Origin of the sequence: Delftia sp. DLF01 (genome assembly GCF_014852125.1) — a bacterium.
In the GTDB taxonomy this organism is placed as follows: Bacteria; Pseudomonadota; Gammaproteobacteria; order Burkholderiales; family Burkholderiaceae_C; genus Comamonas; species Comamonas acidovorans.
In genome coordinates, this window is sequence record NZ_JACVAZ010000002.1 from 1,302,269 (window position 1) to 1,359,939 (window position 57,671).

Here is a 57,671-nt window from a genome sequence, read left to right on the forward strand (position 1 = left end):
CATGAAGAAGCCGATCGTCGGCTTCATCGCTGGTGTCACTGCCCCTCCCGGCAAGCGCATGGGCCACGCCGGCGCGCTGATCTCCGGCGGTGCCGACACGGCCGACGCCAAGCTGGCCATCATGGAAGAGTGCGGTTTCGTCATCACCCGCAATCCTTCCGAAATGGGCCGCCTGCTCAAGGGCCTGATCTAAGCGGCACCGGTTCTGCGCGACATCCTGGGGTTCGCCCCAGGAGAAAATTACGCAGAATTACGAATCGGTAAGGCGGCAAGTCCGCCCTACACTGACGACTCCAAAAAAGAAAAAGCGCCAGAGGCCACCGCCCTGGCGCTTTTCAACTCATAACAGTGGAGAAACCATGGAATACCTGCAAAGCGCCGATTTCTGGATCGGCCTGTTGAAGATCGTCTGGATCAACATCATTCTGTCTGGCGACAACGCAGTCGTCATCGCCCTCGCAGCACGCTCGCTGCCCCCCGCACAGCAAAAGAAAGCCGTCATGTTCGGCTCCGGCGCCGCCGTGGTGCTGCGGATCATCCTGACCGTGGTCGCGGCCAAGCTGCTGGAGCTGTCGTTCCTGCAGATCGTGGGCGGCTGCCTGCTGCTGTGGATCGGCTTGCAACTGCTGACCGGCGAAGAAGAGGATGAAGGCGAATCCAAGGGTCACGGCAGCATGATGGTCGCCATCCGCACCATCCTGATCGCCGATCTGGTGATGAGCCTGGACAACGTGATCGCCGTGGCCGCCACGGCGCAGGGCAACATGGTCCTGCTGATCCTGGGCCTGGCCATCAGCATCCCGCTGGTGGTCTTCGGCTCCACGCTGATGATCAAGCTCATGGAGCGCTTCCCCGTCATCATCACGCTGGGCGCTGCCCTGATCGGCTGGGTCGGCGGAGAAACCATCGTCAACGACCGCCTGCTGCACGACTACGCCATCAGCCATCCCTGGCTGCACTACGTGGCGGCTGCCGCCGGTGCCGTGCTGGTCGTCGGCATTGGCAAGCTCCTGCAGTCGCGCTCCGGCGCCAAGCACGCGGCACAGGCCTGATACCGCCGCAGGTGGCCCCTCGCCACCTCCACAACGCACTGCCTCGGCAGTGCGTTTTTGCTTTGTGAGGGTCCGTCCTTGATGTGGCGTCAAGCTGACGAGCCGCTGCGCCGGCCCATTCTTGGCACTTGGGGGCACTGTTTTCAATTACGCTGTGCACCGGCTTCACCATTGCATCTGCACACAGGGACTGATGGCAACACCGCCGCGCCCGCCCTTCGCCACCATGCCCAGCGCACCCAAGACCCCGGACCAGCCCTGCCGACAGGCAGTCCCTGCGCAACACTGCGCCATGGTTGCACGCACCGATGTGGGCCGGCGCCGTGACAACAACGAGGATGCGGTCACCATCCACCCCAACGCCCAGCCCTGGCCCATTGCGGTGCTGGCCGATGGCATGGGCGGCTACAACGCCGGCGAAGTCGCCAGCGCCATGGCCATCAGCCTGGTATCCGTGGCACTGCAAAGCGTAACCACCGAGGCGCCGGCAGCCAACACTCCGCAAGCCCGCCAGGAATTGCAGCAGTCACTGGCCAATGCCTTGAACCTGGCCAACGCCGCCATTCTTACGGCTGCCCGGGAAACACCGGGCTGCCGCGGCATGGGCACCACCATCATTGCCGCAGCCCTGCTGCCAGGCCTGCTGATGCTCGCCCACCTTGGCGACTCGCGGGCCTACGGCTGGCGCGAGGGTCAACTGCTGCGCCTGACCCGGGACCACACCTGGCTCCAGGAAGAAATCGACGCAGGCCGCATCCAGGACCACGAAGCCCGGCAATCCGGCCTGGGCCACCTGCTCACTCAGGCCCTGGGCGTCACGCCGGACGTCACGCCCGATTTCAATGAGTGGCCGCTGCAACCCGGCGACCGCATCCTGCTGTGCTCCGACGGCCTCACCGACATGCTCGATGACCAAGCCATCGCCGCCCTGTTCACCCAATCCAGCCCGCTGCCCGTCTTGCTGACCTCGCTGCTCGCCGCCGCCAATGAAGCCGGCGGAAACGACAACATCAGCGCGGCGCTGATCGAGATACAGGCGAGCCCGCCCCCTGCAGCCAGCACTTCCCTCGATTGAGCCCACACAGCGATCGACGGCAGATCCCAACCGATGGACGCGCTTGCCTGCACCGCCCTCGCAGGTTCCAATTGTTAAAAATGATTGCAAATCCAACAATCAGGAAAAGACAATCCATAGTCTGTATCAAATACCATGGCAGACCTCGGCGCGCGCAGGCCGCAGACATAATATTTAGATACACCCCAGCTCCGGATCGCCCAGTGGATGGTGCAAGCCGGGCATAACAAAGGAACTTTGAGCATGCCGACCCTGGTCATCTCCATCGACGGCGCCGTCATCAAGGAAGTGCAGCTGGCCAAGGAGCGCACCACGCTGGGACGCCGCCCCTACAACGACATCGTGATCGACAACCTCGCCGTCAGCGGCGAGCACGCCGTTCTCAGCATCGTCGACGGCACCGTCATCATCGAAGACCTGCGCAGCACCAACGGCACCTATGTCAACGGCCAGCCCATACTGCGCCAGACCCTGAACCACGGCGACCTGCTGGACATCGGCAAGTACAAGATCCGCTTCGTGCAGCAGCAGGTCAGCGCCTCCTCGCGCTCGGCACTGGCGGCCATTGCCGCAGCAGTGGAGGCAACCCGCCCAGCCCCCTTGGCGGAAGACCTGCCATCGCAGTTCAGCACCCAGACCCCCTCAGGCTTCGACCACACCCTGCCGCCTTCGATGGCCGGTCTGGCCACACGCCAGGCTGCCATCCGCATGCTCAACGGCAACGCCGCCGGCCGCGAAGTACCACTGGTCAAAGTCGTCACCACGCTGGGCAAGCCCGGTGTAGCCGTCGCCTCCATCACCCAGAAGCACCACGGCTTCGTGCTGGCCCAGCTGGAAGGCGACTCCCCCAGCCTCAAGCTCAACGGCCAGGAAATCGGCCGCCGTGCCATGCCGCTGCAGCACGGCGACACGGTGGAGCTGGCAGGTACGCAGATGCAGTTCCTGGTGGCGTGAGGGACCAGCTCGATCCCGTCGACAAGCTGTGCATGACGTCTGTAGCAAGCGCCACGATCTCTGACAAAAACGTCACAACAAGTGGATCAATTTGTCAGAGAATGGCATCCAACCGTGTCAGTTGCAACCAAACCATACATAAACTTGGACCTTGGCCCTCTGGATCGACTGGCACGGCTCTTGCTCAATAGAGCATGCAATCAACCCCTATGAGGAGAAGTTCATGAAGCGTTCCATCCAGCAAGGTTTTACCTTGATCGAATTGATGATCGTTGTGGCGATCATCGGCATTTTGGCAGCCGTGGCGCTGCCGGCTTATCAGGATTACACGAAGCGTGCCCGCGTTTCGGAAGCCCTGTCGCTGATGAGCGGCGCCAAGGCCTCGGTGACCGAGTACTACTCTACAAACAACACATGGCCTAGCAACAATGCGTCTGCAGGTTTGGCCCCGATGCGCTCCATCTCTGGGGGCAGCGTGCTCAGCGTCGAGGTTACAGGCAGCAAGATCACTGCCGTGGTTCGGACCAATATTGAATCGGGCAGCAAGAAGGTGGTCCTCAAGGGTACGGCAACGACTGGCGGAGTGACTTGGAGCTGCAAGAACGCCGTTTCCGGCACCGATGTGAACGCCAAATTCCTGCCAAGCGAATGCCGCTAATCTAAAAAATATAAATAGCCACCAGTATAGGTGGCTTGGTTACAAGCCTAGCGCATCGCCCAAAGTGGAGATGCGCTTTTTTTTGAGGCGCAGATGGCTAAAGGCTTCACATTGATAGAGCTGATGATTGTTGTGGCAATCATTGGCGTACTGGCAGCCATTGCGCTACCAAATTACCAGGACTATGCCTCTCGCGCCAGGGTGACAGAGGCGCTCAACCTGATGGCCGGCGCAAAAATCTCGGTAACAGAATACCGACTCATCCGAAATTCATGGCCCTCCAATAATACAGACGTGGGTTTGGCCCAACCCACCTCCATAAAAGGCTCCAGCGTCCAGTCAGTACAGGTCAATGGCAGCGTGATCACGGCGACCATGCGCAGCCTTGCGATTCCTGGCGGAGGAGTGGTTGTTTTGAAGGGAAACAACACGGGAGACTCAATGACCTGGCAATGCAACCCCTCTGCTGGAACGACCGTTCAGACAAGATTTCTTCCATCAGAGTGCCGTCAATAGAAATAAATCTAAAATACCCATACGTGTAGAGCTATTGACTAATAATGGAAATCAACAAATTCTTGCTGAATCACAAGAGAAATCCAGAAGATATAAATGGGCGCTTGCTGGCAGCATGGATGGCAATATTATTTGCCATATTTTTCGCTTATAGCCAAGGGCTTGATGGGTCATTCATATTTGATGACTTTCCAAACATAGTAGACAGTGACCAGCTGGTGCTGAAGAATCTTTCACCAGCAGAATTATGGCGCGCAGCATTTTCAGGAGATGCGGGCCCACTACGACGACCTGTGCCCGTTCTCAGCTTTGCCTTGAATATCTACTTCAGCGGGCTTGATCCATGGTATTTCAAGTTGACCAATATATTTGTGCATCTTTCCTGCACGATTGCCATCGGAATCTTGGTCTCCCGGTTTCTACGAGCCTGGAATTTACAGCAAACCGCCGGATCAGCTTCTGAACCTGGCCATAGGGCATGGGCTTGGGGTGGCTGGCTGGCTGCGTCCATCTGGGGTCTGCATCCACTCAATTTGACCAGCGTGCTCTATGTGGTGCAACGTATGACGAGTCTCGCAGCACTTTTTGGCCTGCTGGCAGTTGCAGGGTACATCGAGGCGCGTTCTCGCAGCGCTTTCACTCCCAACGTTTCAAATACATCGAGATCAGGAATTCATCACTATGCGAGTGCCGTGGTTTTGCTTGTCCTGTCATGCCTGAGCAAGGAAAGTGGGCTTCTTTTTATTCCGTTGATCATTCTATGTGAATTTTTCCTTTTTAAATTCAAAAATCGTGGCTCAAGCATCACAGTGTTCGGCCAATCTCTGCAGCACTGGGCCATTTATGCAGTTATCTTGGTTGCCGTTTGCATTATTATCTGGATCGCTCCAAGAATACTGGATACAACGCGCATTCCATATCGAGATTTTTCTACTCCCGATCGTCTCTTGACGCAGAGCAGAGTACTTGTTTTTTATCTCAGTGAATTTTTCATCCCCCAAATTTCAAAAATGTCTCTGTATCATGATGATATAGAGATATCCCGCTCATTCTGGCAACCGCTGACGACAGCATTGGCGATAAGCTTTGTATCGATCGTAAGTTTGAGTCTATTTAAGTTACGAAAAAATTACCCCATCCTTCTATTCTCTTGGCTCTGGTTTTTGATCAGCCATAGCCTGGAATCCAGCATTTTTCCGCTGGAACTTGTGCATGAGCACAGAAACTATTTCGCGACCGCAGGATTCTGCATCGCCTTCGCATATTTCTCGATTCCATTTTTTGTCAAGGCGGGTAATAAAATATGGATCATCGCACCTACCCTCATTATCCTTCTAGGATCGTCAACTGCAATTCGCGCACTGGAATGGTCATCGCCTCTGGTGTTGGCCACCATGGAAGCATCAAGGCATCCATTATCCATGCGAGCCAACTACCAATTAGGCAGTGAATTAATATTCGCCGCCGACCAAGCAACAGACAAGCGGTCTTTGCTGGCACAAGCCAAATCCGCTTTTGAAGCGGCTGCTGCCTCTCGCAGCGACTCTGTGTCTTCGTATTTCGGTCTGCTTGCGGCGAAATTTGCCTTGGCTAAAGAAGAAGATGCACACGCCGATGTACAGGACATCGTAGACTCACTGATTTTTCGGCTGAAAAACAATCCCGCAGAAGCTGCTATTCCGGCACATATTGCAGCGCTCTCCCACTGCCAGCTGAGCGGTCCGTGCAGCCTCCAGGACATGGATGCCCTCGCACTGATCACGGCCCCTATTGAGAACCCATCCATGTCCCCCTCCGCCAAGGGTGAAGTCCTCAAGATGGCGGCAGAGTATGCCATTGCCCGCGCCAATGACTGGACATTGGCTCAAACCATGGTCGAAGAAGCCCTGAACCACTCAGATGTGCCCAGCACACGTATTGTTTATGCCCAGGTGCTACGCAATAGAGGAGATTTTCAGGGGTCCAGACTACAACTCGAAGTCGCCAAGAGAATGGATGGTTTCGGGCGATACACTTCCGCAATCGAACGGGAAAATCTACTGTTGAAACAATCCACCTCCGAAGAGAAAGCACAATGACAAACCCTGTATCTAAGACTTATCTGGCTCAGGTCAGCATTGTTCTTCCTGCCAAGAATGAAGTGGATGCAGTCGGTCAGACTGTGACCAAGATAAGGCAGCAGTTTCCAGAAATCCAGATTCTGGTCGTGGACGATGGCTCTTCGGATGGAACGGCACAAACAGCCATATCTGCAGGGGCGCAGGTAGTCCGGCATCCATACAGCAAGGGTAACGGCGCTGCAATCAAAACTGGAGCTCGTGCGGCAGCAGGAGAAATCATTGTATTCATGGACGCCGATGGACAGCACGATCCAGCGGATATTCCGCGTTTGCTTGAAAAAATACACCAAGGCCATGACATGGTGGTTGGCGCTCGTCAAAAAGGCTCTCAGGCAAGCGTTGGGCGAGGACTTGCAAATGGTTTTTACAACCGTCTTGCAAGCTGGATGACGGGGCATCCAATCGCCGACCTGACATCCGGATTTCGTGCAGTAAGGACCGCCAAGTTCCGCGAATTCCTGTATCTCCTACCCAACGGCTTCTCATATCCCACAACATCCACAATGGCATTCTTCCGGGCAGGCTATTCTGTAGCCTATTTGCCGATACATGCATCACAGCGTATAGGTAAAAGTCATATTCACTTACTGAAGGATGGAACCAGATTTCTCTTGATTATTTTCAAGATAGGAACGTTATTTTCACCTCTTAAAATATTTGCCCCAATCGCGTCAATCATGTTTATTTTGGCATCTGGCTGGTATCTATACACTTACTTGAGTGGCAATCGATTCACCAATATGAGTGCACTGCTCTATTCTGGAAGTGTACTGATATTTCTGCTCGGCCTCATCTCGGAGCAAATCACCGCTCTCATGTACAAAGACGGCAAGTGACCACAATACCGCATGACTGTCAGAGTCCAGGAGCCTACGTGGAAAACAAGCCCTCAATTCCGCAAATAACCACGGTCATACCCACCTATAAAAGACCAAGTAAGCTCAAACGCGCCATCGTCAGTGCGGCCCAGCAACTGGGCATCTCTACCAAGGTAGCTGTCTTCGACAATCACTCCTTGGATGAAACAGAGGATGTAGTGAATGAACTTCAAAAGACATATTCTCAAATAATTTATCATTGCCACCCCGAGAATATAGGAGCCCTGGGAAATTTCATCCATGGAGTCGGCACAGTCGATACTCCATTCTTCTCCATTCTTTCTGATGACGACTATCTTCTACCGGACTTCTACCGGCGAGCCATAGATGACTTGAACGATCATCCAGAGGCGATGTTTTGGGTGGGTTTGGGATTGCACTTTGATGAATCGAAAAACATCATTGATGCCAGGGTTCAACGCTGGCCCAAAGAAGGCATTTATACACCCCCAGAGGCTGCCTATTGCATTGCTGGCGGATTACTTCCTGTATGGACAAGCATTGTTTTTCGCCGAGAAATCCTGGATGACACAGGATTCATAGATACGAGCATGCTGGGCGTAATGGACTATGAGTTTTTATTAAGGATTTCCCTTCGATACCCACTGATCCTAAGGAAGCATCCTAGCGCCGCTTTCTTCATATCTCAAGATACATATAGTGGCTCTCAGCCACTTTCCTCATTTTGGCCTGGGTGGAAAAAAATGTTCAAAAAACTGGAATGTTATTCCGAAACATCTAAAATACACCACGATAACCTATCAAGAATGCTCAGGCATAGCGGTGAAAGAATGCTTTTCCGCCGAGGAGTCAATGCAATTGTACATAGACGGTATGATTTTGCGAAAGATGCATCCACGGCACTCAAGGAGGATTGTGGAAAGCTCCTTACCTCGTCCATGCTCAGTGCAGCGACAATCATCTGCGAGCATTCCAATTTTGCACACAAAATATTTTCGTTCATCTACCGAAATCTCGAAAAACGACTGATCAATTCAAGGCGTCATCTGCAGGATGATTTTGGCCATCTCCTGGATAAATTATGAGTCAACTATTTGTCGACCACTTAAGCCATAAAAAATAGAGACCTCCTACAGAGAGCAGGCTGACAAAAATAATTGCCGGCAATGCAACCGGATCGCCCACTAATTGCGCAAGTAATGGAAATATCATCCCAATGGAGCATACAACTACCACTGAAAATATACTTGGCAAAATGATATCCGCAACATACCATTTCATCATCTCTCCTTTCAGTATTTTCCTATGCATCAGAAAAATACCCAGGCTGACATAGGTCAAGTTCAGCAGAGGCCACGCACATGCCGCACCCAGCGCGCCATATCTATCCGCCAAGTACCAGATCATTGGTACCAGCCAAATAATCGAAAACACATTGAGCAATAGCGATAGTCTGGTGCATCCATAAGCCAGCTGTATAGCATATGGGAGATTCATGATCCCATTCAAGGCGGAGCCGATCACTAAAAGTACAAAGACTTGTGCATTGCTTGCTGCAAAAAATCCGTCCCCCGTCCAAAGCTTCAATATGCCTTCCGCGTAGAGAACCATGATGGCAGCCAAAGCGGAAACACTCACCGCCAGAACTCTATTGCTTCTATGGTATAGGCCTATTAAATCCTCAATATTTCCTTGTGCCACAAGGCGGCTGTAGCGAGGATAAAGTGCGGAGAAGAAGGGCGTGAACACACGCGACAATGCTCCAGCAGCCGTTGCTACCAGAAAGTAGTGCCCAAATGCATCCAATGGTAGAATACGCGCCAGTACAATGCGATCAGTCTGGGCCAAAACAAACGACACGCATGCAATTCCGAGTATACCCAGTGCAAAGTGCCTTATACTGAAAGCAATGTCACGTTGAAATCGCGCATGCCGAACAGGGATCGGCAGTTTATAAAAAAATATGGCTCGCGCGGCTAACGTTTGAAGAGCGGCAATGAGTACTTGCCACCATGCAAAAGTTTCTATGCTTGAATCCGTGAATATCAACAAAGGTATCACGACTATCCAACGCAGCGAACTAAAGACTATCTGTATAATATTCTGTGATATTTGGCGTTCAAGCCCCGCTAAGCCTCCTGCATAAAATGAAGAAGGCCATTGCAGAGCAATGGCCAATGCCAATATCGAAATAGCATAAGATACTTCGCTTTGGCTCATATTTACAGGCTTGAGCCAATATGTGGAAATCAGATGACCGATGAGTGGCGCCGCCATCAAGGTCAGCACGCACAACGGAAGAAACAGGCACTCCAATGTGCGAACCGTATCGCGTGCAGATTGTGCGGACATTTCAACTGGATCATGCCGCGCCAACTCACGATTCAAGGTGGTGGCCATACCTGCATCCAAGGTATACCAAAGCGCCTGAAGACTGATGTATACACCCACAAGGCCATATGCTTCTCCACCCATCACTCTCAAATAGACTGGCATGAAAAGGACACCAAGAAGCGCTGTCCAGACCTGCCCGACCAGATTTGCAATGATATTGTGATGAAGTTTCGTCACCGGATTCGATTTGAATATTATTTCGTTCTGCGCAAATATCCATCCGGAGCAACCGTGATCCGAATCTTGGACTCGATATCACGGTCAATCTCGAAATTATCATTTTCCTTCAGAAATTCTTGAACAGCAGTCTTGGGATTGTCTCCTACGTCCCAGGGTCTATCCGGAAAGGAACCGGGTTGCAAATCTTCCACAACGGTGTCAAAAACGACGCAATACCCCCCCACACTGACTAGTAGCGCATATGCACGTAACTCAGCCAACACATGAGCGTGAGTATGATTGGAGTCTAACACTACGATAACGCGCTTATCCTTAGCCAGCTCGCGCACTTGATCGACGATATGCTGGTCAATGCTGGACCCCTCTATCATCCGAATACGCTTGAACATACTGTGATTTTCTATCTCAACCCTGTTGTGAGGACGTATATCTATATCTATCCCCAGAACCTCGCCATGCCCTACCAGTTCACACAGCGAAGCATAGTATATCAGTGACCCTCCATGCGCTATTCCCGTTTCTATAATCAAATCAGGTTTCACGCTCCAAATTATTTCTTGCATGGCAAGCATATCCTGGGGGTATTGAATAATTGGTCGTCCCATCCAGGAAAAATTGTAGGAGTATCTATCTTCAATGCTTTTATGCATCCATTCTCTAGAGAGATCCTGCATATCTTTCTCATTCGAATTCATCATCACTCGCCTCTAAAGTAAAAATTTTCCAGAAATACAGATTTTACAAGAACACCAGTTTGGTATCTATACACTCATCTGTCAGAATTCTCTTATTCTCATCCATATAGTTTGGATTCATCACCACGGCATAAGCAACATGGCGGTCCTTGAGCCTTTTAGGACCTACAACGGGATGCCCTGTCCCTGAAATAAAAAAACCCTGTTTAGCAGGATTCAAATCAACGATACAGTCAATCAGTTTCTTTTGAGGGTCAATTAAATTAGCCAACGTAACGCCCTTGGCACCCGCTCCCCATAGCGCTATGGGTCCAGAGCTTTTCATTCGCGTTATTTTCTCCTGGAAATCCAGAATCGAATTCTTCTCCTGAAGTGAAAATTTCCTTGCAAGGTCCACTATCCTCTCAGAGGAATATACCATCGGCATCGATGCTCCTGTGACAGCACCTTCAATCCAAAGATATTGCCCACCGAACACCTTACCAACGCTTTCGACATGAAATCCCACACGTTGGAAAGCCGTCATCAGTGACTTTGCGGTGAACAAGGAACAATGTTCATAAAAAAAGTCCCAAAGCACTCCATTTTCAAGAATCCACTCGACGCATGGCGTTTCGAAGAAGATTTTTGCTCTCGGTGAGCCTGCAAGAGCCTTCCCCACAGATTGCAGCAATTCGACCGGATTTCGCACATGTTCAATCACGTGTCTGCATATGATGACGTCGGCAGCCACGTCCGTGCAATTTTCGTCATAGAAGCATTTGCGGAACCGTATTCGGCCATCTAAGTCAGTATCAGGACCCACATAACTTGGGTCAAATCCATAGCCTTTGTTATTGGCACCAGGATAGTCGATCAGCTTTTTAAGAAATTGCCCTCGACCACAGCCCACTTCAACAATAACCGAATCTCTAACATCATTCTCGTTGACCAACTTTTCGACAATTTCATCCAAGTACGAATTAAAATGCTCGGAGCATGTTTGATTATTATCGTAGCTTGGCCCATAACTCAGCAATTTTTCATCAAAGCTTCGGTTGAAAACAAAGCCACAGGACGCGCAAACGCACATGTCTAAATCTCCTCGAGCACCCATGCGTGCGGATTCACTCGATGGAAAGATGATGTTTTGATGCACGGGAACGTCTGTTCTTTTCAGAAATTCGATCACCTCACTGCTTCCACACAACATGCATCCCTTATTCATTTTCGCCTTGCCTTTCTTTGCATATGTCTCTCAGGCCCTGCTGCAAATCAACCGCGGGATGCCAACCGGTCGCCAACAAACGCCTATTGCAGCCAATGAGCAAGTCAACCGTTGGCAGATCTTTTTCCTGCAAATCGAGCATGCAATCCGGATTCGCATTGAGTATTTTTGCCAACTCGACCACAACATCTTCCAGCGCCACAGGGCTTCCTGAACAAATATTGTATGCTCCTGAAAAATCCCGCCCAAGCAGCGTGACCATTGCACTAGCAACATCAGAGACATGGAGTAAATCCCTGTACGCTTTTGCTTTGATCTCAAAGGCCTCACGCCGCCCTTGGAACACATCAATCAACGAGGGAATAAGACGCTCTGGACTTTCGCCTATACCAAACGGATAAAATATGCGACCCCAGACACATGAAACCCCATATTCAAAGCATATCTTCTCGGCAATTCGCCTCGTGACATCTTTTGCCACTCCATAGGTGGTTGAAGGTTCAAGAGGTGTCGCAGCTTCCCTGCAATAACCAGAACTCCAGTCATACTCTGCACATGTGCCAGAAAAAATTATTTTTTTTCCCCCAGAAACACAAAATGCCTCTACCATCTTGGTAGTAGCATCAACCCATCTCCAGTTTTCTGGCGACGTCCAGAATTTCGAATGTTCGACATACCAAGCCAGATGAATGAAATGGGTTATCTCATTTTCCGAGAATATTTTCTTCCAGTCATTTTCTGCCAACAGATCTACATGATGGAAGCAATCAGCGCCGTCAGGACAGGTGCGCCCCACAGCAATCGTATCTATCCCACGATGCTGCAGCTCACGCAAAACATGCCGGCCAATAAATCCGCTGGCTCCAGTTATCAGAACTCTCATATCGGCATGTTTTCGAGGATTTTCAAAGCAGGCACAGCAACAGCAAAGCGACCACCCCATTCCCGTACATAGTCAAGCTGAGTCAATATTTCATCTTTCAAATTCCAAGGCAGAATGATCACTATATCTGGGCGATCCTCTCGCAATCGCGACTCATCCACAATAGGAATTCGACTGCCAGGCATATAGAAACCTTGCTTTGATGGATTCTTATCGACTACATAGGCCAACATATCTGCGCGCACACCTGCAAAATTCAGCAAGGTATTACCCTTTGCCGCAGCTCCATATGCAACCACCTTCTGACCATTGAATTTTGCTTGCAACAAGAATGTAAGCAATTCATCTTTTATACGAAGAGCTTGGGCCTGGAAATTTCTATAAAAATCCGAGCTACGTATACCTGCCAGATCTTCTCGTTCTTGCACAAAAGAGACTGCAGCTTCCGTTTTGAATGGAGTGGGAGAATCACTTCTCTGCGCGAAAATACGAAGACTGCCGCCATGGGTAAATAGCTCCTGCACGTCAAATATCTGCAGGCCATTTTCCACAAAAATGCGCTGCACTGCAGTGAGCGAAAGATAGGAAAAATGCTCGTGATACAGTGTATCGAACTGAGCTTGTTGGACGAGCTGCAGCACGTGTGGAAATTCAAAAGTTGCGACACCTGCCGGTTTGAGCAATATAGAGAAGCCGGCAACGAAATCATTAATGTCGGGCACATGCGCCAGTACATTGTTGGCGACCATAAGATCAGCTGCATGGCCTTGCCCATGCAACTCTAGAGCCAATTCACGGCCAAAAAAACTTTCCACGACCTGCAGGCCCTTGTCTCGGGCTGCGGCTGCCGTGCTCGCAGTGGGCTCTACCCCAAGACAGGGAATCCCTAGTTCTGCCACATACTGGAGCAGATAGCCGTCGTTGGATGCAATCTCCACCACGTGGCTGGTTTTTTCAAGGCCGAAACGATCGCGCATGGTATTCGCATACCGGCGCGCGTGGTCGAGCCAACTGCTGGAAAAAGAACTGAAGTAAGCATAGTTCGCATCAAACAGTTCATGGGCCTGCGCAAAATCTTCAGTCTGCACAAGCCAGCAGCGTTCGCACACGAGAACACGCAGCGGATACCACCGCTCAGGCTCATGCAAAGCCGCAGTGCTCAGGTAGGCATTGGAAGGAGGTGAGGTCCCCAGGTCAGCCAGAGGAAGGGAAACCAATGCGTCACAATGACGGCAGCGCATGCTCACAATGCAATTCCTTCAAAATCTGCGCCAAGAGGCGGGTGGCTGGCATCTCGGGCCGAACGCTCCCGTACGGGCAACGGCCAAGCAATCGACAGGCGCGGGTCCAGGGCATCGGCCCCAGCCTCGTGTTCAGGAGAATGTGGGACAGAGTGCAGATAGACCAGCTCACTGCCTTGCTCCAGCGCCTGAAAGCCATGTGCAAATCCGGGGGGGATTAACAAAGACACTTGATTAGCGGCGGAAAGACACTCTGCATGCCACTTCAGGAACGTGGGTGAACCGCAGCGCAAGTCCACCACCACATCCCACACAGCCCCGCGCAAGCAGTTCACCAGTTTGGCCTCCACCATGGGAGCGCACTGCCAGTGCATTCCGCGCAACGTTCCAACGTTCTCAGTTTGGGTATGAGTGATCTGAGCGATCGGCCAGGTCCAGCCTGCATGGGCGAGCTCCTGTCCGCAAAACATGCGCGTCAGAAATCCGCGTTCATCTCCACGACGCTCACGCTGGATGCGCATTACTCCCGAAAGAGGCGTAGCCGATACAACAAAGCGCGAGGCGGTCATGGGTAAGAAATGGCATCTGTGGCCATGAATGCTTCGAGATCTGCATCGCATAATGCGCGCGCACATGCTCCCGTACTCAACGCCTTGTACCAGCACATGGTACGCAGTATGGAAGCCTTCAGCTGCCACCGAGGCACAATACCGAGACACTCACGCGCAAGCGCCGTCTCCAATGCCAGAAGACCCGCTTCATGGGGCCCCGAGGTCTCGTCCCCATAAGAGACGGCAGCTGATGGATAGGTACTACGGGCAATCTCCACGACCGCCCGGACAGAGGCTGCATCCTGAGGTGAAGGGCCGAAATTGTAGGCTCCGGCGAGGGCGCCATCGCGCCATAGGACCTGGGCCAGGCAAAGATAGGCGGCCAAAGGCTCGAGTACATGCTGCCATGGTCGCGTGGCCCGGGGCCGTCGGATCATCAATGGCTGCCCCGCCTCCCAGGCACGTACAGCGTCGGGCAATAATCGGTCTGCTGCCCAATCCCCCCCACCAATCACGTTGCCCGCACGAGCGGTGGCAACGGCAATCCCCAGATCCGACAGAAAAGCCTGTCGATAACTGGCAACCACCAATTCTGCAGCCGCTTTGCTTGCACTGTACGGATCATGACCACCCAATGCGTCCTCTTCACGATAGGGATAGGCCCATTCCCGGTTACGGTATACCTTGTCCGTCGTCACCACTACAACAACGCGCACGCCGCCTGAGGTTCGCACGGCTTCAAGTAAATGAACGGAGCCCATGACATTGGTAGCGAATGTATCCACGGGTGCAACGTAACCAGGCCGAACCAAGGCCTGGGCGGCCAGATGGAGCACAATTTCAGGCCGGGCACCGCGTACGACATCGGCCAAGGCCTGGGCATCGCGGATGTCGCATAAATGGCTCTCTGCCATGCCTTGCTCCACCCCTGCCAGGTTGTAGAGCGCAGGGGTTGTTGCAGCAGGCAGCGATACGCCTGTGACATGGGCACCCAGACGCTGCAGCCACAATGCCAGCCACGCTCCTTTGAAGCCGGTATGACCCGTCAGCAGCACACGCTTGCCACGCCAGAAATCGACGCACGGGATCATCGCCAAGTTTTCCATGGGGGTGCTCCCGTTTCCCAAAGTTGCTCCAGCTTGATCTTGTCACGCAGCGTGTCCATCGGCTGCCAGAAACCGGCATGACGGTAAGCCGATAGCTGGCCTTCCTGGGCGAGGCGCTCCAGTGGCCCTCGTTCCCAGATGTCATCATCGCCGGCAATGTAGTCAAGTACCTGGGGCTCCAGTACAAAGAAGCCGCCATTGACCCATGTGCCATCGCCTTGCGGCTTCTCCGTGAAGCTGGTGATACGCTGCCCATCCAGATCCAGCGCTCCAAAGCGGCCGGGCGGCTGAACGGCACAGACCGTGGCCAACGTGCGGCTGCTGTCATGGAAGGTGATTTGCGCTCTGATGTCGACGTTGGCAACACCATCTCCATAAGTAAAGCAAAACCGCTCCCCCTGCAGATAAGACGCGACGCGCTTGAGGCGCCCACCAGTCTGGGTATGTTCTCCTGTATCCACCAACGTAACGCGCCACGGCTCGGCGTGTCGTGAATGCACTTCCATTCGGTTGTACTCCATGTCGAACGTCACATCCGACATGTGAAGAAAATAGTTGGCAAAATACTCCTTGATCAAGTATCCCTTATATCCACAACAAATCACGAAATCATTGATGCCATGTGAGGCATATATTTTCATGATGTGCCAAAGAACCGGCCGACCTCCAATCTCAATCATGGGTTTTGGACGAACACCTGTTTCTTCGCTTATGCGGGTACCCAGCCCTCCAGCCAAAATTACTGCCTTCATTTAACACCACCTTTTATTTCAAAACCTCTCTGTATAGAGCAATGTATTTATTAAGCATCTTCTGAACAGAAAATTTTTCAACCGCGACTTTTCTCGAGTTTACAGAGAATCTGGAATACATTTCTGATTGCGAGGCAATTTTACGGATACTATCAACAAATCCTTGGATATCGTCCATGGCAGCGAGCAGACCTGTTTCCTCATGTTTCACCAACTCTTTTAGCGATGAGCCACACGCCGCTACTACTGGCAATCCACAGGCCATAGCCTCCAATACAGACAAAGGCAGTCCCTCACTTCGGGAAGGAAACAGCAAGGCATCAGCCTGCTGCATAGCCAATACGACCTCCTTAGCATCGTGGAGACGACCTATATCGTGCATATTGGGACATAGTTGCCTCTTTTCGGACATCGAGGCAAGCCCGCCGGTAAATGCTAATTCATAATCTTCACCCAGAATTCTCATGATGGGTTCCAGCAAATCCACACCCTTGAGCAATTTCCAACTTCCAATGTACAGCAGCCTGAAGGGCCTGCATCCACTTCGCTGCACACCTGGAATGAACAGGGACGTGTCTACACCGTTGTGAATGACATGCATAGGAGACTTCAGCAACGTAGCAACTGCTGCATCCGCAGCAAATCTGCTGACAGCCACCACTTGATTTGCAGCACCCATGTTAGCGCTTTCAATCTTCTCAATCCAATGTCGATGATAAAAGGATCGCAGATTTCCTTTATAACGGACTGCATCAGGATGATGAATGGAATGATGCAATGTCGCAACCACCGGAAGATGCTTCGGAAGAAACCGAGGATGCAACCAAGTATTGACATGAGCAATATTCGCCCAGTCTGGCGGTCGAGGAATCTTTACAGACCAAGGGGCATATTCTGCTCGCAGTGGCAGCCAAGTAATCTCCGCGCGCAAACCATTTTCCCGCAGGCCTTTCGCAAGCACTTCAGTAAATACATCAGTACCCGTTCCTGCACGTACGGTAGGCAGCCAAACAGCGGGCTCTTTCTTCATGATTCTGAAATACGCTCCATGTCGTCAAAACCACACTCTAGGAGGTTATCGATATAAACAGAAAATGCAGTGAAATTTTCAAGCACTTTACATACCCTGAAGGTTACGTCACCCCATGAATCACATCCAGAAATTTCCAAAATGGATTAATAGCCACCATTATTCGCAACATGGCATCACATCTATGACATACTATTAGATGTTATCCATAGCTTTCTTATCTTTCAGACTTACTGATAAATCATCGACTCTCAATGCGGCATTCATTTTTACTCCAAACTCTGTCCACTCAAATTGGCGCGCAAAGCTTATACATCCCTCGCGCCAAGATTTATTTTCGGGGGATCGCCTCAATATATTCAATACTGTCCTTGCCATTCCTTCATAGTCATCAGGCGTCAAAAGTTCACCGGACCGACCTACAGCAACGGCATCTATCACACCTCCGTTGGCGAATGCGACTGTCGGAACCCCATGAGCTGCAGCCTCAATAGCCACCATACCAAAGCCCTCTGGATCATTTGGAATATTTCTTATCGGAAATATATGTAATGAAGCACACTCAAATGCGGTCGCTAACTCCGCCTCACTCACCGAACCTAATAATCGAATATTTTTTTCAACTTTTCCTGCTCGCGCAGTATCCATAATACTCTGCGGCGACTGCAAATCTGCGCCAAGTGCATTTGAAGGCGATTCACCAATAATCACCAAAACTGCATGAGGGTGGGCATACACAATGCCAGGCAAAGAATTTTGAACAAACTCTCTCAATCCTTTCCGGGACGTGAGCCTCCCAACAGAAATCAGCAAACTTTTCCCTTCTAGCCCATACTTCCCCAAGAAGTGCTGCTTTGCTTCCAGAGAAACAGGTTGCGCAGGTAAGCTAACTCCAGGGTATACGGTATGAATTCTATCCTCTGTGACATTTGCAGCAATTGCCAATCTTCGAGTAACAGAGCTATTGACTATAATCGTATCCATACGCCTAATGAATGGAAGCCAAGCGTATTGATAGATGGGATGCTTTACCGTAATATCTAGACCATGAACATAGGCTGTACAACGGGCTTTGGCCACTTTAGCCCCAAAATACGCTGCAGGTGCTGTGAGTCCACTTCCCGCCAAAACCAGGTCGGGCCGCCATTCTTTGGCTATTCGTACTGCATTCGTGGCAGATAAAAACAAAAACTTCCATAATGGATGCAATGCCACTTCTGTGAACGTAACCCCCTTAGGACCTTGAGCCGCAGAGCCTTCGGGCCCGATGATATGCACTTCGGCAAGACGCGAAAGTTCCTCCGCCATATGCCAATTTAACCGTTCCATCCCGCCTACCAGCGGGGGCAAATTGCGAGTAACGACCAGTACGCGTGGGCGACGATTGGAAGAAGACACTGATGACATCTATATTTACCCCTTGGCGACCCCCGCAGCAAGTCTTTTATGTTCAGATTGCTTTTACAAACCACCTAAAGTCTTCGCAACTTTATTTCTAAAATTTTTATTTATCTATTAGATAAGATAATTTTAAATCTGCGCCTTGATTTTATATAAATAATAAAATTCATCATAATCGATAGACCGCTCTACACTCTCGAAACTATCCACAGCTCCGAGCGCCAGCGGTACGCATTTAAAATAAATTGATGCACGTCTTGTCAACCGCGATCTTCATCTCGTGGGACCAGTCCAATGGCGGCACTGAGGTGAATGCTCTCCGGCAGCTTATTCATTTCAGCTGCCTTGGTGCTGCTGAGAGGCGCCATGATCATGCATTTTTCACTAGGCAAGAATAATATTTCTGCTGCTTTTTAAGCGGCCACGTGTATCCACAAATATCTTCGCATTCCTCTCCAGAAGAGAGTAGTCAAACCCATCATGATCTGTGGCCAGCAACACACAGTCATAGCTCGCCACGGATTCCTCATTCAAAGATATAGAACGCAAATCAAAATAGTAGTTACGCTTGATTGGAAACACCGGCACGTGCGGATCACTGTATTCAACATTCGCGCCCTTGGCCTGCAGCAAGTCCATGATCTCCACAGCGGGCGATTCCCTCGTATCGTCAATATTCTTCTTGTAGGCCAGCCCCAGCACCAATATACGGCTCCCTTTGACGGCCTTGCCTCGCTCATTAAGTGCATCGGCGACCTTGCCCACCACCCAGTGCGGCATATAGTGGTTGATTTCACCAGCCAGTTCGATGAAGCGCGTATTTACGCCATATTCACGCGCCTTCCATGTCAGGTAGAAGGGGTCGATGGGAATGCAGTGGCCGCCGAGGCCGGGACCGGGTCGATAGGGAACAAAGCCGAAGGGCTTGGTCGCCGCAGCGTCGATGACTTCATGGATGTTGATGCCCATCTTGTCGGCCACGATCTTCATCTCGTTCACCAAGCCGATGTTGACGCTGCGGTGGATGTTCTCCAGCAGCTTGGTCATTTCAGCCGCCTTGGTACTGCTGACGGGCACCATGGTCTGGATGGCATGTTGGTACAGCGCCATGCCCAGTTCCAGGCAGCTGGCAGTGCACCCTCCGATCACCTTGGGGATGTCCTTGGTGCCGTAATGCAGATTGCCAGGGTCTTCGCGCTCCGGGGAGAACACCAGAGCGCAATTGGAGCCAGGCTCCAGTCCACGGCTGCGCAGGCGCGGTGCCAGCACTTCGTCCGTCGTGCCGGGCCAGGTTGTGCTCTCCAGGCTCAGCAATTGACCTTCGCGCATGTGAGGCAGCGCCGCCTCCACCGTGTTGATGATGAAGCTCAGGTCGGGCTCGCGGTGAATATTCAGGGGCGTGGGTACGCAGATGATCAGGGCATCTATTGCTTCTGTCCGTGCAAAGTCAGTGGTGGCCTCGAATCCCTGTTCCAACGCACGTCTGATCTGCTCGGGAGTGATTCGCTCTATATAGCTGCCGCTTTCGCCCAGCGTACGGACCTTGGCCTCGTCAATATCAAAGCCCACTACCTTGATGCCGACCTCGGCGAAGCGAAGGGCCAGAGGCAAGCCCACATAGCCCAGACCGTAGATACCCACGCGCACGGAGCCATGGGAGATTTTTTCCTTGAGGCGCGTAAGGGCCCCCGGGTTGCCAGCATGCATGGTGTTTCCCTCTGATTTCTTGTCGTTCTCTGTCACGGACATCCCGCGACCTTCCAGCAGTTATTGTGAACCGGCCTTTCTTGCTCTGGTACCGGCAATCGCACGACAGACGCTACTGCGCCACAAAGCTCCCCGTCTTGCCTCCGTGCTTCTCCAGCACCCTGATTCCCTCCATCACCATGCCCTTGTCCACCGCCTTGCACATGTCATAGACCGTGAGCAGGGCCGCCTGCACGGCTGTGAGCGCCTCCATCTCCACCCCGGTCGGACCAACGGTCTCGACGGTGGCAAGACAGCGGACGGACGACGTTTCGGGCAACGGATCAAACTCCACAGCCACCCGCGTCAACGCCAGCGGATGGCACAGCGGTATCAGGTCACTGGTTTTCTTGGCGGCCATGATGCCGGCGATGCGCGCAATGCCCAGTACGTCACCCTTCTTGGCGGTGCCGCTCTGGATGATGGCCAGGGTGGCGGGCTGCATGGTGATGCGGCCTTCGGCGACCGCGATGCGGTGGGTTGCCGGCTTGGCGCCGACGTCGACCATGTGGGCCTGGCCCTGGGCGTCGAAATGGGTGAGGGAAGACATGGCAACTCCAAAAAATGCACTGGCCGGTCTACGGCAGTCCTGACACACTGGTCAGTCCTGCCGTGAACGTTCGGCGAACCGAGGCATCATAGTGGGGTGTTTCACCGCCCCGTGCCGATGCACGGGCCCGGCCCCTTGGTTCTTACCTGCCCATGCGCCCATCACGCCTGAAGACACGTATCGCCGTCGGCCTGCAGTTGCTGGCGGCCTCTCTCACCATCGCAACGCATGCCCCCGCACAGGCCCAGTTGCGCCTGCCCACGCTGGGCGACGGCGCGGCCACGACGACCAGTGACGAGCGGCGGTTGGGTGACCGCATCATCCGCTCGCTGTACCGCGATCCGGACTACATCGACGATGCGGTGCTGCAGGAATATGTGGAAGGCATCTGGCAGCATCTGGTCGATGCGGCACGCACGCGCGGCGAGCTTTCGGATGAGCTGGAAGAGCGCTTTGCCTGGGAGATCCTGCTGGGGCGCGACCGATCGGTCAATGCTTTTGCGCTGCCCGGCGGCTATCTGGGGGTGCACCTTGGCCTGATCGGCGTGGTGAGCACACGCGACGAGCTGGCATCGGTGCTGGCACACGAGCTGAGTCACGTCACCCAGCGCCATATCGCGCGACTCATTGCGCAGCAGGGCAAGCAGACGCCGTTGATGATCGGCTCGATGATTCTGGGCGCCCTGGCCGCCAGCCGCAGCCCCGATGCCGCCATGGCCATGATGATGGGCGGCCAGGCGCTGGCCGTGCAGAACCAGTTGAATTTTTCGCGCGACATGGAGCGCGAGGCCGACCGCATGGGCTACGGGCTGATGGCGCCTGCAGGGTTCGCGCCGCAGGGCTTTGTGACCATGTTCGACAAGCTGCAGCAGGCGAACCGCCTGAATGACAACGGCAGCTGGCCCTATCTGCGCAGCCATCCGCTGACCACGGAACGCATGGCCGACATGCATTCGCGCCTGCCGCGTGGCGTTGCGCCTGCGCCTGCGCCATCCCTGGAGCACGTGATGATGGCCGCACGGGCCCGCGTGCTGTCGCGCCCCGGCGTGGATGTGCTGCGCCAGTGGGCCGAGCAGCCGCGCTCCACCAGCTTTGGCAGCCAAACCCAAACCCAGCAGGTGGCGCAGCTATATGCCGCCACGCTGAGCGCCGTGCAATTGCGTGATTGGGCCGAAGCGCGGGAAATGTCCGGGCGGCTTCAAGTGGCAACCGCCGCAGATGCCGGCGCCCAGCGGCAGGCCAGGCTGCTGCAGGCCGAACTGGAGCTGACGGCCGGCAAGCCCGGCGCCGCGTTGCAGGCGTTGCCACCGCTCTACCTGCCGGCAGCTGCGCCTGCCCAGGCCAATCCCACGGAATCCATCCCCGCCAAGACAACGGAGAGCGGCCCCAGCCTGGCCACCGTCAATGTGGTCGAAAACCGCGCCGTGCGCAGGCCGGAATTGCTGATGCGCACACAGATCCTGCTGCGCGAGCAAGGCGCCGCCAGCATGGCGGGCCCGCTGCAGACCTGGGTGACGGACCACCCGCGTGATGCCAGCGCCTGGCAGTTGCTGGCCCAGGTGCAGCGCGCCCAGGGCCAGGAGTTGCGCGCGCTGCGTGCCGAGGCCGAGGCCCAGGTCGCGCACTACGACTACGCGGCGGCAGTGGACCGTTTCAAGGCCGCGCAGGACCTGGCCCGCAAGGGCGGGCCCAAGGTGGATTTCATTGAAGCCTCCATCGTGGACACGCGGCTGCGTGCCGTGGAGGAGCTGCTAAGGGAACAGGCGCGCGAGAAGTGATTCGATGGCCAGGCCCAGCAGCGAGTAGATGAGCGCGCCCAGCATGGCCGCCCAGAAGCCCGCGACGTGAAAGCCGCTGAGCAGGCCCGAGGCTGCCCAGAACATCAGTCCGTTGACCACGAAGAGAAACAGCCCGACCGTCACGATGGTCACGGGCAGCGTCAGCACCACGAGGATGGGGCGCAGCACCGCATTGAGCAGGCCGATGACCAGCGCCGCGATCATGGCCGAGCTGAAGCTGTTGACCTGCACGCCACCGTAAAGATAGGCCACGACCAGCAGGGCACCGGCGCTGAGCAGCCATTTGATCAGGATTTTCATGCGGGCAGCATAGCAGCAGCCGGCAGATCCAGGTTGAGGCGGCGCACTGGAAACCGTGGAGCGGAGAACCCCATGAAAAACGGCATCCCGGTTTCCGGGATGCCGCGTCCTGAAAGCGATCGCCTGACCAGAGCGGCCAGGCAGATGCCAGCCGCTAGATCATCGCTTCCTCGAACACCAGGCCCATCAGCGCGCCGATGGCCGCCAGCGTTCCCGGAAGATTCCAGCGCCGGCCCAACGGGGCGGCAGGCGCCACGGCGGGAGCCGTGGCTTCCTGCTTGGGGCGGCGTGCATCGACGATCTGGGCCGTGCCGTGCTCCTGCTGTAGCTGGGCCACCAGTTCGGCCAGCGGGCCCTTGGCCAGCACCGGCGTGATCCTGCCAGCGCTGTCACCGAACACCGGCAGCAATTGGGCGAACAGCTTGTCCGCCCACTTGCCGCGCCAGCTTTCGCGTGCGCTGTGGCTCACCCATTTGCTGACCCGGTGGGTAATGCGCGGTGCGCAGGCCACCAGCAGCCAGTGCGAGGCCTGGGCCTGCGGCGAGGCGGCCAGGGCCTGTACCAGAGGCAGAGCGTAGGAAGCGTCATCCACGTAGACGATGATGGGGTTCAAAGCAAGTCCTTGTCGAACTGGGTTTGCGGGAGTGGGAGAGGCAGGCGGCCGGGGCCGCCCTTGCCATGGATTGTCGCGAATCGGCGCGGGCGGCCCATCGGGCCAACCCGGCGCCCACCTCAACTTTTCAGCGGATCAGGCTCCGTGGGCACCGGCCTTGGGAGCAGGACGGCGCGAAGCGATGTACTTGCCCAGGGCCAGCACCAGCAGGGCTCCGAACACGCTGGCACCGTACTTGAGCATGTCGGTCTGGGGCAGCTTGACCATCCAGTCCCACTTCTCCGTATTGGCGAAGACGGGGTCGGTGACCAGCATGCCGCCGGCAATCCAGCCCAGCAGCATGCCGCCGGCCACGATGATGATGGGGAAGCGCTCCATCAGCTTGATCACGAGCTGCGAGCCCCAGACGATGATGGGGATGGAGATCAACAGGCCCAGCACGACCAGCAGCATCTGGTGCTCGCCCGAGCTCTGGGCAGCGCCGGCGATGGCGATCACGTTGTCCACGCTCATCACCAGGTCGGCAACGATGATGGTCTTGATGGCGGCCAGCAGCTTGTCGCTGCCCTGGATGTTGTCGTGGCCGTCTTCATCAGGAGCAATCAGCTTGATGCCGATCCACACCAGCAGCAGTGCGCCGACGAACTTCAGGAAGGGCAGCGCCAGCAATGTCATCGCGAAGGCGATCAGGATGACGCGCAGGATGATGGCACCCGCCGTGCCCCAGATGATGCCCTTCTTGCGTTGCTCGGGCGGCAGCTTGCGGCAGGCCAGCGCGATCACGACCGCGTTGTCGCCGCCCAGCAGGATGTCGATGATGATGATTTGGCCCAGGGCCACCCAGAACGGGGCGTGAGTCAGAAAGTCCAAGTCCATAAGGTCCTCGCTGTTGAGTAAGGCCGGCGAGAACTCCTCCCTCCTGGAGAAACACCCACCGGCACAGAAAGACCGATGCAACGCCGCAGCGCCTACCCGGGCAAGGACATGCCTGGCTCAGGGGAGAACACATTGATCGACCGTCATCAGGTCCATCAAAGGTCTTGCTCGGCTGCGGTATGCACCGCAACCCGGAAGGCCGGAAGCTTGCGCTTCGTATTGACGACCATTCCGATGCCGGCACGGTGGCTTTGCAAAAACCACCCCCGCCGGCAGAGAGCTACTCCCCTTCGAACCTGTGGATTGCAACACAAAGCCGCCACGGCACGCAAGTGAAAAAACCCTTCATTTCCACGGAAAGCACAAGTCGCGCATCCCCCAGACCATTTATCTGCCTACCTCAAATGCTTCACTATCCATAGCAACCCTTGAACCAACGGAGTGTTGCAGCCATGCCCGGCCACGCGCGGGCAGGCGTCTTATCATCGCTGTCCCTTCCCCCTGACCGTCCATGACCGCACTGCACATCACCGATATCGAAGCCGCCATCAACTACTGGCGTGAGCGCCATCCGTCCCCGGACGGCGTGCTGCTGCAGCCCGAAGTACGGGCCCTGGCCGAGGTGTACGCGCTGATGATCTTCTGGCATGAGAGCGAAGTACAGGTTGAGGGCTTTCCCTCGCACGCCATGGCGGCCTGGCTGGCCTGGTACGACACCACGCCCGATACGCCCTGCATCGCCATCTGCTCCACCAGCCAGGGCGACGAAAGATGCAAGGGCTGCGGCCGCAGCTTTGACGAAGTGCAGCTGTGGACCGCGATGGAGCCGGCACAAAAGCGGATGGTCTGGCGCAGGATCACGGCAGAGGGCGACTCCTGGCGTTTCACCCGCTATGCAGAACGTGCGGCCGAGCGCACGGACACATCGCGTGACTCTGGTTGATTGCCGGCTGATCTGCCGGATACCGCACCGGACCAGTGCGATGTTGCAGACGGCCTAACATCGGCCGCCATGCTGCAGACCGCCGCTTACCGCCACAGCCACCTCCGCCTTTGCTTGCGCCTCACGGCACGTGATGCGGGCGAGACGCGCGTGCCGGCCGGCAAGGCCTGGCCCGCCACGGCCGCGCGCCTGCGCGAGCGTGATGCGGCACGGCTGAACATCGGCCCCCGACAGGCCGCACGGTCTTGATGCGCTGCCCTGCGCGGAACCGGGCAGCGTCGCTTCACTGAATCCGCTCTTCTTGCGCCGCCTTCATCCTGAAGCCTGAAGGCGGTTGGATTTTCACGCGTCTGCCCGGCCACAAGTCCAGCCGACGGCCAGCCGACGAAGCGAGCCCTGCCGTGACCTGTCTAGTCCTTGCCCCAGCCGGACCCTCTTTTGCCGCCCCCTCTTTTTCCACGCTCTTGCGCCATCTGCGCCATCTGAGCGATACCGTGGCGCATCGCGCCCTGCCCCGCTGCGCGCCACGCCACGTCACCGAGCTGCGCATCGACGTGATGCAGCCGCTGGTGGAGGGCGAGCTCGAAGCCATTCACGAGCGCCTGTACCAGCCCGGCAACAAGCTCCATGGCCTGGAGCGCCGCCCGTTGCACGACCCGCAGTTCCAGCTGCACTGGCGTGAAGCCGACGGCGAATGGTTTGCCTACGTGGAGGACATGGAGCGGCGCTGCCTGGCCGGCTACACGGTGTTCAATCGCCTGGTCGAGGTGGACAAGCGCACCGACCGCCGCGTGCGCTCGCCGCATTCGCGCTTTGCGCCACATTACCAGCGGCGCGGCATTGCCAGCGCCGTGTATCGCAGCGTGCTGGACAAAGGCACCTGCCTGGTCAGCGGCGCACGCCAGTCGCCGGGCGCCCACGGCCTGTGGAACCATCTGGCGCGAAGCTATGACGGCCGATATGTGGGCATTGCGGACAGCAAGTCGCTCATCCATCTTGGCCGCAATGTGCCGGACGATGTCATGGACCGCCTGTCCACGCGCCGCATGCTGCTGGGCGCGGGCTGGACCGTGGAGTCCTTCGCCCAGGCCGTACGGATGCAGTTGCCGGGTTGAGACGGGGACCTTGAGCGGGAGCCCGTTTACTTCCAGCGCAGCGGCTCGATGAAGACCGTGCCCAGGTTGCTGCTGAGCGTCAGTGCGCCTTCCTGGATGGTGGCCTGAAGCTGCATGCTCCGCTCGGCCAGCTCCGCCAGGGATTGGGATGTTTCGGAGGGAATGCGCCAGACCTGCAGCTTGTTCAGCCGCGCCAGCTTGCCCTCCAGGCCCTTCCACCAGACCTCGGCCGCATGGTGGAAGGCGTAGAGCACCACCGCATCGGATTTGTTGCAGGCCTTGGCGATGGGCTTTTCCTCGGGCTGGCCGACCTCGATCCACAGGCGCTTGGCGCCCGTGAAGTCAGTCAGCGAGACATCGGGGTCTTCGGGATCGGACAGGCCTGCGCCAAACGCCAGCGTGCCGTCGCCCTTGCACATGTCATTGAGCTGGTGTGCATTGAGGGCCAGGGCCACCAGGCGCACCATCATGCGTTCGTCCGTCTCGCTGGGATGGCGCGCCAGGGTCAGCGCATGGTCGGCGTAGTAGCCGTGGTCGATGTCGGCGATGGACAGGTTCGCCTTGAAGATGGTGGATTTGAGGGCCATGAGACAGAACCTATCAAAAACAATAGCTGCCGCAGCAAGCCTGTGCTTGCATCGGCAGCCCTGAATGGTTGAAGCGCGCCCTTCATGGCGCGGCAAAGGATGGATTAGACGCGGCGGGCCAGCTCGGCCGCCTTGCCCACATAGGAGGCAGGCGTCATGGCCAGCAGGCGGTCCTTGTCGGCCTGGGGGATTTCCAGGCCGTTGATCAGGCGGTGCAGGTCTTCGGCCTGCACGGTCTTGCCGCGCGTGACTTCCTTGAGCTTTTCGTAGGCGCCCTGCACGCCGTAGCGGCGCATGACGGTCTGGATGGGCTCGGCCAGGACTTCCCAGGCGTGGTCCAGGTCTTCCTGCAGGCGCTCTTCGTTGAGTTCGAGCTTGTTCAGTCCCGTCATCAGCGAGCTGTAGGCCAGCGTGGCATAGCCCATGGCCACGCCAATGTTGCGCAGCACGGTGGAGTCGGTCAGGTCGCGCTGCCAGCGCGAGATGGGCAGCTTTTCGGCCAGGTGCTTGAGCAGGGCGTTGGCCAGGCCCAGGTTGCCTTCGGCATTCTCGAAGTCGATGGGGTTGACCTTGTGCGGCATGGTCGAGGAGCCGATCTCGCCGGCCTTCAGGCGCTGCTTGAAGTAGCCCAGGGATACATAGCCCCAGACATCGCGCGAGAAGTCGATGAGGATGGTGTTGGCGCGCGCGATGGCGTCGAACAGCTCGGCCATGTAGTCATGCGGCTCGATCTGGATCGAGTAGGGCTGGAAGCTCAGGCCCAGACCCTGGGGCTCGGGCGACTCGATCACCTTCTTGCTGAAGGCTTCCCAGTCGAACTCGGGCCAGGCCGACAGATGGGCGTTGTAGTTGCCGACGGCGCCATTCATCTTGGCCAGGAGCTTGACCTCGGCGATGCGGGCAGAGGCCTTTTCCAGGCGCACCAGCACGTTGGCGATTTCCTTGCCCACGGTGGTGGGGCTGGCGGTCTGGCCGTGCGTGCGGCTGAGCATGGGCACGGCCGCGTAGGCGTGGGCCATCTCGCGCAGCTTGCCGGTGATGCCCGTCAAGGCCGGCAGCAGCACGCTGTCACGACCGGCGCGCAGTTGCAGCGCATGGCTGGTGTTGTTGATGTCCTCGCTGGTGCAGGCGAAGTGCACGAATTCGGCGGCCTTGAGCAGCTCGGGACGGCCGTCGAACTTGCCCTTGATCCAGTACTCCACGGCCTTGACGTCGTGGTTGGTGGTCTTTTCGATGTCCTTGATGGCCACGGCATCGGCCTCGGAGAAGTTCTTCACCAGATCCTGCAGATAGACGCGGGCGCCTTCGGTCAGGGGCTTGAACTCGGCAAAGCCGGCGTCCGACAGGGCGATGAACCAGGTCACCTCCACCTGCACGCGGCGGTGCATATATCCCATCTCGCTCATGATCGGGCGCAGAGGAGACAGTTTGGCGGCGTAGCGGCCGTCGAGCGGGGACAGGGCGGAGATGTGCGGCAGATTCATGGGCCGTGATTGTAGGTGCGCGCGGCAAAAACGGGGGCTGTAGGGGGAGATCGCCGGGCAGCGCATAGAATCGGCTGCCCGCCCATGGGCCGCCTCTTCGCCACGGAAAACAGCCATGAAACTGATAGGTTCCTCCACCAGCGCCTACGTACGCAAGGTACGCGTCGTACTGGCCGAGAAAAGGCTCGACTATCAGTTCGTCGAGGAAAACCCCTGGAGCCGCGAGCTGTCGCCGGGCACCGGCAACCCGCTGGGCAAGGTGCCGCGCCTGGTCATGGACGGCAGCGATGCCATGTTCGACTCGCGCGTGATCGTCGAATATCTGGACACACTTTCCCCGGTAGGCAAGCTGATCCCCGGCACAGGCCGCGAGCGTGCCGAGATCAAGACCTGGGAAGCCCTGGCAGATGGCGTGCTGGACGCCGGAGCCCTGGCCCGCCTCGAAGCCACCTGGGATGGCCGCAGCGAAGAGCAGCGTTGCCAGGCCTGGATAGACCGCCAGCTGGCCAAGGTGCGCGCCGCACTGAACGTAATGTCCCAGGGCCTGGGCGACAAGCCCTATTGCTGCGGCATCCACTTCACCCTGGCCGACGTGTGCGTGGGCTGTGCCCTGGGCTGGCTGGACTTTCGCTTTCCCGAACTGGACTGGCGCGCCGACCACCCCAATCTGGCCACCTTGCAGGCCAAGCTGGCGGAACGCGCCAGCTTTGCGGCCACACGCCCGCCCCTGTCCTGAAAACGGGTCACCCCCGCAACGACAACGGCAGCTGCCGCGGCAACAAAAAAGGCCACCCGATGGGTGGCCTTTTTGCTGGCATAAAAAAGTTGCGAAGCATCCCGAAACGAATAAAGAGAGGGAGGGAGGAGAAGCGCTTCGGGCGGAACAGTTCAGGACTGTGGCCCCAGAGGCTTCGCAACGTGAAATTCGGTCTGGATACCCTCTCTCGTCAACCTGTCCAATAGATGAGCTACTTTTGCAGAAGTTCCAGGGGTCGGGGGCGGGAAAAATGTAACATTTTGACGAGGAGCGTCATTCTGCTGTAGGCCGTGTTCGATGGATGCTGACGGGACGGCGTCGGCCAGGGCCGACCACCTTCCCTCCCCGCATCCTCACACCAGAGCGGCCCCCGTGAAAACCGCTTCCCACAGGGCCTTGACCGGCGCACTGAGCGGTTCGGCCTGGCCGGGTACCAATTGGGCCGTCCGCTCGTCCAGCCGCGCCACGTGCTGCAGGCGGCGCAGTTCACGGTAGGCCCGGGCTGCCTGCTGGCCCACGCCTGCAGGCAGCAGGCCCGCCTCTTCCGCACGCTGCAGCAGCGCGATGTTGCCAAGATTGGCCATCAGACCCGGATGCAGGGCCGATTGCGAGAGAACCAGGTACTGGACGGCGAACTCCACATCGACCATGCCGCCGGGGCTGTGCTTGACGTCGAAGAGGCCGCCGCGCACCGGATGCGCAGTGCGAACGCGTTCGCGCATGGCCACGATCTCGTCGCGCAGGGCCGCAGCGTCGCGCGGTGCGGTGATCACGGCCTCGCGCACGGCGTCGAAGCGGGCCTGCAGATCGTCGCTGCCCAGCACGAAGCGCGCCCGCGTCATGGCCTGGTGCTCCCAGGTCCATGCCGTGTTGCTGCCGCGCTGCTGCTGGTAGTTGGCATAGGAGGCAAAGCTGGTCACCAGCAGGCCGGAGTTCCCATTGGGGCGCAGCGCGGTGTCGATCTCGAACAGATCGCCCTCGCCCGTCTTGACGGCCAGCCAGTTGATGAGCTTGCGCACAAAGGCGGCATAGATCTCGGAGGCGTGCTCGTCGTCGTCATCGAAGACGAAGACGATGTCCAGGTCGCTGCCGTAGCCCAGTTCCTTGCCGCCGAGCTTGCCGTAGCCAATGATGGCGAACTGCGGCGACTCGCGGTGGCGGTTCTTGAGCCGGCTCCAGCACCAGCTGGCCGTCACGCGCAGCACGCAGTCGGCCAGCGCACTGAGGTCGTCCGCCACCTGCTCGACCGTGATGCGGCCCTCGATATCACGCGCCAGCGTGCGAAAGACCTCGGCATGGTGGGCGCGGCGCAGCAGGTTCAGCAGGGTTTCGTCGTCGTCCTCGCCCGTGGTCTGCAGCGCGGCCAGGCGCAGGGCCAGCTCATGCTCGAAATCCATGGGAGAGAAGCGCTCGCCCAGCATGGCGTCGTTGGCCAGCTCGTCGATCACGCCCGGGTGCTGCTGCAGATAGCGCGCGGGCCAGCGCGCCGCGCCCAGCAGGTCCAGCAGCCGCTCGTGCACGGCAGGGCGCTCCAGCAGCAGGGCCAGATAGCTTTCGCGGCGCAGCAGCGGCTCCAGCCAGTTCAGAAAGCGCACTGCGGCGTCTTCGGGCACGCTGCGCTCGGCCACCCATTGCGCCGTGCGCTGCACAAGGCGGAACAGCCGGCTGCGCGCCTCGTCGCGCAGGTTGGCGATGCGGGCGTTGCCGCGCCAGTCGGCCACGTGGGCGGCCAGGGCGGGCGGCAGCTGCTCCATGAGTCCATCGATCTCGCGCGGCGTTCCTCCCTGTGCAGGGCTGCGGGCGCCGTTGCATCGGCCCGCGCTGCATTGCGGCGGGGCAGAGCCGCCGAGCAGGGTGTCGAACTCCTCGGCCACCTTTTCGCGGTGGGCGTCGAACTGGTGCAGGAAGGCGCAGGTATCGGCAAAGCCCATGGTGCGCGCAATCCATTCGAGGTCGTCATCGCGCGTGGGCAGCACATGGGTCTGCTGGTCGTCCAGGTACTGGATGCGGTGCTCGACACGGCGCAAAAAGGTATAGGCCGCGCCCAGGGCGTCGGCCACTTCCTGACTCATGAGGCCGGCGCGCGCCAGGCGCCCCAGCGCCTCCAGCGTGGGGCGGCAGCGCAGCTCGGGGAACTGGCCGCCACGCACCACCTGCAGCAATTGCACGGTGAATTCGATCTCGCGGATACCGCCGCGCGAGAGCTTGACGTCATTGGAGCGGCCGGGATGGCCCGCGCTGCGCCGCGCCGCATGCTCGCGGATCTGGCGGTGCAGCGAACGCAGCGCATCGAAGACCGCGTAATCCAGATAGCGGCGAAAGACGAAGGGCAGGACCACGGCGCGCAGCGCCTGCACCTGCGTGGAGCGCACGCTGTCCATGGGCGCCACCACCCGGCTCTTGAGCCAGGCGAAGCGCTCCCACTCGCGGCCATGGGTCTGCAGATACTCTTCCAGCGAGGCCAGCGAGACAGCCGACGGCCCCGAGTTGCCGTTGGGCCTCAGCGCCAGGTCCACGCGGAACACGAATCCGTGCTCGGTGGTGTCGCCGATCAGGCCATAGATGCCTTTGACAACGCGCGCGAAGTACTCATGGTTGGAGAGAACGCCGCGCCCGTCGGGCAGGCCGGCCGTGTCGCCGTCCTGCTCGTAGACGTAGATCAGGTCGATGTCGCTGGAGACATTGAGCTCGCGCGCGCCCAGCTTGCCCATGCCTATGATCCACAGCTGCACGGGCCGGCCCTCGGGGCCTTGCGGTGCGCCATGGCGCGCATCGAGTTCGGCGCGCACCTGGATGCAGGCGCGCTCCAGCGCCAGCTCGGCCAGCTCGGTCACGGCCCGCGTGACCACGGCTAGCGGCGCCTGCTGCTCGCAGTCGAGCACCATGGTGCGCTCCATGACCAGCTGGCGCAGCACGCGCAGCGCGGCCGACAGGTCCAGCCCGCGCTCCAGCAGCGCCGACAGGGCCTGCTCCATGGAGGCGCGCTCGGGCGGGCCCGGCGGCAACAGGCTCAACTCGTCGCCATAGCGACGATGCAGCCGTTGGTGGAAACGGGAATAGGCGGCCTGTGCGGGGACATTCAAGGCCGTGTCTGCCATTGCGTGCTCTGAGGATTGCATACGGAACGCGAAAGAAGCGGCCACTCACGCGCAGAGGGATCGCAGCAACCCTTGGTTACCGTCCGGTCCCCGAGGGTGCCGGTCATAATTCCCGTCATAGCTGATGCCGCCGATGATCGAACCGAAACCGCACCCCACACGCCTGACCCGTTGGATGGCCGGCCTTGCGCGGTGGTCACTGGGGCTGGTCCTGGCCTTCTGGCTGGTCCTGGGCTCCGTGTGGGGGGTGCTCCATGGCTGGATTGTGCCGCGAATCGGCGAATGGCGTCCTCAGCTGGAATCCCTGGCCTCACGCACGCTGGGCCTACCCGTGCGCATAGGCAGCATCACGGCCCGCAGCGAGGGACTGGTCCCCCGGTTCGAGCTGGGCGACGTGGTGGTCGAAGACCCAGAACACACCGCGGACGCCCTGCGCCTGCCCAGCGTGGTGGTGGCCGTTTCGGCCCGCTCGCTGATGCGCCTGGGCGTGGAGCAGATCTATATCGACCGCCCCGAACTCGTGGTCCGCCGCGCGGCCGATGGCCGTGTCTTCGTGGCCGGCATCGAGATCAGCCCTTCATCGGGCGGGGACAATGCCGCCGCCGACTGGATGTTTTCCCAGACCGAGCTGGCCCTGCGCGGCGGCAGCCTGCTGTGGGTGGACGAACTGCGCCAGGCACCGCCGCTGGCCTTGCGCGATGTGGATCTGGTGCTGCGCAACAAGGGCTGGAGCCACGGAATCCGCCTGGATGCCACGCCGCCCGAAGGCTGGGGCGAGCGCTTCATGCTCGCCGGCCTGTTCCGCGAGCCGTTGCTGTCCACGCACGAGGGCAACTGGCAGCGCTGGAGCGGACAGGCCCATGCGATGTTCACGCAGATCGACCTGTCCCGGCTCGGGCAATACATGGATACGTCCGACCTGCGCCTGCAGCAGGGCCGGGGCGCACTGCGCGCCTGGATCGACCTGCGCCAGGGCCAGCCCGTGGGTGCCATGGCCGATGTGGCGGTGAATGCCCTGCAACTGCAGTGGCGCGAGAACCTGGAGCCGCTGCAACTGCAGGCGCTGACGGGCCGGCTGAGCGTGCAGCACCAGGACGGCTGGCGCTTCGCCGCGCAGAACCTGGAGTTCTCCACGGGTGACGGCCTGCACTGGCCTGCCGGCAACCTGCGCGCGCGCTACAACCCTGCGGGCGCAAGCACGCAGGGGGCGCTGGGCGAGCAGGGCGAGTTCCAGGCCGATGGCATTGACCTGGCCATCCTTGCCCAGTTGGGCCGGCGCCTGCCGCTGCCCGAGCAGCTGCAGCGCCATCTGACCGACATGGCCCCGGCCGGCCAGCTGCGCCAGTTCCAGGGAAGCTGGCGCGGTCCGCTGGAGTCCTTGCAGCAGTACAAGGCCAGCGGCGAACTGCAGCAGCTGTCGATCGACGGAGTGGCATCGTCCGAAGGCCCCACGAAGCCGGGCATGCCCGGCATCAAGGGCCTGAACGCGCGCTTCTCGCTGGACCAGGACGGCGGACAGGCGCAGCTGGAGATGGAGGGCACGGGGCAGCAGCCGGCCGCGCTGTCCTTTCCTGGCGTCTTCGAGGAACCCGAGATCCCGCTGCACCGCCTGCAGGCCAGCCTGCGCTGGCAGTTGCGCGGACAGGCCATCAGCGTGCAGGTGCCCAACCTGCGCTTTGCCAACGATGACACCGAGGGCGAGGCCCGTGCGCAATGGCACACCGGCGACGGCAGCGACAAGCACCCGCGCTTTCCGGGCGTGCTGGACCTGCAGGGCCAGTTGCGCAACGCAGACGGCACGCGCGTGCACCGCTACCTTCCGCTGGAAATCCCCGCCGATGCGCGCCATTACGTGCGAGAGGCCATCCACGCCGGGCGCGCAAGCACGGTGAACTTCAAGGTGCGCGGACACCTGGACCACGTGCCGGCAGAAAAGCCCAGCCAGGGCGAGTTCCATATCGCTGCCAAGCTGCATGACGTGCACTATGAATATGTGCCACCCCATCTGCTCACGCATGGCGAGGCGCCCTGGCCGGCCCTGGTCGATCTGTCGGGTGAGCTGGTCTTCGACCGTTCATCGATGGCCGTGCGCAATGCACGCGGCGAGTTCGCGGGCTACCCGCAGCTGCAGATGCGCGACATCCAGGCCAGCATTCCCAACCTGGGCCACACCGAGGTGGCCGTCACCGCCAAGGGCCAGGGCCCGCTGGCCGACATGCTGGGCGTGGTCAAGACCTCGGCCCTGTCGGCGCTGACCGGGCACGTGCTGGACGGCAGCGAGGCCACGGGCGCCGCGCAACTGGCCCTGCAGCTGCAATTGCCCATCGACCATCTGGACCGCAGCAAGGTGTCTGGACAGGTCACGCTGGCGGGCAACTCCCTGCAGCTCGATGATCAGACGCCCCATCTGAGCCAGCTGCGCGGGGCCGTCAAGTTCTCCGAAACCGGCTTCTCGCTGGCCGGCCTGCAGGCGCGCGCGCTGGGCGGTGAGCTGCGCGCCGATGGCGGCATGCAGGCGCTGGCGCGCAATGCGCCGGCCACCGAATCCTCCGTCAAGGTGCGCGTGCAAGGCACGGCAACGGCACAGGGGCTGCGCGAAGCCAGGGAGCTGGGCTGGGTGGCCGACCTGGCCCGCCATGCCGAAGGCCAGTCGCCCTATTCCCTGCTGCTGAAGGTGCGGCGCGGAACACCCGAAATCCAGGTCCAGTCCAGCCTGCAAGGCATGCGCATCAACCTGCCCGCCCCGCTGGGCAAGGCAGCGGAGTCCATCCAGCCATTGAACGTGAGCCACCAGCTCGCACCCGCCAGCTTCACCTCGCCCGATGCCCCGCTGCGCGACCAGATCAGCGTGCAACTGGGCGATACGGGCTCGGTGTTCTATGAGCGCGACATCAGTGGCAAGCACAGCCGTGTTCTGCACGGCAGCATCCTTATCGGCCAGGAAGCGGGCACGGCTTCCACTTCGGGCCAGGGCGTGCAGGCCCATGTGCAGCTGCCGCTGTTCAATCTCGACGACTGGCTGGCACTGGCGCCGCAGTCCAGCGGCGCCAAGCCGGAGCCCGCCGATGCCGCGGACCCGGCGCGCGAATACCTCCCCGACCGGCTGACCCTGCGCGTCAAGCAGCTGCAGGCCAAGGGGCGGCAGCTGCACGACGTGGTGGCGGGGATATCGCGCGATGGCGGCTCGTGGCACAGCAACCTCGCCTCCCAGGAGCTTGACGGCTACGTGGGCTTTCGCGAAGGCACGGATGCCCAGCCCGAAGGGCAGCTGGTGGCCCGGCTGTCACGCCTGACGGTGCCCGAGGCCAAATCCGACCGCGTGGACGCCCTGTTCAGCGAGGGGCCGCGCCAGCTGCCGGCCCTGCAGATCGTGGTGGACGACATGCACCTGTCAGGCCACGCCCTGGGCCGCCTGGAAGTGGAGGCCCGCAACCGCCCCGTTCCCGGCGATGCGGCGGCGCGCGAATGGCAGTTGTCGCGCTTCAACATCGCCACGCCCGAGGCCACGCTGACGGCCAGCGGCCAGTGGCGCCTGCCCCAGGGCCAGTCCGAACACCCGGGGCGCAGCCAGTTGCAGTTCCAGCTGGACCTGCGCGACGTGGGCAAGCTGCTCACGCGCTTCGATATGCCCGGCGTGGTGGGCAACGGCAAGGGCGTGCTGCAGGGATCGGCGGGCTGGACGGGCTCGCCCATCACGCCCGACTTCCGCAGCCTCTCTGGCTCCATGCACCTGGATGTGCAGACCGGCCAGTTCCTCAAGGCCGAGCCGGGCCTGGCCAAGCTGCTGAGCGTGCTCAGCCTGCAGGCGCTGCCCCGCCGGCTGACCCTGGATTTCCGCGATGTGTTCAGCAACGGCTTCGCCTTCGACTTCATGCGCGGCGACGTGCAGATCACCGACGGCGTGGCGCGCACCAACAACATGCAGATGAAGGGCGTCAACGCCGCCGTGCTGATGGAGGGCACGGCCGACCTGGTCCAGGAGACGCAGAATCTGCATGTGGTGGTGGTGCCAGAGATCAATGCCATGACGGCCTCCCTGGTGGCCACGGCCATCAACCCCGTGGTCGGCCTGGGCAGCTTCCTGGCGCAGGTGCTGCTGCGCGGCCCGCTGATCGCGGCGGCCACCAAGGAATTCCGCATCGACGGCAGCTGGGACGAGCCCCAGGTCACGGCCCTGCCGCGGCGCCGGGCCACGACACCCTCCGATCCTGCCGCCAACAGCCCCGCCAGCACGCCCTCCGGCGCCACCGAGCCCGCTTCTTCAGGAGAGAACCCATGAAAATCGCAGCCCTGCAAATGGTGTCGGAACCCGATGTGCGCGCCAACCTCGACCAGGCGCTGGCCCTGCTGCGCCAGGCGCGCGACCAGGGTGCCGAACTCGCGGCCCTGCCCGAGTATTTCTGCGCCATGGGCCTGCGCGACACCGACAAGCTGGCCTACCGCGAGAGCTTCGGCGCAGGCCCCATCCAGGACTTCCTGCGCCGCGCAGCACGCGAGCTGCAGCTGTGGATCGTGGGCGGCACCCTGCCCCTGGTGGCCGATGACGATGCCCATGTGCTCAACAGCTCCCTGGTGTTCTCGCCCCAGGGCGAATGCGTGGCGCGCTACGACAAGATCCACCTGTTCCACTACGACAACGGACGCGAGCGCTACACGGAAGCCACCGTGGTCCAGGCGGGCCACACGCCCGTGACCTGCGACATCACCTCGCGCGAGGGCGAGACCTGGCGCCTGGGTCTGAGCGTGTGCTACGACCTGCGTTTTCCCGAGCTGTACCGCCGCCTTGCCGAGCAGGGCGCCGACCTGCTGCTGGTGCCCGCCGCCTTCACCCACATCACGGGTCTGGCGCACTGGGAAGTGCTGCTGCGCGCCCGCGCCATCGAAAACCAGGCCTACCTGCTGGCGCCCGCCCAGGGCGGCCACCATGAAAACGGCCGCCGTACCTGGGGCCACAGCCTGCTGGCCGATCCCTGGGGCATGGTGCTGGCGCAGCAGGCCGAGGGCGCCGGCGTGGTGCTGGGCGAGATCAAGCGCGAGCGCCTGGCGCATGTGCGCCGCCAGTTGCCGGCCCTGGAGCACCGCGTCCTGTGAATCCACCGCACCCGCCCATGCCGCCCATGCCGGCCATGTCACCGATGTCGCCCATGCCCGAAGGCCGCTGGCCCTGGCGCCGCTGGCGCACGGCCTGGCGCCGCTGGTCGCTGTGGAGCCTGCTGGTCGCCCTGGTCCTGAGCATGCTCGTCACCATGGTCTGGCTGGCCGGGCGCTACGAGGCCTCCCAGGTCCAGGACAAGCTGGAGCGCGACACGGCCAATGCCGTGGCCGACATACGCGCAGCGCTCAACCGCAACCTGCAGGACCTGCAGGCGCTGAACGCGCCCGACAACGAGCCCGCCGAATGGAAGACCCGCGCCGCCGAGCTGCTGCAGGTGCGCCGCGAGCTGATGCGCATCGAGTGGCGCGACGCGGGCCTGCAGATCCGCTCCCATGCCGAGACCCCCTATCGCAACGTGCAGTGGGAAGACCAGCTGCGCACGAACAACACCCACCCCGAGGCCGTGCTGACCTGCACCCACGCGCGCCGCCTGAACGGCCCCGCCTACTCGCCCAGCTACTTCCAGCTGCTGGCCGAGGGCCTGGGCACGGAGATGATGGAGGTCTGCCTGCCGCTGACGCAAAGCGGCCACATCATCGGCTTCGTCATCGGCACCTACAGCCTGCAAAGCCTGCTCATCACCCAGGTCAGCAAGAACCTGCCGCGCACCCAGGAAGTGTCCTTCACCGAGCCCGACGGCACGCGCCTGGCCCTGCTTGGCGCCTCCTGGCGCGGCACGCGCATGTTCACGGCGCAGCAGCTGCTGGATCTGCCCGGCAGCACCCTGGTGCTGCGCATGGACAGCTGGCACCGCGCACCCAGCGTGTTCCCCAACGTGCTCACGGCCCTGGTGACGTTGATGTCCATCGCCCTGGTCTCCGTGGTCGCCGTGCTGGTGCGAGACAACCGCCGCCGCCTGCGTGCCGAGCGTGACCTGGGCGATGCGCTGGCCTTTCGCAAGGCCATGGAGGACTCGCTGGTCACGGGCCTGCGCGCGCGCGACCTGCAGGGCCGCATCAGCTATGTGAATCCGGCCTTCTGCAACATGGTGGGCTTCACGGCCGAGGAGCTGCTGGGCCTGAGCATCGCGCCCTACTGGCCGCCCGAGCGCGCCGAAATCTACGCGCGCCGGCGCGACAACCGCCTGTCCGGCAACGCACCGCCGCCGCGCGAGGGCCACGAAAGCATCTTCATGCGCAAGGACGGCACACGCATTCCGGTGCTGATCTTCGAGGCGCCGCTGATCAACGCCCAGGGCCAGCACACGGGCTGGATGAGCGCCTTCATCGACATCAGCGAGCAAAAGCGCATGGAAGAGATCTCGCGCGCCTCGCAGGAGCGCCTGCAGGCCACGGCCCGCCTGGCCACCGTGGGCGAAATGGCGTCGCTGCTCAGCCATGAACTCACCCAGCCGCTGGTGGCCATCTCCAGCTACGCCACGGGATCGCTGAACATGCTGGGCAGCGACGACGGTGCGGCAGGCAACGCCGGAAACGAAGCCCATCTGCGCCAGCAGTTGCAGGACTTGCGCATGGCCATGGAGCGCATCAGCTTCCAGGCCGACCGTGCAGGCCGCGTGATCAAGAGCGTGCGCGACTTCGTGCGGCGTCGCGACCAGTCCCGCGAAGTCATAGGTGCCGCCGAACTCATAGACGCCGTGCTGCCGCTGGTCAGCCTGCAGGCGCGCAACCTGGGCGTGCGCGTGACCACCGATATCGAGCCCGGCCTGTCGCCCGTGCTCTGCGATCCGACCATGATCGAGCAGGTGCTGCTCAACCTGGCGCGCAACGGCATGCAGGCCATGGACTCGCCCGAGACCGTGGACCGCGAACTGCAGTTGCGCGTGCGGCGTGCGGCCGCCAGCACGCGCCGCAGCTGGGTGGAATTCGCCGTCATCGACTGCGGCAGCGGCATCCCCAAGCATGTGGCGGAGCAGTTGTTCACGCCCTTCTTCACCACGCGCAACGAGGGCATGGGCCTGGGCCTGAGCCTGTGCCGCACCGTGGTCGAACAGCATGGCGGCCACCTGCAGCACAGCCCGCACAGCCCGCGCGGAACCGTCTTCGCCTTCACGCTGCCGACCCACAACCCGGCACAGGTGGAACCATAGATGGAACAATAGGCCCATGGAACCTGTACCCGACGCCACCGTCTACATCGTCGATGACGACACCGATGTACGCGAAGCGCTGGCCTGGCTGCTGCGCTCGCGCCGCCTGCTCAGCGAATGCTATGACAGCGCAGAGGCCTTCGACGCCATGCTGCAGTCGCGCCCGCCGCCACGCAATCCCTGCTGCCTGCTGCTGGACATGCGCATGGGCGGCATGAGCGGGCTGGCGCTGTTCAACCTCATGCTGGAGCGCAACCAGATCGCGGGCATGCCCGTGATCTTCCTGACCGGCCATGCCGACGTACCCACGGCCGTGGACACGGTCAAGCGCGGCGCCTTCGATTTCTGCGAGAAGCCCTTTTCGGACAACGCGCTCGTGGACCGCATCGAGCAGGCGCTGGAACTGTCAGCCCAGCACCAGGCCGAGACCCGCGCTCGCGAGGCCGTGCGCGCGCGCTTCAACGAACTGACGGAGCGCGAGCGCGACGTGATGCGGCTGGTGGTGGAGGGCATTCCCAACAAGCTCATCGCCGACCAGCTGGACATCAGCGTGCGCACCGTCGAAGTCCACCGCGCGCGCGTCTTCGACAAGATGCAGGTCAAGTCGGCCGTGGAACTGGCCAACCTGCTGCGCACGCACGGCTGACATCCTCAGAAATACGTAGCGATCACGTCCACCACGTCGTAGCCATCGTTGACGACGGCCATCTGCCGCCATTTGTCGAAGGTCAGGCAGGGGTGGGAGATATCGAAGGCCAGCATGTCGCCGACGCGCAGGCCATCGTCCTCGGCCACCTTCAGGAAAGCATGCTGGTCCATCATGGCCGTGACCTCCCAATGGGGCGGTGCGGCCACCGGCGCGGCATCACCGGGGCGGTAGCGCAGCGCGGGCCGGGGCGGCACGGCCTCGAAGGCGGTATCGCGCTTGCCCAGCGCCACGATGGCGCGGCCAGGCTCGGGCAGTGACTGCACATAGGCCCAGACCTGCAGCGCAGGCAGCAGGCTGGCACGCATCTGCTGCGCCACGGGGTTGGTCTGGTCGATGCGCTGCTGCGCTGCCTGGTAGATGCCCGCGTCATGCGTGAGATAGCAGCCGGGGCGCAGCACCAGATCCAGCGCTCCCCCTATATCGGCCTTGCCGAATTCCTGGGCCACCACGTCGTACCAGGCCGAGCCGGCCCCCGTGAGCACGGCCGGGCTGCGCTGCAATCGTCCATCGCTTGCGAGCCGCTCAAGCCAGTGAACGGCGCGCCGCAGCAGGGTGCGGATGGCATCCTCTTCCTTGAGCACGCCTTCGTAGACCTCGATGCCGGCCAGTTGCACGGCCGCGCCAGCTCTTGCCAGCGCGTCCAGCAGCGGCTGCATCTGCGCATCGGAGCGCACTCCCGTGCGCCCGCCGGGCGGGCCCAGCTCGATCAGCACCTGCACGGACTGGCCCGCCGCGCCAAAGAAGGCCGCCAGTTGCTCGACCTGCTCGGCGCAGTCCACCAGGCAGAAGAACTCGAAACCGGGGTCGGCCAGCAGCTCGGCCACGGCGGCCATATTGCGCCGTCCGATCAGCTGGTTGGCCATGAGCACGCGGCGCACGCCGTGGGCATGGGCCACGCGTGTCTGCTGGGCGGTCGCCAAGGTAATGCCCCAGGCGCCCGCATCGATCTGCTGGCGGAAAAGGCGGGGCGCCATGGTCGTCTTGCCGTGGGGCGCGAGCTTGGCGCCGTAGGCGTCCACAAAGCGCTGCATCCAGGCCAGGTTGTGCGCCAGGCGCGACTGCGAGAGCACGGCGGCCGGCAGGCCCAGATCCTCGCGCAGCAGGTTCCAGCCCTGAGCTGCAGCGTCCTGCGGCGCGCAGGGCGCCGACAGCGCACCCAGGCCCTTGTCGAGCGGGCTGACCACGTCGGCCATGCCTGCTGTGCTTGCTTCACTCATACGACCCCCCATTGATGGATGGGTGCCAGCATAGGGCAAGGAAGGGGGCTGCCCACGCAAAAACGCCCCGCGTTGCGGGGCGTTGCATCCGGGCCAGAGCCGGGATCAGCGGGGCTGCTGGTACTGGGGCTGGTATTGCGGCTGCTGGTACTGCGGCTGCTGTTGATACTGGGGCTGCTGCTGTTGCTGCGGGATCTCGCCCACGAAGATTTCCACGCGGCGGTTCATGGCGCGGCCGCTGGCCGAGTCGTTGGAAGCCACGGGCTGGTGCGAGCCACGGCCTTCGGTGGCGATGCGAGCGCCCGAGACGCCGCGCATGGTCAGGTAGTTGCGCGTGCTGTTGGCGCGGTCCAGCGACAGCGGGTTGTTGATGGCGTCCGAGCCCGTGCTGTCCGTGTGGCCGATGATGCGCACCTCGGCATTGGGGTTGTTGCGCAGGCCTTCGGCGAAGCGGTCCAGGATGGGGGCGAAGTTGCCCTTGATGTCGGAACGGTTGGTATCGAACGAGATGTCGCTGGGAATGTCGAGCTTGAGCTGGTTGTCGGCCGTCTGGCTCACGTTCACGCCCGTGCCCTGGGTGGCCTGCTCCATCTCGCGCTTTTGCTTTTCCATGTTCTGCGACCAGATGTAGGTGCCCAGTGCACCCACGCCGGCACCGATCACGGCGCCCGTGCCGGCCCTGCCGCCGGTGACCGCGCCCAGCACGGCGCCGGCTGCAGCGCCCACGCCAGCACCCGTGGCCGTGCGGCGCTGGGTGTCGCTCATGTTCGCGCAGCCGGAGATGAACAGTGCGGCAGCCGTTGCGGCGGCCAGAACGATGTGCTTGCGCATGGGAAACTCCTTTTTGAATCTTGGGAACGCACCGTGCGGTAGCGCCAGGGTCCCCATTGTGGAAAGCAGGCTGAGCACAGCCTATCAGTGCGGGCAGGGCATACCCGTAGGACGGCGCCCGCTCCGCGAGGCTGCCTCCACGGCCGTCACGGGCCGCTGCGATCCTGCCCGGGAGAGGGTTTGTCTGGAGACGGATGCGAATCCCGTGGCGTGTCCACGGGCAACTCGCCCTTGCGGCGCCCGGAGAACATGGTCCACCACACAATAGCGACCAGAATCACCAAGGCCAGCAGTGCTTCGAGCAAAATCAACCCCATGAATTTCCACCTCCTGCGCCATGCCGCGATGGCGCTGATTGTAGGGACGCTGGTCGCCTGCACGACCACCACCAAGCCGGTCTATGACCCTTCGCCCGTGCCCGACCTGCAGCCGGGAGGCCCGGTCACCGTGACACCCAGGCCCCCGCTGGTCACCAACACCCCCACCAAGAGCCGCTGGATCGCAGCCGACTGGAGCGAATTGCCCGGCCTGCAGGAAGACGCGCTGCACGAAGCCTGGAATGCCTGGCTCAAGAACTGCGAACGGCCCAGCTCGGTCTTCGCGGGCCTGTGCCGGGACGTGCGCCAGCTGAGCATTGCCACGGGCGACGAGCAGCGCGCCTGGCTCATGGCCAATCTGCAGCCCTACCGCATCGAAGCGCTGGGCGGTGGCCCGGACGGCATGCTGACCGCCTACTACGAGCCGCTGTTCGAGGCACGGCGCCTGCCGGGCGACGGCTTCAACGTGCCGCTGTACAAGACGCCGGCCGGCGCCGGCTTCGGCAGCCGCAAGCCCTGGTTCTCGCGCCAGCAGATCGAGACGATGCCCGAGGCCCAGGCGGCCCTGGCAGGCCGCGCCATCGCCTGGCTGCGCGACCCGGTCGATGCGATGGTGCTGCACATCCAGGGATCGGGGCGCCTGAACATCACCGAGCCCACGGGCGCGCAACGCACGATCCGCGTCGCCTTTGCGGGCACCAATGACCAGCCCTACAAGAGCGTGGGCCGCTGGCTGCTGGACCAGGGACTGGTGCGCGACGCCACCTGGCCCGGCATCAGCGCCTGGGTGGCCGCCAACCCCGGCCGCGTCAATGAAATGCTGTGGAGCAACCCGCGCTATGTCTTCTTCCGCGAGGAGCCGCTGGAAGGCCTGGACCTGCAATTCGGCCCCAAAGGCGCCCAGGGCGTGGCCCTGACCCCGGGCCGCTCCATCGCCGTGGACAAGCAGAGCATTCCCTACGGCACGCCGGTCTGGCTGTCCACATCCGGGCCCACCGTGGCCCTGAACCGCCTGGTATTCGCCCAGGACACCGGCAGCGCCATCGTCGGCGCCGTGCGCGCCGACTACTTCATGGGCTGGGGCCCCGAAGCCGGCGACCTGGCCGGCCGCATCAAGCAGAACCTGCGCCTGTGGGCCTTCTGGCCGCGCAGCCTTGCCAGCCAGGCACCGCACTTGAGGTGACCCCCTGAGCGGCTACGCCGCTTCCCGCTTTGGGGTGCGCCGGTTTTATCCTTTGCGCCAAGGCTCGCCCCGCATGGCACAAGACCAGCGCAGACACACCTCTATCCACTGTCCCTCGCTCTGGCGCGGCCCAACGCCAGGCGCGCCGAGCAAGAGCAGCCTCGCTGCGAGGGCGCCGTCCCCCTCAGGGGGAAGGCGCGCAGCGCCTCAGGGGGTATCGAAGTACCTCGTAACGCGCGGCGGTTCCTTGCCCTTGTGATAGGCCAGCTTGCGGTCGCGCAGGGCCACGTCGGCGGCGGTGACGCGGTCGAAGCGGCGCAGGTGCTCGGTCCAGGATTCGTCGATGATCTGCTCCACGTAGCGCTCGGGGTGGCTCATGCTGTGCAGCAGGCTCCAGCCCAGCGCGCCCTGGCGCATGCGGCTGCGGCGGCTTTCCTGCATGAGGGCGCGGAAGGCCTCGGCCTGGGTGGGGTCTATCTGGTACTCGATGGTGACGACCACGCGGCCGGCTTCGGGGATGTTGACCTCGGGGCGCTGGAAGGCCTTGGAGGGACTCAAATCCTCCTCGATCTGGCGGTCGCGCACCAGGCGCTGGACCAGCAGCATGCAGACCACGCCGCTGGCGGCGGCCACCATGAGGCTGCCCCTCACCCCCACCATGCTGGCCACCTGTCCCCAGAGCGCGGCGCCTGTCGCCGTACCGCCCATGATGGACATCTGGTAGATGGACATGCCGCGCGCCCGCACCCAGTTGGGCAAGGCCATCTGGGCCGAGACGCCCAGCACGTTGGCGGTGGAGATCAGCGCCATGCCGGCCAGCATCATGGCCGGCACGGCCATGTAGACATTGGGCGACAGGGCCACTGCCAGCGTGGCCAGCGCATGCACGGCAGAGCCCGACCGGATCAGACTTTCCTTGGACATGGCCTGGCGCAGGCGCGGCAGGAACATGGCGCCCACGATGGCGCCCGCACCCATGGAGGCCAGCAGCAGCGTGAAGGTCTCGGCGCCGCCCCCGCCCTCGGTGGGGCCGTGCAGGCGCTGGGCCACCAGGGGCAGCAAGGCCATCACGGCCGTGCACTGCAGGAAGAAACACACCGTGCGCGCCAGCACCGCATGCATGCGGGGCGACTCGCGCACGAACTGCAGGCCCACGCGCATGGCCGAGGGCAGGCGCTCGCGGCCCAGCGGGTTGGCCACGTGGCGGCGCTTCCAGCGGATCAGCACGATGCCCGAGAGGATGGACAGCACGGCGTTCAGCACGAACACCCATGCGCTGCCCAGGCTGGCGATGATGGCGCCGGCCACCAGCGGGCCGATGATGCGCGAGGCGTTCATGGCCACGGCATTGAGCGCCATGGCCGAAGGCAGGTGGTGCTTGGGCACGAGTTCGGGGATCAGCGCCGAGAACACGGGCCAGCGCATGGCCAGGCCGATGCCGTTGGCAAAGGTCAGCACCAGCAGCCAGTGCGCCGTCATCTGGCCGGACAGCACGAACAGGCACAGCACCAGCGCCACGGCCGCCACCCAGAACTGGGTGACGATGAAGTAGCGGCGCCGGTCCAGGATGTCGGCCAGCGCGCCGCTGGGCAGGCCCAGCAGGAAGACGGGCAGCGTGGAGGCCGATTGCACCAGGGCCACCAGCACGGGCGAGGTGGTCAGCGAGGTCATGAGCCAGGCCGCCGCCACATCGTTCATCCACATGCAGGTATTGGCCGCCATCCAGATCAGCCAGAGCATGCGGAAGGTGGGGCCGGACAGCGGCGCCCAGACGCCCTGCTGGGCCTGGGCCGCCTTCTGGCCTTCGGCCTCGGCAGCCGCCTTGTCGGCGGCCGTCATGCCTGACGGGTCTTCGATCAGGGTGCCCGGCGCCCCCATGCCCGAAGGCTCGGCCGGGGGCGGGGTGGAAGGCTCGGATTCAGAGGCAGGCGGCTGGGCGGGGACTGGTGTTGTTTGTTCTGCGGCCATGTGCCCCTGATTCTCGGCCCAAACGCGGGGGTGGCGCCAGAAATGGTTGTTGCACTAAGAACCACGATCACCGCCTTGCACGGCAGGTGTTTTTTGCTCCTTTTGCAGGAGCACACTGTCGCTTCGGCGCGACCTTCACAGGCCAGTCCGCCGGCCTGCGGCTACTGGTCCGGCAGGCCCTTGCCCGCCATGGGCCCCAGCTGGGACAGCGGCAGCGCATGGCTGGACTTGATCTCGCCCAGCGAGAAACTGGTCTGCATGTCCTTCACATTGGGCAGGTTCAGCAGCGTGTTGCGCGCGAACTGCGCAAAGCTGTCCAGGTCGCGCGCCACCACCTGCAGCTCGAAGGTGCCGGTGCCGCTGATGTAGTGGCAGGTCACGACCTCGGGCAGCTTGCGGATGGCGTCCTCCATCTCCAGCGTCAGCGTGCCGGCCGTGCGCACGGCATCGAGCCGCACGAAGGCCAGCACGCCCAGGCCGATCTTGTGGCGGTCGATGTCGGCGTGGTAGCCGCGGATGAAGCCCGCCTCCTCCAGCGCCCGCACACGGCGCCAGCAGGGCGCGGCCGACAGGCCCACGCGCTGGGCCAGCTCGGCATTGGTCAGGCGTGCGTCGGCCTGCAGGTGGCCGAGGATGGCAATGTCGAATTTGTCCAAAGTTTGCACAAAACACCGTTTTCAAGAAAGATTCTTGCTCAGGATACTTGAAACAGCGCAAAGAAAGCAAAGACCTATCAGACGAGCACGAATACACTGAAAAAAGGCGATTTGGTTCAGACAACGAGTGCCGTGCATGCCTCTTTCCCGTTCCGGGCAGGACATGACAGGGCGCCGACCATCGATGGAGACAAGCCATGAATGCCCCACTGCCCGAAGACGTGCGCCGCGCCCTGGAGACGGTCACTCTCGACGACAAATACGCTCTGCAGCACGGCCGTGCATTCATGAGCGGAGTACAGGCCCTTGTGCGCCTGCCCATGCTGCAGCGCCAGCGCGACGCTGCAGCGGGCCTGAACACCGCAGGCTTCATCAGCGGCTACCGGGGCTCCCCGCTGGGCGGCTATGACCAGGCGCTATGGGCCGCGAAAAAGCACCTCGAATCCAACAACATCGTCTTCCAGCCCGGCGTCAATGAAGAGCTGGGCGCCACGGCCGTCTGGGGCACGCAGCAGCTGGATCTCTATCCCGAGACCAAGAAGTTCGACGGCGTCTTCGGCCTGTGGTACGGCAAGGGCCCGGGCGTGGACCGCTGCTCCGACGTGTTCAAGCACGCCAACATGGCGGGCACGGCCAGGCACGGCGGCGTGATCGCGCTGGCCGGTGACGACCACATCAGCAAGAGCAGCACGGCCGCCCACCAGAGCGACCACATCTTCAAGGCCTGCGGCACGCCGGTGTTCTTTCCCAGCAATGTGCAGGACATCCTGGACATGGGGCTGCACGCCTTTGCCATGAGCCGCTTCTCCGGCCTGTGGTCGGGCATGAAGACCATCCAGGAGGTGGTGGAGTCCTCGGCCAGCGTGTCGGTGGAGCCGGACCGCGTGAACATCATCCTGCCCGAGGACTTCCAGATGCCGCCCGGCGGCCTGCACATCCGCTGGCCCGATGCGCCGCTGGAGCAGGAGCAGCGGCTGATGAACTACAAGTGGTATGCGGCCCTGGCCTATGTGCGCGCCAACCGGCTCAACCACAACGTGATCGACGGTCCCAACGACCGCTTCGGCCTGATCGCCAGCGGCAAGGCCTACAACGACATGCGCCAGGCCCTGGCCGACCTGGGCCTGGACGACGACACCTGCCGCCAGCTGGGCATACGCGTGCACAAGGTCAACGTGGTCTGGCCGCTGGAGGCCACCATCACGCGCGACTTCGCGCGCGGCCTGCAGGAGATCCTGGTGGTGGAGGAAAAGCGCCAGGTCATCGAATACCAGATCAAGGAAGAGCTGTACAACTGGCGCTCCGACGTGCGGCCCAACGTGGTCGGCAAGTTCAGCGATGAGCACGGCGGCGAATGGTCGGTGCCCAATCCCAGCCAGGACTGGCTGCTGCGCCCCAATGCGGACCTGACGCCGGCCCTCATCGCGCGCGCCATCGTCCAGCGCCTGACCAAGATCGGCGTGCCCGAACACATCGCCCAGCGCATGCACGAGCGCATTGCCGTGCTGGACGCCCGCGAGGCCGCGCTCAAGGCCGCCCAGAGCCAGCCCACGGGCGACCGCGTGCCATGGTTTTGCAGCGGCTGCCCGCACAACACCAGCACCCGCGTGCCCGAGGGCAGCCGCGCCGTGGCCGGCATCGGCTGCCACTACATGACGGTGTGGATGGACCGCTCCACCAGCACCTTCACGCAGATGGGTGGCGAGGGCGTGACCTGGGTGGGCCAGGCGCCCTTCACCAAGGACGCGCATGTCTTCGCCAACCTGGGCGACGGCACCTACTTCCACAGCGGCCTGCTGGCGATACGCCAGAGCATCGCGGCCGGCGTGAACATCACCTACAAGCTGCTGTACAACGACGCCGTGGCCATGACGGGCGGCCAGCGCGTGGGCGAGCGGCCCGAGGGCCACTCGGTGCTGCAGATCATGAACAGCCTCAAGTCCGAGGGCGTGGCCAAACTGGTCATCGTCACCGACGAACCCGCCAAGTACGACGGCGTGCCGCTGGCCGAGGGCGTGACCGTGCACCACCGCGACGAGCTGGACCGCATCCAGCGCGAGTTCCGCACCCTCAAGGGCTGCACGGCCATCATCTACGACCAGACCTGCGCCACCGAAAAGCGCCGCCGCCGCAAACGCGGCACGCTGGCCACGCCCGACAAGACCGTGGTCATCAACGAATTGGTCTGCGAAGGCTGCGGCGACTGCTCGGTGCAGTCCAACTGCCTGTCGGTCGAGCCGGTGGAGACCGAGTTCGGCCGCAAGCGCCGCATCAACCAGAACACCTGCAACAAGGACTACTCCTGCGTGAAGGGCTTTTGCCCCAGCTTCGTCACCATCGAAGGCGGCCAGCTCAAAAAGCCCAAGAAGGAGAAGAAGGGCGACCTGTCCATGCTGCCCGCCATCCCGGAGCCCTTGCTCCCCGTGGCCGAGCAGGCCTGGGGCATCGTCGTGGCCGGCGTCGGCGGCACGGGCGTGATCACCATCGGCTCGCTGCTGGGCATGGCCGCCCACCTGGAGGGCAAGGGCGTGATCACCCAGGACGCGGCCGGCCTGGCGCAAAAGGGCGGCTCCACCTGGAGCCACATCCAGATCGCCAACCGCCCCGAAGCCATCTACACCACCAAGGTGGACATGGCCAAGGCCGACCTGGTGATCGGCTGCGACCCCATCGTCACGGCCACGCCGACCACCATGTCCGTGATGCAGCCGGGCCGCACCTTCGTGGCGCTCAACAGCCACGGCTCGCCCACGGCAGCCTTCGTCACCAACCCTGACTGGCAGGCGCCGGACGACCGCTGCGCCAGCGCACTGGCCCAGGCCGTGGGCCCCGAGCTGCTGGGCAGCTTCGACGCCGAGCAGGTGGCCGTGCAGCTGCTGGGCGACAGCATCTACACCAACCCGCTGATCCTGGGCTACGCCTGGCAAAAGGGCCGCGTGCCGCTGTCGCATGCCGCGCTGATGCGCGCCATCGAACTCAACGGCGTGCAGGCCGACAACAACAAGGCCGCCTTCGAGTGGGGCCGCCGCTGCGCCCATGACCTGGCTGCCGTGCGCGCCCTGTTCCAGACGGCCCAGGTGATCCAGTTCGTCAAGAAGCCCTCGCTGACCGAGATGGTGGCCAAGCGCGTGGACTTCCTCACGGGCTACCAGAACGCCGCCTATGCAGCCGAGTACCAGGCCTTCGTGGACAAGGTCCATGCCGCCGAGCGCGGCGTGGCGGGCTCCGGCACGCGCCTGTCGGAGGCCGTGGCCCGCTATCTGTTCAAACTCATGGCCTACAAGGATGAGTACGAGGTCGCGCGCCTGCACACCGATGCGGCCTTCAGCCAGCGCATCGCCGGCATGTTCGAGGGCGACTACCGCGTGGTCCACCACCTGGCGCCGCCGTCGTCGGCCGGCAAGGACGAGCACGGCCATCTGGTCAAGAAGTCCTACGGTCCCTGGATGCGCAAGGCCATGGAAGTGCTGGCGAAGATGAAGGGCCTGCGCGGCACTGCGCTGGACCCCTTCGGCCGCACGCAGGAGCGCCGCACCGAGCGCGCCCTGATCCAGGAATACCGCCAGTGCATCGAAGGCCTGCTGGCCGAACTCACGCCCGAGCGCCTGGCGCTGGCCGTGGAGATCGCCAGCATTCCCGAGGACATCCGCGGCTACGGCCATGTCAAGGAGCGCAACCTGGCAGCGGCCCGCATCAAGTGGAAGGCGCTGATGGCACGCTGGAGCGCACCGTCACGGGGTGCGGGCAGCACGGGCAAGCCCGCCGTCGGCGTCGCCTGAAACCACACGGACCGCCCCGCTCCAGGGGCCTCCTGTAAGATCGCTGCCGCCGCCCGCACCGCAAGGTGTGGGCGGCGCGGCTCCGTCAGGGTCCGTTCCATGGACCGTCAAGCCGGGCGCAAAAATCACGAAAAACCGCGCTCCACCCCTTTAAAAACGGCAGATGGCAGCCAGTTGCAGCCATCGTCGCCGAAAAACCCGCAGCCGCCAGATCCTGGCAGCCCATGTGGGTCAGGGCTGACGCATACAATGCTCCGTTCTCCTGCGCAGGCCCGTGCATACGGCGTGCGCAGCGACCCTTTTTCGACCTTCCAATCCTGGAGTCTTGCCCGTGTTTATTTCTTCCGCTTTTGCCCAGACCGCACCCGCAGCAGCAGCCTCCGGTGGCGACTTCATGTCGCAGCTGTACGGCATGGCACCGCTGGCACTGATGTTCGTGGTGCTGTACTTCGTGATGATCCGCCCCCAGATGAAGCGCCAGAAGGAGCACCGCTCCATGATCGAGGCGCTGGCCAAGGGCGACGAAGTGGCAACGTCCGGCGGCATCATCGGCCGCGTGACACGCATGTCCGAGCAATTCCTGCACATCGAGATCGCCTCGGGTGTGGAAGTCCAGATCCAGCGCAGCGCCGTCGTACAGGTGCTGCCCAAGGACACGCTGAAGTAAGCGCTGTCCCTGTCTTGCGGGTGTGCGGACCGCGCAGGCGGCAGCACACCCTTTTGTGCGTTGCTGTCTACAAAGAGCGAAGAGCGCGATCATGAACCGATATCCGGTCTGGAAGTACGCGATCATCGTGATCGCGCTGCTGGTGGGGGTGCTCTACACCCTGCCCAATTTTTTCGGTGAGGCGCCTGCCGTGCAGGTCTCCTCGGCCAAGGCCACCATCAAGGTGGACAACGCGGTGCTGCACAGGGTCGAGGAGGCCTTGAAGGCTGCCGATGTCAAGCCCGATGTGCTGACCATCGAGGGCACCTCGGTGCGGGCGCGCTTCAACACGCCCGACGAGCAGCTCAAGGCCAAGGACGTGATCCAGAAGGCCCTGATCCCCGATGCCAACGACCCGGCCTACATCGTGGCGCTGAACCTGGTGTCGCGCTCGCCGCAATGGCTCACGGCCGTCGGCGCCAAGCCCATGTACCTGGGCCTGGACCTGCGCGGTGGCGTGCACTTCATGCTGCAGGTGGACATGGCTGCGGCCCTGACCAAGAAGGCCGACTCCTTTGCCGGCGACCTGCGCACCTCGCTGCGCGACAAGAACATCCGCCACGGCGGCGTCTCGCGCAACGGCAACACCGTCGAGATCCGCGTGCGCGACGAGGCCATGCTCACGGCCGCTCGCAATCTGGTCACCGACCAGTTCCCCGATCTGGCGGCCACCTCCGAGCCTGATGGCGCCGGCTTCAAGCTGCTGGCCTCCATCAAGCCCGAAGCCCTGCGCAAGGTGCAGGAACAGGCGCTCAAGCAGAACATCGTCACCCTGCACAATCGTATCAACGAGCTGGGCGTGGCCGAGCCCGTGATCCAGCAGCAGGGTCTGGACCGCATCATCGTCCAGCTGCCCGGCGTGCAGGACACGGCCAAGGCCAAGGACATCCTGGGCCGCACGGCCACGCTGGAAGTGCGCCTGGTCGACGAATCCTCCGAGGCGCGCGGCGCCGAGCTGGGCTCGGGTCCCGTGCCCTTCGGCTCCGAGCGCTACCTGGACCGCAACGCCCAGGCCGTGATCGTGCAAAAGCAGGTCGTGCTGACCGGCGAGAACCTCACCGACGCACAGCCCGGCTTCGACAGCCAGACCCAGGAACCCACGGTCAACCTGGTGCTCGATGCCAAGGGCGCGCGCATCTTCAAGGACATCACGCGTGAGAACGTGGGCAAGCGCATGGCCATCATCCTGTTCGAAAAGGGCAAGGGCGAGGTCGTGACGGCTCCCGTGATCCGCACCGAGATCGGTGGCGGACGCGTGCAGATCTCGGGCCGCATGACCACGGCGGAAGCCAACGACACGGCCCTGCTGCTGCGCGCCGGCTCCCTGGCCGCGCCCATGGAGATCATCGAGGAATACACCATCGGCCCCAGCCTGGGGGCCGACAACATCAACCGCGGCATCCACTCCGTGGTCTGGGGCCTGGTGGCCATCGCGGCCTTCATGTGCGTGTACTACATGCTGTTCGGCGTGATCTCCACGGTGGCCCTGTCGGTCAACGTGCTGCTGCTGCTGGCCATCCTGTCCATGCTGCAGGCCACGCTGACCCTGCCCGGCATCGCCGCCATGGCGCTGGCGCTGGGCGTGGCCATCGACTCCAACGTGCTGATCAACGAGCGCATCCGCGAGGAACTGCGCGGCGGCGTCTCGCCGCAGGCCGCCATCCATGCGGGCTACGAGAACGCATGGCACACCATCCTGGACTCGAACGTGACCACGCTGATCGCGGGCCTGGCGCTGCTGGCCTTCGGCTCCGGCCCGGTGCGCGGCTTCGCCGTGGTGCACTGCATCGGCATCCTGACCAGCATGTTCTCGGCCGTGTTCTTCTCGCGCGGCCTGGTCAACCTCTGGTACGGCCGCCGCAAGAAGCTCAAGAGCATCTCCATCGGCCAGGTCTGGAAGCCGGAAGACACCAGCCAGCTGCGCTCCGTGGCTGCCAAGGGTTCCAGCGTCGCCGATTCCGGCGCCAACAACTGAAAGGGGGAAGACCATGGAGTTCTTCCGCATCCGCAAAGACATCCCCTTCATGAAGTACGCGTTGGTCCTCAACGCGATCTCCTTCATCACCTTCGCGCTGGCCGTGTTCTTCCTGCTCACGCGCGGCCTGCACCTGTCCGTGGAGTTCACGGGCGGCACCGTGATGGAGGTGGCCTATACCCAGACCGCCGACATCGCCAAGGTGCGCGATACCGTCTCCAAGCTGGGCTACAGCGACGTCACGGTGCAGAACTTCGGCACGTCGCGCGACGTGATGATCCGCCTGCCCGTGCAAAAGGACGTGTCCTCCGCGCAGCAAAGCGAGCAGGTGCTCACGGCGCTCAAGAAGGAAGACGCCGAAGTCACGCTGCGCCGCACCGAGTTCGTGGGCCCGCAGGTGGGTGACGAGCTCATGCACAACGGCCTGATGGCACTGGGCTTCGTGGTGCTGGGCATCGTGATCTACCTGGCCATGCGCTTCGAATGGAAGTTCGGCGTGGCCGCCGTGATCGCCAACCTGCACGACGTGGTCATCATCCTGGGCTTCTTCGCGTTCTTCCAGTGGGAGTTCTCGCTGTCCGTGCTGGCCGGCGTGCTGGCCGTGCTGGGCTACTCGGTCAACGAGTCGGTCGTGATCTTCGACCGTATCCGCGAAGCCTTCCGCAAGTTCCGCAAGCTCAGCACCACCGAGGTGATCGACCACGCCATCACCAGCACGATGAGCCGCACCATCATCACCCACGCCTCCACCGAGGCCATGGTGCTGTCCATGTTCTTCTTCGGCGGTCCCAGCCTGCATTACTTCGCGCTGGCTCTGACCATCGGCATCCTGTTCGGCATCTATTCCTCGGTCTTCGTGGCCGCCGCCATCGCCATGTGGCTGGGCGTCAAGCGCGAGGATCTGATCAAGGCGCCCAAGGCTTCCACGGACCCCAACGATCCCAACGCCGGCGCCACTGTGTAAGCGAATGTTCTAGCTCCAGACCGGCTTACACTCGCGGGCATGCCCTCCCTGCCCACCCCTTCCAACGCGCCTGCTGGCACCCAGTCTTCACTGGGCCAGCAGGCGCGTTTGCATTGGGTGCGTGGACTGTGCAAGGGCCTGCCCGGCGTGGCCCAGCAGCTGCTGGCCCAGATGGAACAACAGGCCCAGGCCGTGGGCACCGCACGTGAAATGCAGGAGCGTCGCGAGGCCTGGTCCAGCTACCGCCAGCACCAGGCGGCCTGGCTGAATGCCTGCATGCAGGCGCTGCAGGGCGCACTGCAGCCGGGCAGGGCCACACCGGCCTCCTTGCCACAGCGCGGGGCGCTGCAGTTCGAACTGCTCAGCGACGATGTGGTGGAGAACAAGATCCTGGCCTCCCGCATGGCGCTGGCCATGGGGGAAACCACGGCACCCGTCTTCGATACGCTGCGCCTGCGCATGCAGGCCATCGAAAACCAGGAACTGCCATCCGACGACATTCTGCGCAGCGAGTCCGTGTGCCGCCATCTGGTCGAGCAGTGGCTCGCCAGCGGCCTGCAGCGCGGCGATCTGCAGCGCGTGAACGATCTGCTGCAGACAGTCCTGGCACCGCTGCTGGTGGCCGGATACCAGGCGGCCCACCAGCTGCTGGACGGCCAGGGCGTCACCCGTTCGCAGGACGTGGCCATGCGGGTGCGGCGCACCGAGGGCGGCCACTCCACGCGCGCCATGGGCCTGGGCCCGGCCACGGCGCCTGCCTCGACCTCGCAGCCTTCCTCGGCCTATGCGCCCACGCAGATGGGTGGCGTGCCGGGCGCTGCCGACTCCTATCCGCCCAACGGGGCACTGCCCCAGGGCCAGATGCCCGTGGGCCTGACAACACTTTCGCGTGCACGCCACCGCGCCCATGAAGTCGTGGGCCAATTGCGCCGCCTGCTCATGCAGCCGGGCGTGGGCGTGCCGGGCCTGGTGCCCGGCGTGGGCGGCGTGGGCGGTGGCCTGCAGCAGGCCCCCGCATCGGCCGCGCTGACCCAGGCCCTGCTGGAGCAGCGCGTCGTGGCCCAGACGCAGTACCAGCAGATGCTGGCCCGGGGACTGACCACGCTGCAAATCGATGCCAGCCCGGCCGCCATCGGCCAATTGGTGGGCCAGGTGCGCGAGCGCTCGGCCGAGCTCAAGCGCAAGGCCACCACCTCGGGCGAAAAGGCCACCATCGAGATCGTGGCCCTGATGTTCCAGGCCATCCTGACCGAGGACCGCATCCCGCCCTCGGTGCGCGTATGGTTTGCCCGGCTGCAGGTGCCCGTGCTGCGCGTGGCGCTGGCCGAGCCGGAATTCTTCAGCAACCTGCGCCACCCGGCCCGGCTGCTGATCGACCGCCTGGGTTCGTGCGTGATGGGGTTCGACGCCTCCAGCATCAGCGGCAGCGCGCTGGAGTCGGAGATCCGGCGCATCGTCCAGGTCATCGAGCAGTACCCGGAGACCGGCCAGAAGGTCTTCGTGCTGGTGCTGCGCGAGTTCGAGGACTTCCTGGCGCGCTACCTGACCCAGTCGCAGGACAAGGCCAAGATCGTCAGCGTGGCCCAGCAGGTGGAGCAAAAGGAAACCCTGGCCATCCAGTACACGATCGAGCTGCGCCACCTGCTCACCGACATGCCGGTGCGCGAAGAGATCCGCGAGTTCCTGTTCAAGACCTGGACCGAGGTGCTGGCCCTGGCCGCCGTGCGCCACGGCGCCAAGGACGCGCGCACCATGCGGTTCAAGCAGGCAGCCAGCGAACTGGTCTGGGCCGCCAGCGCCAAGCCCACGCGCCAGGAACGCTCGCGCGTGATCCAGACGCTGCCGACGCTGCTGCAGACGTTGCGCGAAGGGCTGGCCCTGATCGGCGTCACGGGCGAGGGGCAGTCCGCACGCATCAAGCTGGTCACCGACACGCTGGCCGAAGCCTTCGTCTCCAAGACAGCGACCATCGCACCGGCCCGCATCGAGGCCATGGCCCAGCGACTGTCCCATCTGGAGCAGTACATCAGCGAAGACGGCATGCTCGACGAGGACATGCCGCTGTCGCCCGAGAACATCGAGATGATCCTGGGCGTGGACACGGCCGGGCTCAACGTCATCCCGAGCACCAACACCCCCGTGGACCCGGTGATGCTGGAGTGGGCCACCTCGCTGGAGCCGGGCCGCTGGTTCACGCTGGACCACAACGGCGCGCGCATCCAGGTGCAATACACCTGGCGCAGCCGCCGCAAGCAGCTGCACCTGTTCGCCGCGCTCGATGGCACCTGCCACCTGCTGCAGCTGCGGCGCATGGCCTCCTACCTGCAGTCCGGCCTGCTGTCCGTGCATGACGAAGAGGCGCTCACGGTGCGTGCGACGCGCGATGCGCTGGAGAAGATTCAGGCGAACCCTGAAAGGCTAAGCTCCCCCTGAGGCGCTACGCGCCTTCCCCCCGTGGCACGGCGCCTCTCTACCCGCTTCGCGGGGGAGGGGGACGATGCCATCGGCTAGGCGCCCCCACCGCGAGGCGGCTCTTGCTCGGCATCTCCCGCTTGGGGACGCGCCAGTTTTTGAGATCAGGCCTGGGCCAGGCGCTGGAACAGGCCGCCGGGCAGGCGCTCCACGCGGCCTTCCAGTTCCAGCTCCAGCAGGTGGGCCTGCAGGGCTGCGGCATCCATGCCTGTGCGGTCCATGAGCTCGTCCAGCGACAGCGGGTCGTGGGCCAGGGCGCGCAGGGTGGCGTCGTTCTCATGGTGCTGGGCGGACTGAACAGCTGCCGCTGCCGGTACCTGTTTGGCAAGCGGCAGGCGCACGGCCGTTCCCTGCAGTTCATCGAGCACGTCCTGCGCCGTTTCCACGAGCTTGGCGCCCTGGCGCAGCAGCGCATGGCAGCCGCGCGACTGGGGCGCGTGGATGGAGCCGGGGATGGCAAAGACTTCGCGGCCCTGTTCGCTGGCCAGTCTTGCGGTGATCAGCGAGCCCGATTGCAGGGCCGCCTCGACCACCAGCGTGCCCTGGGACAGGCCCGCAATGATGCGGTTGCGCTGCGGAAAGTGCGCGGCCATGGGACCGGTGCCCAGCGGATACTCGCTGACGATCAGCCCATGGCTGGCCACTTCGCGGGCCAGGCCGATGTGGCGCCGTGGATAGACCTGGTCCAGGCCCGTGCCCACGACGGCAATGGTGACAGGCGCCGCCTGGGTGCCCGCGCGCAGCACCGCGCGCAGTGCGCCCTCATGGGCAGCGCCATCCACGCCCTGCGCCAGTCCGGAGACGATGCACAGGCCGGCCTCGGCCAGCGCCTGCGCCATGGCGCGCGCATTGGCCGCGCCCTGGACCGTCGGCCCGCGGCTGCCGACCATGGCCAGGGACTGTGGATAGGGGAACCAGGGACCAGAACCTGCCATGCAGCGCTCGCTGCCCTGCACATGCAGCAGCAGCGGCGGATCTTCGGTCTGCAGCAGCGCCTGCGGATACTGGGGATGGCCCAGCGCAAGCACGGCATGCAACTGCCCGGAAGCGGGCTGGTCCAGCCATTGCGCCGTGGCCGCCACAAGCTGCTCCAGGCGCTGGGGCACGGTCTGCAGCGAATGGGCCTGTGCCGCCGTCACCAAGCCGTGCCAGGCGGCTGGAGGGCCG

General features: G+C 61.8%; 48 protein-coding genes (2 of these 48 running past the window's edge). 24 read left to right on the forward strand and 24 right to left on the reverse strand.

The genetic code is table 11. The features are described from left to right. From sucD to IB269_RS14405, 9 genes are all read left to right on the forward strand, one after another. Positions 1-193, forward strand: the end of a protein-coding gene (gene sucD / locus IB269_RS14365; protein WP_012202800.1) for a succinate--CoA ligase subunit alpha. It extends 701 nt beyond the left edge of the window; the window shows 193 of its 894 coding nt (coding positions 702-894); its start codon lies beyond the left edge, outside the window; it ends in the stop codon at positions 191-193. A gap of 166 nt (positions 194-359) precedes the next feature. Then, positions 360-1,052, forward strand: a complete 693-nt coding sequence (locus IB269_RS14370) for a TerC family protein (RefSeq protein WP_099734894.1) — start codon at positions 360-362, stop codon at positions 1,050-1,052. Between the two features lie 292 nt (positions 1,053-1,344). Then, positions 1,345-2,127, forward strand: a complete 783-nt coding sequence (locus IB269_RS14375; RefSeq protein WP_034348263.1) for a PP2C family protein-serine/threonine phosphatase — start codon at positions 1,345-1,347, stop codon at positions 2,125-2,127. 243 nt (positions 2,128-2,370) lie between these two features. Then, on the forward strand, positions 2,371-3,081 hold the full coding sequence (locus IB269_RS14380; protein WP_013804584.1) for an FHA domain-containing protein: 711 nt from the start codon (positions 2,371-2,373) through the stop codon (positions 3,079-3,081). A 223-nt stretch (positions 3,082-3,304) separates the two neighbouring features. Beyond that, positions 3,305-3,739: a pilin gene (locus IB269_RS14385; protein ID WP_192367436.1), complete on the forward strand. Its 435-nt coding sequence runs from the start codon at positions 3,305-3,307 to the stop codon at positions 3,737-3,739. 93 nt (positions 3,740-3,832) lie between these two features. Beyond that, complete coding sequence (locus tag IB269_RS14390) at positions 3,833-4,255, forward strand: pilin (RefSeq protein ID WP_192367437.1); 423 nt, start codon at positions 3,833-3,835, stop codon at positions 4,253-4,255. A 44-nt stretch (positions 4,256-4,299) separates the two neighbouring features. After that, positions 4,300-6,333, forward strand: a complete 2,034-nt coding sequence (locus IB269_RS14395) for a hypothetical protein (RefSeq protein ID WP_192367438.1) — start codon at positions 4,300-4,302, stop codon at positions 6,331-6,333. Continuing rightward, on the forward strand, positions 6,330-7,211 hold the full coding sequence (locus tag IB269_RS14400) for a glycosyltransferase family 2 protein (RefSeq protein WP_192367439.1): 882 nt from the start codon (positions 6,330-6,332) through the stop codon (positions 7,209-7,211). The genes IB269_RS14395 and IB269_RS14400 overlap by 4 nt, the downstream gene beginning before the upstream one ends. A gap of 38 nt (positions 7,212-7,249) precedes the next feature. Continuing rightward, complete coding sequence (locus IB269_RS14405) at positions 7,250-8,299, forward strand: glycosyltransferase family 2 protein (protein WP_192367440.1); 1,050 nt, start codon at positions 7,250-7,252, stop codon at positions 8,297-8,299. Between the two features lies 1 nt (position 8,300). On the opposite strand, the gene IB269_RS14410 is transcribed toward IB269_RS14405, so the two are convergent. From IB269_RS14410 to moaC, 12 genes are all read right to left on the reverse strand, one after another. Beyond that, positions 8,301-9,785, reverse strand: coding sequence for a lipopolysaccharide biosynthesis protein (locus IB269_RS14410; protein WP_192367441.1), 1,485 nt, complete (start codon positions 9,783-9,785; stop codon positions 8,301-8,303). A 17-nt stretch (positions 9,786-9,802) separates the two neighbouring features. Next, positions 9,803-10,486, reverse strand: a complete 684-nt coding sequence (locus IB269_RS14415) for a cephalosporin hydroxylase family protein (protein WP_192367442.1) — start codon at positions 10,484-10,486, stop codon at positions 9,803-9,805. 40 nt (positions 10,487-10,526) lie between these two features. Beyond that, positions 10,527-11,654, reverse strand: coding sequence for a class I SAM-dependent methyltransferase (locus tag IB269_RS14420; RefSeq protein ID WP_318652155.1), 1,128 nt, complete (start codon positions 11,652-11,654; stop codon positions 10,527-10,529). A 28-nt stretch (positions 11,655-11,682) separates the two neighbouring features. Beyond that, entirely contained in the window at positions 11,683-12,573 is an 891-nt protein-coding gene (locus tag IB269_RS14425) for an NAD-dependent epimerase/dehydratase family protein (RefSeq protein WP_192367444.1), read from the reverse strand. Then, the gene (locus IB269_RS14430; protein ID WP_192367545.1) at positions 12,570-13,814 is read right to left on the reverse strand and encodes a class I SAM-dependent methyltransferase; all 1,245 of its coding nucleotides are present in this window, start codon (positions 13,812-13,814) and stop codon (positions 12,570-12,572) included. The genes IB269_RS14425 and IB269_RS14430 overlap by 4 nt, the downstream gene beginning before the upstream one ends. A gap of 2 nt (positions 13,815-13,816) precedes the next feature. After that, on the reverse strand, positions 13,817-14,383 hold the full coding sequence (locus tag IB269_RS14435; protein WP_192367445.1) for a dTDP-4-dehydrorhamnose 3,5-epimerase family protein: 567 nt from the start codon (positions 14,381-14,383) through the stop codon (positions 13,817-13,819). Beyond that, entirely contained in the window at positions 14,380-15,471 is a 1,092-nt protein-coding gene (gene rfbG / locus IB269_RS14440) for a CDP-glucose 4,6-dehydratase (RefSeq protein WP_225614101.1), read from the reverse strand. The genes IB269_RS14435 and rfbG overlap by 4 nt, the downstream gene beginning before the upstream one ends. After that, positions 15,453-16,223: a glucose-1-phosphate cytidylyltransferase gene (gene rfbF / locus IB269_RS14445; RefSeq protein ID WP_192367446.1), complete on the reverse strand. Its 771-nt coding sequence runs from the start codon at positions 16,221-16,223 to the stop codon at positions 15,453-15,455. The genes rfbG and rfbF overlap by 19 nt, the downstream gene beginning before the upstream one ends. A gap of 13 nt (positions 16,224-16,236) precedes the next feature. Then, positions 16,237-17,253: a glycosyltransferase family 4 protein gene (locus tag IB269_RS14450; RefSeq protein ID WP_192367447.1), complete on the reverse strand. Its 1,017-nt coding sequence runs from the start codon at positions 17,251-17,253 to the stop codon at positions 16,237-16,239. Positions 17,254-17,448: 195 nt separating this feature from the next. Beyond that, complete coding sequence (locus IB269_RS14455; protein WP_192367448.1) at positions 17,449-18,660, reverse strand: glycosyltransferase family 4 protein; 1,212 nt, start codon at positions 18,658-18,660, stop codon at positions 17,449-17,451. 378 nt (positions 18,661-19,038) lie between these two features. Further along, on the reverse strand, positions 19,039-20,397 hold the full coding sequence (locus tag IB269_RS14460; protein WP_318652156.1) for a nucleotide sugar dehydrogenase: 1,359 nt from the start codon (positions 20,395-20,397) through the stop codon (positions 19,039-19,041). 76 nt (positions 20,398-20,473) lie between these two features. Continuing rightward, positions 20,474-20,950, reverse strand: coding sequence for a cyclic pyranopterin monophosphate synthase MoaC (gene moaC, locus IB269_RS14465; protein WP_192367450.1), 477 nt, complete (start codon positions 20,948-20,950; stop codon positions 20,474-20,476). Between the two features lie 152 nt (positions 20,951-21,102). Here moaC and IB269_RS14470 point away from each other — a divergent pair, with 152 nt between their 5' ends. Further along, complete coding sequence (locus IB269_RS14470) at positions 21,103-22,728, forward strand: M48 family metalloprotease (RefSeq protein ID WP_063327520.1); 1,626 nt, start codon at positions 21,103-21,105, stop codon at positions 22,726-22,728. On the opposite strand, the gene IB269_RS14475 is transcribed toward IB269_RS14470, so the two are convergent. From IB269_RS14475 to IB269_RS14485, 3 genes are all read right to left on the reverse strand, one after another. Then, positions 22,702-23,049: a phage holin family protein gene (locus tag IB269_RS14475; RefSeq protein WP_012202791.1), complete on the reverse strand. Its 348-nt coding sequence runs from the start codon at positions 23,047-23,049 to the stop codon at positions 22,702-22,704. The genes IB269_RS14470 and IB269_RS14475 overlap by 27 nt on opposite strands. A gap of 154 nt (positions 23,050-23,203) precedes the next feature. Then, on the reverse strand, positions 23,204-23,662 hold the full coding sequence (locus IB269_RS14480; protein ID WP_013804594.1) for a hypothetical protein: 459 nt from the start codon (positions 23,660-23,662) through the stop codon (positions 23,204-23,206). Between the two features lie 135 nt (positions 23,663-23,797). Beyond that, positions 23,798-24,538 (reverse strand): TerC family protein, encoded by a 741-nt coding sequence (locus IB269_RS14485; protein WP_012202789.1) that lies wholly within the window; start codon positions 24,536-24,538, stop codon positions 23,798-23,800. 511 nt (positions 24,539-25,049) lie between these two features. On the opposite strand from IB269_RS14485, the gene IB269_RS14490 reads away from it, so the two are divergent. From IB269_RS14490 to IB269_RS14500, 3 genes are all read left to right on the forward strand, one after another. Then, positions 25,050-25,481: a DUF3717 domain-containing protein gene (locus tag IB269_RS14490; RefSeq protein WP_012202788.1), complete on the forward strand. Its 432-nt coding sequence runs from the start codon at positions 25,050-25,052 to the stop codon at positions 25,479-25,481. 114 nt (positions 25,482-25,595) lie between these two features. Further along, entirely contained in the window at positions 25,596-25,730 is a 135-nt protein-coding gene (locus IB269_RS29180) for a hypothetical protein (RefSeq protein WP_260263915.1), read from the forward strand. Between the two features lie 152 nt (positions 25,731-25,882). Beyond that, positions 25,883-26,596: an N-acetyltransferase gene (locus tag IB269_RS14500; protein WP_192367451.1), complete on the forward strand. Its 714-nt coding sequence runs from the start codon at positions 25,883-25,885 to the stop codon at positions 26,594-26,596. 26 nt (positions 26,597-26,622) lie between these two features. On the opposite strand, the gene IB269_RS14505 is transcribed toward IB269_RS14500, so the two are convergent. Both IB269_RS14505 and purB read right to left on the reverse strand, forming a co-directional pair. Next, the gene (locus IB269_RS14505; RefSeq protein ID WP_012202786.1) at positions 26,623-27,183 is read right to left on the reverse strand and encodes a YaeQ family protein; all 561 of its coding nucleotides are present in this window, start codon (positions 27,181-27,183) and stop codon (positions 26,623-26,625) included. A 104-nt stretch (positions 27,184-27,287) separates the two neighbouring features. Further along, positions 27,288-28,667 (reverse strand): adenylosuccinate lyase, encoded by a 1,380-nt coding sequence (purB, locus tag IB269_RS14510; RefSeq protein ID WP_192367452.1) that lies wholly within the window; start codon positions 28,665-28,667, stop codon positions 27,288-27,290. Positions 28,668-28,782: 115 nt separating this feature from the next. On the opposite strand from purB, the gene IB269_RS14515 reads away from it, so the two are divergent. Further along, on the forward strand, positions 28,783-29,403 hold the full coding sequence (locus IB269_RS14515; RefSeq protein ID WP_192367453.1) for a glutathione S-transferase family protein: 621 nt from the start codon (positions 28,783-28,785) through the stop codon (positions 29,401-29,403). A gap of 374 nt (positions 29,404-29,777) precedes the next feature. Here IB269_RS14515 and glnE read toward each other — a convergent pair whose 3' ends face one another. Beyond that, on the reverse strand, positions 29,778-32,522 hold the full coding sequence (glnE, locus tag IB269_RS14520) for a bifunctional [glutamate--ammonia ligase]-adenylyl-L-tyrosine phosphorylase/[glutamate--ammonia-ligase] adenylyltransferase (RefSeq protein ID WP_192367454.1): 2,745 nt from the start codon (positions 32,520-32,522) through the stop codon (positions 29,778-29,780). A gap of 133 nt (positions 32,523-32,655) precedes the next feature. Between glnE and IB269_RS14525 the strand changes: the two genes are divergently transcribed. From IB269_RS14525 to IB269_RS14540, 4 genes are read left to right on the forward strand one after another with little or no spacing between them, the layout of a single operon-like run. Then, positions 32,656-36,801, forward strand: coding sequence for a YhdP family protein (locus IB269_RS14525; RefSeq protein ID WP_192367455.1), 4,146 nt, complete (start codon positions 32,656-32,658; stop codon positions 36,799-36,801). Continuing rightward, on the forward strand, positions 36,798-37,613 hold the full coding sequence (locus IB269_RS14530) for a carbon-nitrogen hydrolase family protein (RefSeq protein WP_192367456.1): 816 nt from the start codon (positions 36,798-36,800) through the stop codon (positions 37,611-37,613). The genes IB269_RS14525 and IB269_RS14530 overlap by 4 nt, the downstream gene beginning before the upstream one ends. A 26-nt stretch (positions 37,614-37,639) precedes the next feature. Further along, positions 37,640-39,727, forward strand: a complete 2,088-nt coding sequence (locus tag IB269_RS14535; RefSeq protein WP_412523747.1) for a two-component system sensor histidine kinase NtrB — start codon at positions 37,640-37,642, stop codon at positions 39,725-39,727. Positions 39,728-39,743: 16 nt separating this feature from the next. After that, entirely contained in the window at positions 39,744-40,373 is a 630-nt protein-coding gene (locus tag IB269_RS14540; RefSeq protein WP_012202778.1) for a response regulator transcription factor, read from the forward strand. Positions 40,374-40,378: 5 nt separating this feature from the next. Here the strand turns inward: IB269_RS14540 and IB269_RS14545 are convergent, their stop codons facing one another. From IB269_RS14545 to IB269_RS14555, 3 genes are all read right to left on the reverse strand, one after another. Then, positions 40,379-41,653, reverse strand: coding sequence for an amino acid deaminase (locus IB269_RS14545; RefSeq protein WP_192367457.1), 1,275 nt, complete (start codon positions 41,651-41,653; stop codon positions 40,379-40,381). Positions 41,654-41,758: 105 nt separating this feature from the next. After that, entirely contained in the window at positions 41,759-42,484 is a 726-nt protein-coding gene (locus IB269_RS14550; protein WP_034389754.1) for an OmpA family protein, read from the reverse strand. A 146-nt stretch (positions 42,485-42,630) separates the two neighbouring features. Continuing rightward, the gene (locus IB269_RS14555) at positions 42,631-42,801 is read right to left on the reverse strand and encodes a hypothetical protein (protein WP_016449371.1); all 171 of its coding nucleotides are present in this window, start codon (positions 42,799-42,801) and stop codon (positions 42,631-42,633) included. On the opposite strand from IB269_RS14555, the gene IB269_RS14560 reads away from it, so the two are divergent. Then, positions 42,800-43,984, forward strand: a complete 1,185-nt coding sequence (locus tag IB269_RS14560) for a murein transglycosylase A (RefSeq protein ID WP_192367458.1) — start codon at positions 42,800-42,802, stop codon at positions 43,982-43,984. The two genes, IB269_RS14555 and IB269_RS14560, sit on opposite strands and share 2 nt — an antisense overlap. A gap of 207 nt (positions 43,985-44,191) precedes the next feature. On the opposite strand, the gene IB269_RS14565 is transcribed toward IB269_RS14560, so the two are convergent. Both IB269_RS14565 and IB269_RS14570 read right to left on the reverse strand, forming a co-directional pair. Next, positions 44,192-45,952: an MFS transporter gene (locus IB269_RS14565; RefSeq protein WP_063327528.1), complete on the reverse strand. Its 1,761-nt coding sequence runs from the start codon at positions 45,950-45,952 to the stop codon at positions 44,192-44,194. 161 nt (positions 45,953-46,113) lie between these two features. Further along, a complete protein-coding gene (locus IB269_RS14570) occupies positions 46,114-46,617 on the reverse strand; it encodes an Lrp/AsnC family transcriptional regulator (RefSeq protein ID WP_012202773.1) in 504 nt (167 codons plus the stop codon). A 188-nt stretch (positions 46,618-46,805) separates the two neighbouring features. Between IB269_RS14570 and IB269_RS14575 the strand changes: the two genes are divergently transcribed. From IB269_RS14575 to IB269_RS14595, 5 genes are all read left to right on the forward strand, one after another. Continuing rightward, on the forward strand, positions 46,806-50,387 hold the full coding sequence (locus tag IB269_RS14575) for an indolepyruvate ferredoxin oxidoreductase family protein (RefSeq protein ID WP_192367459.1): 3,582 nt from the start codon (positions 46,806-46,808) through the stop codon (positions 50,385-50,387). A 331-nt stretch (positions 50,388-50,718) separates the two neighbouring features. Further along, positions 50,719-51,054, forward strand: a complete 336-nt coding sequence (gene yajC, locus IB269_RS14580) for a preprotein translocase subunit YajC (protein ID WP_012202771.1) — start codon at positions 50,719-50,721, stop codon at positions 51,052-51,054. Between the two features lie 91 nt (positions 51,055-51,145). After that, the gene (secD, locus tag IB269_RS14585) at positions 51,146-53,068 is read left to right on the forward strand and encodes a protein translocase subunit SecD (RefSeq protein ID WP_043825337.1); all 1,923 of its coding nucleotides are present in this window, start codon (positions 51,146-51,148) and stop codon (positions 53,066-53,068) included. A gap of 13 nt (positions 53,069-53,081) precedes the next feature. Beyond that, positions 53,082-54,032 (forward strand): protein translocase subunit SecF, encoded by a 951-nt coding sequence (gene secF, locus IB269_RS14590; RefSeq protein ID WP_012202769.1) that lies wholly within the window; start codon positions 53,082-53,084, stop codon positions 54,030-54,032. A gap of 39 nt (positions 54,033-54,071) precedes the next feature. Beyond that, positions 54,072-56,465 (forward strand): DUF1631 family protein, encoded by a 2,394-nt coding sequence (locus IB269_RS14595; RefSeq protein WP_192367460.1) that lies wholly within the window; start codon positions 54,072-54,074, stop codon positions 56,463-56,465. A gap of 143 nt (positions 56,466-56,608) precedes the next feature. On the opposite strand, the gene dprA is transcribed toward IB269_RS14595, so the two are convergent. Next, a protein-coding gene (gene dprA, locus IB269_RS14600) for a DNA-processing protein DprA (protein WP_192367461.1) crosses the window boundary here: on the reverse strand, positions 56,609-57,671 show its 3' portion. It continues 143 nt past the right edge of the window; the window shows 1,063 of its 1,206 coding nt (coding positions 144-1,206); the start codon falls outside the window, past its right edge — the gene reads right to left on this strand; the stop codon is at positions 56,609-56,611.

What these genes read in the sequence shown, in the direction of transcription:
- IB269_RS14515 (WP_192367453.1), top strand. Translation starts at nt 28,783, where the DNA reads ATGAAACTGATAGGTTCCTCCACCAGCGCCTACGTACGCAAGGTACGC.
- secD (WP_043825337.1), top strand. Translation starts at nt 51,146, where the DNA reads ATGAACCGATATCCGGTCTGGAAGTACGCGATCATCGTGATCGCGCTG.
- IB269_RS14525 (WP_192367455.1), top strand. Translation starts at nt 32,656, where the DNA reads ATGATCGAACCGAAACCGCACCCCACACGCCTGACCCGTTGGATGGCC.
- IB269_RS14490 (WP_012202788.1), top strand. Translation starts at nt 25,050, where the DNA reads ATGACCGCACTGCACATCACCGATATCGAAGCCGCCATCAACTACTGG.
- IB269_RS14575 (WP_192367459.1), top strand. Translation starts at nt 46,806, where the DNA reads ATGAATGCCCCACTGCCCGAAGACGTGCGCCGCGCCCTGGAGACGGTC.
- IB269_RS14415 (WP_192367442.1), bottom strand. Translation starts at nt 10,486, where the DNA reads ATGATGAATTCGAATGAGAAAGATATGCAGGATCTCTCTAGAGAATGG.
- IB269_RS14380 (WP_013804584.1), top strand. Translation starts at nt 2,371, where the DNA reads ATGCCGACCCTGGTCATCTCCATCGACGGCGCCGTCATCAAGGAAGTG.
- IB269_RS14450 (WP_192367447.1), bottom strand. Translation starts at nt 17,253, where the DNA reads ATGAAGAAAGAGCCCGCTGTTTGGCTGCCTACCGTACGTGCAGGAACG.
- IB269_RS14485 (WP_012202789.1), bottom strand. Translation starts at nt 24,538, where the DNA reads ATGGACTTGGACTTTCTGACTCACGCCCCGTTCTGGGTGGCCCTGGGC.
- IB269_RS14550 (WP_034389754.1), bottom strand. Translation starts at nt 42,484, where the DNA reads ATGCGCAAGCACATCGTTCTGGCCGCCGCAACGGCTGCCGCACTGTTC.
- IB269_RS14470 (WP_063327520.1), top strand. Translation starts at nt 21,103, where the DNA reads ATGCGCCCATCACGCCTGAAGACACGTATCGCCGTCGGCCTGCAGTTG.
- IB269_RS14425 (WP_192367444.1), bottom strand. Translation starts at nt 12,573, where the DNA reads ATGAGAGTTCTGATAACTGGAGCCAGCGGATTTATTGGCCGGCATGTT.
- IB269_RS14540 (WP_012202778.1), top strand. Translation starts at nt 39,744, where the DNA reads ATGGAACCTGTACCCGACGCCACCGTCTACATCGTCGATGACGACACC.
- IB269_RS14560 (WP_192367458.1), top strand. Translation starts at nt 42,800, where the DNA reads ATGAATTTCCACCTCCTGCGCCATGCCGCGATGGCGCTGATTGTAGGG.
- IB269_RS14555 (WP_016449371.1), bottom strand. Translation starts at nt 42,801, where the DNA reads ATGGGGTTGATTTTGCTCGAAGCACTGCTGGCCTTGGTGATTCTGGTC.
- IB269_RS14530 (WP_192367456.1), top strand. Translation starts at nt 36,798, where the DNA reads ATGAAAATCGCAGCCCTGCAAATGGTGTCGGAACCCGATGTGCGCGCC.
- glnE (WP_192367454.1), bottom strand. Translation starts at nt 32,522, where the DNA reads ATGGCAGACACGGCCTTGAATGTCCCCGCACAGGCCGCCTATTCCCGT.
- IB269_RS14565 (WP_063327528.1), bottom strand. Translation starts at nt 45,952, where the DNA reads ATGGCCGCAGAACAAACAACACCAGTCCCCGCCCAGCCGCCTGCCTCT.
- IB269_RS14385 (WP_192367436.1), top strand. Translation starts at nt 3,305, where the DNA reads ATGAAGCGTTCCATCCAGCAAGGTTTTACCTTGATCGAATTGATGATC.
- IB269_RS14505 (WP_012202786.1), bottom strand. Translation starts at nt 27,183, where the DNA reads ATGGCCCTCAAATCCACCATCTTCAAGGCGAACCTGTCCATCGCCGAC.
- IB269_RS14435 (WP_192367445.1), bottom strand. Translation starts at nt 14,383, where the DNA reads ATGACCGCCTCGCGCTTTGTTGTATCGGCTACGCCTCTTTCGGGAGTA.
- IB269_RS14455 (WP_192367448.1), bottom strand. Translation starts at nt 18,660, where the DNA reads ATGTCATCAGTGTCTTCTTCCAATCGTCGCCCACGCGTACTGGTCGTT.
- IB269_RS14535 (WP_412523747.1), top strand. Translation starts at nt 37,640, where the DNA reads ATGCCGGCCATGTCACCGATGTCGCCCATGCCCGAAGGCCGCTGGCCC.
- IB269_RS14390 (WP_192367437.1), top strand. Translation starts at nt 3,833, where the DNA reads ATGGCTAAAGGCTTCACATTGATAGAGCTGATGATTGTTGTGGCAATC.
- IB269_RS14430 (WP_192367545.1), bottom strand. Translation starts at nt 13,814, where the DNA reads ATGCGCTGCCGTCATTGTGACGCATTGGTTTCCCTTCCTCTGGCTGAC.
- rfbG (WP_225614101.1), bottom strand. Translation starts at nt 15,471, where the DNA reads ATGGAAAACTTGGCGATGATCCCGTGCGTCGATTTCTGGCGTGGCAAG.
- IB269_RS14395 (WP_192367438.1), top strand. Translation starts at nt 4,300, where the DNA reads ATGGAAATCAACAAATTCTTGCTGAATCACAAGAGAAATCCAGAAGAT.
- IB269_RS14545 (WP_192367457.1), bottom strand. Translation starts at nt 41,653, where the DNA reads ATGAGTGAAGCAAGCACAGCAGGCATGGCCGACGTGGTCAGCCCGCTC.
- secF (WP_012202769.1), top strand. Translation starts at nt 53,082, where the DNA reads ATGGAGTTCTTCCGCATCCGCAAAGACATCCCCTTCATGAAGTACGCG.
- IB269_RS14475 (WP_012202791.1), bottom strand. Translation starts at nt 23,049, where the DNA reads ATGAAAATCCTGATCAAATGGCTGCTCAGCGCCGGTGCCCTGCTGGTC.
- IB269_RS14375 (WP_034348263.1), top strand. Translation starts at nt 1,345, where the DNA reads ATGGTTGCACGCACCGATGTGGGCCGGCGCCGTGACAACAACGAGGAT.
- purB (WP_192367452.1), bottom strand. Translation starts at nt 28,667, where the DNA reads ATGAATCTGCCGCACATCTCCGCCCTGTCCCCGCTCGACGGCCGCTAC.
- moaC (WP_192367450.1), bottom strand. Translation starts at nt 20,950, where the DNA reads ATGTCTTCCCTCACCCATTTCGACGCCCAGGGCCAGGCCCACATGGTC.
- IB269_RS14370 (WP_099734894.1), top strand. Translation starts at nt 360, where the DNA reads ATGGAATACCTGCAAAGCGCCGATTTCTGGATCGGCCTGTTGAAGATC.
- IB269_RS14595 (WP_192367460.1), top strand. Translation starts at nt 54,072, where the DNA reads ATGCCCTCCCTGCCCACCCCTTCCAACGCGCCTGCTGGCACCCAGTCT.
- IB269_RS14400 (WP_192367439.1), top strand. Translation starts at nt 6,330, where the DNA reads ATGACAAACCCTGTATCTAAGACTTATCTGGCTCAGGTCAGCATTGTT.
- rfbF (WP_192367446.1), bottom strand. Translation starts at nt 16,223, where the DNA reads ATGAAGGCAGTAATTTTGGCTGGAGGGCTGGGTACCCGCATAAGCGAA.